Here is a 56,362-nt window from a genome sequence, read left to right on the forward strand (position 1 = left end):
AATCGGTCGCTGACCTTCGCGGTGCTGACGATGTTGCTGTTCGCGGTGGCGTTCTTCGGGTCGGGTCTGCTGCTGCCGACCTACCTGCAGCAGGTGCGCGGGGAGACGGCGCTCGGTGCCGGATTGCTGCTCGCCCCGCAGGGTCTGGGTGCCATGCTGACGATGCCGATCGCCGGTCGCCTGGCCGACAAGATCGGTGCCGGCAAGATCGTGCTGACCGGTATTTCGATCATCGCCATCGGCATGGTGTTCTTCACCCAGCTGCACGCCGACACCTCGTACTGGCTGATCGGCGGGGCGCTGTTCGTGACCGGCCTGGGCATGGGCTGCACCATGATGCCGACCATGACCGCCGCCGTCCAGACCCTCACCCGTGAGCAGGTGGCGCGCGGATCGACCCTGATGAACATCATCAATCAGGCCTCCGCCTCGGTCGGCTCCGCGACCATGTCGGTGGTGCTGACGAATCTGCTGGACGACAAGCCGCTGGCGGGCGCCGCGATCGGCTCCCACACTCGTCCCGAGATCGCCGCCCAACTGCCGCCCGGCGGACTGGATATCGGTTTCTCCCAGGCCGCATCGGCCTTCGCCCACACCTACATCGTCGCGATCGTCCTCATCGTCGCGACGCTGATCCCCGCGGCCTTCCTCCCACGGGTGAAACCGCCCACCCCGGAGGATGCCGACACCCCGGTCCTGCTGGGCCACTGACCTGCCCGCCGCGGCCCTGAGGCGTTGGGGTGCAAGGAATTCTGCGCCGGGGCATGATGGCAACTGTTGCCGTACCGACGACGAGAAGAGGCGATATGAAGACCAGGCTCAACTGCCCCTGCGGCGAATACATCACCGGCGTCGACGAAGACGACCTCGTCGAGAAGACCCAGGCCCACCTCGCCGACAAGCACCCCGACCACGACTACAGCCGCGACGAGATCCTCTTCATCGCCTACTGACCCGACATGGTCGATACGCCGCGAAAGGCCCCGCGCCAGCAGCGATCCCGGGAGATGATGGACACGCTTGTCGAGGCCGCCGCGCAGATGTTCTCCCGCGAGGGTCTCGCGGCCACGACCAACCGCATCGCCGACCGGGCGGGGGTCTCGATCGGGACGCTGTACCAATACTTCCCGAACAAGCATGCGCTGCTGCGGGTCCTGGCCGAACGCCACCTCGCCGAGGGCGGCACCCGGCTCGGCGAGGTATTCGCGGCGCTGCGCACCACCCGGCCGCCGTTCGAGGAGACGATGTACACGATCCTGGACGTCGTCGTGGACCTGCATCGAGATCGGCCCGCCCTGCATGCTCTGATGCACCGAGCCGTACCGCGATCGCCGGAGGTGTTGAACGCGGTGCAGGCATTCGAGGACCATCTCGTCGACGAGGTCGCCTACCACCTCGATCGATGCGGCCGCGGCGGCGAGAACACCGAGCTGACCGCACGAACGCTCGTGCACGCCCTCGACGCTCAGGTGCATCGTGTATCACCGCGCCATGGCCTCACCACCGACCAGCTCGTGACGCTGGCGCTGCGGCTCGCCCCCGATGCTTGATAGCGGCCGTCAGCCAACGGGTTTCGCCACCGCGTCCACTACCTCACGGAGCGCGGTGGCGAGTTGGGTCACGCCCGGCTCCTCGATGGGGAAGTGACCACAGCCCTCCAGCAACACCGAGCGGGTGGGCGCGGCGATCCTGTCGAGGAATCGCATACTCAGCTCCGGTGGTGTCCAGCGATCGGTGGCTGGATGGAGCAAGGTCACGGGTGCCGCGCGGAAGTCCTCCGGCGCGGCGTGCCGGAACGTCAGGAAGTCGGCGAGCCAGCCGAGCGGAACACTCACGCCGCCGCCTTTGGGATCGGCCGCACACAACCGCGACACTCGCGGATCGAGGCTCATATTCTGCAGATCCGCTATCCAGCGGACCGGGATTCGCACACCACCCAGGACCGGGGCGAGGGCACCGAGAAGGGCGGGTGGGATCCTGCCGGTGATCGACCAGCGGGCCGCCGCCTCCCGCGCCCGCGGGTCCGCGGGATCGAGCAGGCACGTCGCCACGACATGCGCGACCGCTCCGGTGCGGGCCGCCGCCTCGTAGGCGAGCATCCCGCCCATGCTCGCACCGAACAGGACGAGCGGCCGATCATCGGATTCGGTTTCGGCCCTGACGAATTCGCACAGCAGATCGATCCAATCGCGGTACCGCACGCCCCGCGGCCGCGGTTCGACGGTATCGCCGTAGAGCGGGAGATCCACCACGGTCGCCTCGACCTCCTCGTGCGCGGCCGAGGCCGCGTAGGGCCACAACAATCCGGCATGCCCGCCCGCCCCATGAATCATCAGAACCCGCACCCGAGCCCCGGGAACGACAGCGCGGGCAACATGCACCCGCCGCCCCCGCCACGCCCACCATGTGACGATCGGCTCCCGCGCCGCCACCGAACGATACTGAGGGGGAACATATTCCACGTACCTGAGATGGTCCATACCCCCGAGTCTGAAACCCCGGCCCATGGCCCACAACTCGCCTTTCCTTCACCCCACCCCCTCCCGAAATACCCTCTCACCGGCCAAAACTCGGCTCACCCACCAGCCCCCGCCCCGCTGCTCGCATCCACCCCTCGGTCCGGAGCGAGCAGTGGGGCAGGGCCGACTCGCACGATGCCGAGGCACGTGCGTGGGCAGGTCTACGGCACGGGAGCTGGTTTCGGGGTGCGGGTGCGGATGAGGAGTAGCCCGAGCAGGGCAGCCGCGAGGGCGAAACCGCAGCTGATCCAGGAGCCGTAGGACATGGCGGCGGTGAAGGCGGACTTGGCGGCGTCGGAGTAACCGAGTTGGAAGGCGGCACCGATGGAATCGCGGGCGGCAGCCGGGAGATCGTCGGGCATATGCGAGGTGAACTCGCCGGCCAGAACGCTACCCAGGACGGCGATGCTGATCGCCTGGCCCACCTGTTGCAAGGTGTCGTTCATGGCCGAGCCCACACCGGCGTGTTCGAGCGGGATCGCGCTCATGATCGAAGCGTAGGCCGCCGGGCCGGCCAGGCCGCCGCCGATGCCCATGACCAGCATGCTGATCAGGACCCACAGGTAGCTGTCGGCGTTGGCGAGCACCACGAACGCCGCGCCCATCACCACCAGGCCCGTCACGATGAGTGCCTTGTTGCTCAACGTCTTTCCGAGCGTCGCGCCCAGACCGTTGAACACCGCGGAGGCCACGGCGAACGGCAGCAGCGCCAATCCGGCCTTCATCGGTCCGTAGCCGAGCACGAACTGCAGGTACTGGGTCAGCATCAGCATCACCGCGCCCATGCCGAACATCATCAGCAGCAGCGTCAGGCACGGGCCGGTGAAATCACGGTTGCGGAACACCCGGATCGGCAGCATCGGATGGGGGGAGCGGTATTCCCAGTAGATGAACGCGGCCCCCGCGACCACTGCCAGCGCGATCACCGGGATGTTCCACTCGCGCTCGATGATCACGTACACGGTCGAGGCGAGTGCCACGATCGAGAGCACCACGCCGACCGGGTCCACCGGTCGCTGATCGCCGTAGGTCTCGGGCATCAGCGTGAGTGCCGCGATGATCGCGATCACCGCGACCGGGATGTTCAGCAGAAATACCGAACCCCACCAGAAGTGTTGCAGCAGTACGCCGCCCAGGGTGGGGCCGAGCACGATGCCGACCATGGATACCGTCGACCACCCGGCGAGCGCCTTGCGTCGCTCGTCCTCGGCGAAGGTGGTCATCAGGATCGACAATGTCGATGGCATCAGCAGCGACCCGCCGACTCCCATGGCGGCGCGAGCGACGATCAGCTGCCACGGTTCGGTCGACAGCACCGCGACGAGTGATGCCGCCCCGAACAGGGCCAGGCCGATGATCAGCATGCGGCGGCGGCCGAACCTGTCCGACAGGCTGCCCGCGGTCAGGAGGAGCCCGGCGAACACCAGAACGTAGGAGTCGAGGATCCACTGCACATCCGACGGCGTGGCGCGCAGCTGTTCGATGAGTGGCGGGATGGCGATGTTGAGCACGGTGCCATCGATCATGAGCACCAGTAGCGACAGGCACAGGACGGCGAGCACCCACCATCGGCGGGGGTCGCGCGGTGCCGTGTCGGACGTTTGTCGTACAGCGTTCGAGGTCACTAGGACACCGTACGATAAACTAGAACAGTGTGCGAGTGAATTAAGGTGGCAGCCGTGACCAAGCAGTTCTCGTCGGTGTGGACCCGTCCGCCGCGCCGGCCCAAGACCTCGGGGCTGGGGCGGGAGCAGATCGTCGCGGCGGCGATCGAGTTGCTCGACGCGGAGGGTTTGCAGGCGCTGAGCATGCGCAAACTCGGCGCGAAGCTCGGCGCGGGCGCGACGAGCCTGTACTGGTATGTAGCCAACAAGGACGAACTGCTGGAACTGGCCCTCGACGAGATGTGGGGCAAGGTCGAGCTACCGGATCCCGATACCGTCCCGTGGCGCGAGGTCGCCAGCGCTCTGGCCTACAATCTGCGCAACACCATGCGCTCCCATCCGTGGATGGTGGAGTTGATCGGACGCATGCCGAGCCTGGGCCCCAGTATGTTTCGGCTCAACGAGCGCCTGCGCCGCACCTTCCTCGCCGCCGATTTCCACGGTGTGGACGTCTATCTCGCCAGTGGCACGGTGGTCAGTTTCGTTCTCGGCCAAGTGGTTCCGGAAATCGCGTACGCGGAGAGCGGTCACCTCGAACGCTTCGACGTCGAAGCCCTGCAGCAGGCGGTCCGGCAGCAGGCAGCCGACTATCCGGAGATGTCGGCTGACTTCCAGCAGATGGCGCCCATGGATCAGGAGGCCGGCCGCGCCATGGCCTTCGACTTCGGGCTGCTGTGTGTCCTCGAGGGCCTGGAGGCGCGCCTGCGCGCGGCGCAAGAGCGCGCCTAGTTCCAGCTGTCGCGTACGCCCGCGAATTCCTCGGCCGCGGGGTCGGCGGTGATCTGGTCGTCGTCGGCGTCGTAATCGTAGAGCTCGGCGTAGCGGCCCCAGTCGATGGCGATGTCGAGTTGGCGGCGGGCGTCGTCGGGGCCGAAACCGCGGCGCAGCAGGTCCAGGAAGAAGCTCGAGCGCAGGCGGCCGTCGGCGCTGCCCGCCAAACCCTTGCAGATCGTGCGCACCAGCGGCGCGCGGTGGCGGGCCTGCTCGGCGAAGATCTTCTTGCTCTCCTGGATATCGGCGGTGGTGAAGCGGGTGCCGATCTCGGTCAGGGCCACATCGCCGGATTCGACGGTGATGAATCCGAGCAGCGCGGCGGCATCGACCAGCGGCAGCAGATCGTCGATCTCGAAGTTGAGCTCGTCGGCGATCTCGGGCAGATCGGCGCGGCCACCGGAGGCGTAGACGAGTTCGACCAGGCCGGCCAGTCCGCCGACCGACGCATCCGGCAGCGGCGTGGCCGTCGGGGTCGCCTTATCCGGTTCGGGCACGACCCGTTCGGTGTCGCGGCCGGTGAGCAGCCCGTAGATCTCGTCGACGAGCAGTTCGAAACCGGGAGCGCGACGGTCGCGGGGACGGGGCATGGTCACCGGAATATCGGCGATGATGCGGCCCGGGTTGGCGCCCAGCACCACCACCCGGTCGGCCAGCTGCACGGCCTCCTCGATGTTGTGGGTGACGATGCAGACGCATTTGGTGGGGAAATCGTCGGTGTCCCACAGGTTCACCAGCTCGGTGCGCAGATTCTCCGCGGTGAGCACGTCCAGGGCCGAGAACGGCTCGTCCATCAGCAGTAGATCCGGTTCCAGCACCAGAGCGCGGGCGAACCCCACGCGCTGGCGCATACCGCCGGACAGCTCCTTGGGGTAGGCGGTCTCGAAACCGTCCAGACCGATGAGGTCGATCGCCTCCAGCGCGCGCCGGCGCCGCTCGGCCGGGGGCACGCCGCGCGCGGCCAGGCCCAGCTCCACATTGTCCTGCACGGTCAGCCACGGCATCAGCGCGAAGGACTGGAACACCAGTGCCGCACCGGGATTGGCACCCTCCAGCCGCCGCCCCCGGTAGCGCACCTGCCCGGCGGTCGGGGCGATCAGTCCCGCGATGGTGCGCAACAGCGTCGACTTGCCCGAGCCCGAACGCCCCAGCAGCGCCACGAATTCGCCGTCGTGCAGGTCCAGATCGATGTGGTCGAGCACCTGCAGCGTGTCACCGGCCGCACCCGTGAACGACATGCCGACGCCGTCGACCTGCAGCAGGACCTCACCGGTCGTCGTGGTGGTGGCGGTCATGAAAACTCTCCTGTCACAACGAGTACCGGCGTTCGGCCAGGGCGTAGAGGCGACGCCAGAACAGGCGGTTGATGCCGACGACGTAGATGCTCATCACCACGACGCCGACCAGGATGCGCGGCCAGTCACCGGCGGTGGTGGCCTCGGAGATGTAGGCGCCCAGACCGTCCGCGGTCAGGGTGGTGCCGTTGTAGCCGACCACCTCGGAGACGATGGCCGCATTCCAGGCGCCGCCGGCGGCGGTGATCGCGCCTGTCACATAGCTGGGGAAGATGGCGGGCAGGATCAGCCGCCGCCACCAGAGCCCGCGCGGCAGCCGCAGATTCGCCGCGGCCTCGCGCAGATCGTTGGGCACCGCGCTGGCGCCCGCGATCACGTTGAACAGGATGTACCACTGGGCGCCCAGCGCCATCAGCAGCGTTCCGGCCCAGTTCAGGCTCGCTCCGGTCGCCACCAGCACCGCGGTGACCAGGGGGAACAGGAAATTCGCCGGGAAGCTGGCCAGCACCTGCACCACCGGCTGGGCGAAGCGGGACACCTTGGGGTTCAACCCGATCCACACCCCGACCGGCACCCAGACGAGGCTGCACACGACCAGCAGGACCAGCACCCGGACGAGGGTGAGCCCGCCCAGCCCGAAGGCGTGCGCCACCTCGCCGAAGCCGACGGTGCGGTGGATGTAGGTCACCACGCGGTAGCTGCCCCAGACGATCACGGCGGTGACGGCCGCCCCGAAGACGATGTCCCCGGCCCGCCGCCGCCCGGCCTGGACATGCAGCGGATGTTCGGCCAGCCCGAACACCCGCATGGCCCGATCGAGCGGAAATACCAACGGCCCGAACACTTTTCCGAGCAGATCGGGAATATGCGAGCGGCGCAGCAGATCGAGGGTGACGCTGCGCGGTGCCTGCGCGGGTTCGGAGTCCTCGACGCGGAAGCGCTCGGCGAAGGCGGTCAGCGGCCGCCAGAACAGCACATTGACCGCGATCACCATCACGATCATCACGCCGATGGCGATGAGCACCTTGCCGGTCGCGCCCTGATCGGTGGCCGTGGCGACATAGGAGCCGATGCCGGGCAGCACATAGTTGCGGTTGTTGACGCTGATCGCCTCGGAGGCGACCAGGAAGAACCACCCGCCGCCGAAACTCATCATCGCGTTCCACACCAGCGGCACCATGCCGCTGGGCACATCGACCCGCCAAAACCGTTGCCAGCGGGACAATCTCAGGTTGCGGGCGGCCTCGTCGATCTCCCGCGGCTGCGACACCAGGCTGTGATAGAAGGCGAAGGTCATATTCCACGCCTGCGAGGTGAAGATCGCGAAGATCGACGCGAACTCCAGCCCCAGCAGCGAGCCGGGGGCCAGCGCGATGAACGCGGTCACCGTCACCGACAGGAAGCCCAGGATCGGCACCGACTGCAGAATGTCGAGAAACGGCAGCAGCACCGTGCGGGCGCGCCGGAGCCGGGCGGCGGCGGTGGCGTAGGCGAAGGTGAACACGATCGACAGCCCCAGTGCCAGGAACATGCGCAGCAGCGACCGCGCCGCATAGTAGGGCAGATCGGCGGCATCGGTGGACACCTCGGTGACCGTCTCGTGCTCGTCGAACGGCACGGTCAGCCCGCCGGAGACGCGCACGATCACCCAGATCAGTACGGCGGCACCGGCGAACACGACCACATCGGCGGCGCGGGAACGCGGCCGATCGAGGGCGCCGCGGGTCGGGTAGGAGCGCAGGGTCGTCATCAGTGCTCCGTTCCGGCGCTGTTCGGGATGTTCCAGCCCACGCTGGTCACCGAGGGTTCGAGGCTGAGGCGGCTGACCGCGGACTCCATCTGCCGGTCGTCGCGTTGGTCGCCGGCGAGTTCGGCACAGACCTCCACCTGGCCCTCGGTGTCGGCATTGCGGCTCGAGACCGAGACCAGCCGGAAGTCGGTGCGGGTCAGCGCCTGCACGAGCAGGGCGCGCACGTGCGCGACGTGGGCGTCGTCGGTGACCGCGGTGAACAGATAGGCGGCGGTCTGCTCCTGGCCGGATTCGGGGCGGCGGTCGACGGTCCGACCGGCCCAGCGCAGGGCGGTGTTGACCATCACGATGGCCACCGTGCCCGCCGCCGCCGTGCTGTACATTCCGGCGCCCGCCAGCGCACCCACCGCGGCCGAACACCACAGCGTGGCCGCGGTGTTGAGGCCGCGCACCGTGAAACCCTCGCGCATGATCACTCCGGCGCCGAGGAAGCCGATGCCCGAAACGATCTGCGCCGCAACGCGAGTCGGGTCGGCGACGGCGCCGTGGAAACCGTGCGCGGACAGCAGGACGAACAGCGTCGCACCGGTGGCGACCAGCGTGTTCGTGCGCAGCCCGGCCATCCGGGCGCGGTACTGCCGTTCGAGGCCGATCACCACGCCGCAGCCGACACCGGCCGCGAGCCGTACCAGCATCTCTACCGTCGTCATGGCACCCTTCCGGAATTGGCGGCGACCCGCGCCGCGCAGGCTACCGGATAGCGGTGAGAAAACCGGGGCGCGCGCAGGGGTCGTCCAGTGAACAGTTGGCGAATCGATATCGAGGACTGTCATCAGGCATCACGACCACCTCCTTCGCGGACTGCCGGGCATCGAGCGAGTGCGAGTAAACCGCTGTTTCAGCGCATCCGCAACCCATTGTGAGGGCAACCTCAAAATGTTTCCGGACAGAATTATCAGTCGTCGCGGTACATGGCCCGGTAAGCGGTGGTGACCGCGACCAGGTGATCGACCACCTGTTCGCGGGTGACCTTGAGCGAACCGTTCAGCCAGGCCGAGAACATCCCCGCATTGCCCGAGGCCATGGTCACCGCGGCCAGCCGCCGCCGCACCGGATCGGTGATCTCGGTGAACAGGTGATCCTGGATGAGCCGGGTGAAAGCGGGCATCACGGCGATCGTGGTCTGGCCCAGACCGGTGCTCGAGTAGGGCTCGACCAGAAACAGTCGCGACTTGCGAGGGTCCTCGAGCACCTTGTCCACCAGCACCCGCGCCAGCTCCCGGTCCCGGGAGGGATCGCCGGCGGCGGCGAAGGCGGTCATCGGTTCCAGGAATTCGTCGGCCACCTGCCGATACAGCACGTCCAGCAGATGGTCGCGGCTGGTGAAGCTCTCGTAGAAGTAGCGATCGGTCAGGCCCGCCTTGCGGCACACCGCACGCATCGTCACCGCGCCCGCCCCCGCCTCGCCGATCAGATCGAGGGCGGCCTCGAGCAGCGCGGCCCGCCGCGCCTCGCGACGCTCGGTGAGCGTGGTTCCGCCCCAGATCCGGGGTTCGGCGCCGTCGGAGTCCTGACCTGTGTGCACGCGCCAAGGGTAGTGCCCGCGGTCGCCGGGCAGGGTGCGGCCGTGGGGTTATCGTGGGGGGATGGGTGTCATGGGTGAACTGTTCCCAGGTAAGAAATTGATGAACGAGGACAGCGAGGACGGTGACGGTCAGACTCACCGCCCGCGCCTGGACCTCGATCTCGACGCGGGAGTCGTGCGGCTGAGCCGTCCGGCGCAGTCCGGCGAATCGACCGAATGACCGCGCTCAGCCGAGGATTTCGTCGACGTAGCACCAGCGCCACGTCTCGCCGGGCTCCACGCTGCGCATGACCGGGTGGCCGGTTCGTCTGTAGTGGCCGGTGGCGTGATTGCCGGGCGAGGAATCGCAGCAGGCCACGTTCCCGCAGGTCAGGCACATGCGCAGGTGCACCCAGGTCAGGCCCTCGGCCAGGCATTCGGCGCAGGCCTCGGCCACCACGGGCATGGTGGTGTGCGGCGCGTCCCGCAGATGGTCACAGCCGGCCGTCGCCGGTGCCAGCAGCGCGCCCTGCGGCTCGTCGTCGGCCTCGGCCACCCGATCGATGGTGGATTCCTCGATATCGAGCATGGCCATCACGTGCTCGAGCACCTCGTGATCGACGGCTCCGGAATCGCGGGCCTGTAAGACCGTTTCGCGCTCGGCGCGCAGCATCGCCAGGCGCAGCCGTCGGTATTCGCCGCTGGGGGTGATCCGCACCGATTCGGCCCGGCCGAGCTGCTCCCAGGCGGCATTGGCCCGGCGCGCGACCCGTTCCCGCAGCATGGTCACGACCTCCGGCGGCGTTTCCGGGGCGGTTTCGGCCTCCAGCACCGCCAATCCCGCGGCGGAGGCCTGTTGCAGCAGATTCGCCTCCTGCAGCGCGTCCTCGGCCCGGCTGGGTCCGCGCAGGCGCAGCCATCGGATCAACCAGGGCAGCGAGAAGCCTTGCAGCAGTAAGGTTCCGCCGACCACAACCAGGGCCAGCAGTTTCAGTGTCGCCAATTGCGGTGTGTCCGATGGCAACAGCAGGGCCCCGGCCAGGGTGACCACGCCGCGCATCCCCGCCCAGGACACCACCGCCGGACCCGTCCAGGCCGGTTTCGGCTTTCCCCGTGGGCGGCTCTCGACGAACCAGGCGAAATAGATGGCCGGATACACCCAGATCGGACGCACCACGATCACCGTGGCCAGCACCGCGGCGCAGGTGAGCAGGATGACGGTGTGGTCCAGGCCGCTGGACCAGGCGTCCTCCAGGATGCGGCGCACCTGGAGGCCCATCAGCAGGAAAACCGCGTTCTCCAGGATGAATTGGATGGTGCGCCAGTTGGTGCGCTCGGCGATGCGCGAGGCGGCGCTCTGCCACACCGGCGCGCCCTGTCCCAGGATGAGCCCGCACACGACCACCGCGATCACTCCGGAGGTGTGGGCGGCCTCGGCGGGGAGATACGCGGCGAACGGGGCCAGGAACGACAGGCTGGTGTCGAGCACCGGATCGGTGATGCGCAGCCGTAGCAGCGCCAGCAGCGCGGCGACGACGATACCGATGGCCGCGCCGCCGACGGAGGCGATCAGGAAGTCGCGGCCGGCGTGCCAGATGCTGAACGCCCCGGCCGAGGCGGCGATCGCGGTGCGCAGCGCCACCAGCGCCGTCGCGTCGTTGAACAGGGCCTCGCCCTCGAGCAGGGTGACGATGCGCCGCGGCATGCCGACCCGCCGCGCGATCGAGGTGGCCGCCACCGCATCCGGCGGTGAGACCACCGCGCCGATCGCCACGGCGGCCGCGAACGGCACGCCCAGCAATTGCCACACCACCAGCGCCACCGCGAACGTGGTGACCAGGACCAGCCCCACCGACAGCAGCGCGATCGACACCTTCTTGGGGCGGAACTCCACCAACGAGGTGTTGATCGCCGCGGTGTAGAGCAGCGGCGGCAGCAACCCCAGCATGATGATTTCCGGATCGACGTCGATCCTGGGCACGAACGGCAGGTAGGAGGCCGCGATCCCGGCCACGGTCAGCAACAGTGGTTCCGCCACGCCGAGGCGCCGGGCCAGCGCGGCCAGGCCGACTGCGGCGGCGACCAGGGCCACCAGACCGACTGCGATATGCACCTTGATCATCCTGCCAGCAGGCGGCTCGACCAGCGCAATCGGCGCGGGAAGCGATCATTTCGGCAATAAGGGGTGCGGCTGTGCGATCGATGATGCGGGCGTGCGGCCGAGCCCGATAAGATCGCGAAATGCCCGCCACCCTCGCCGAACTCGAAGCCCGCGTCGCCGCGCTGGAAGCCGATCGCGCGGATTACAAAGCGGTGCTGGCCGCCGTCAACGCGTTGAGTGAGCAAACCCGAGAACGGTTCGATGTCTTGGACGCGAAGATGGACCGGTTCGAGGAGCGGCTCGGCGGGCGGCTGAACGGTTTCGAGGTCCGAATCGACGACACCAACTCCCGCCTGCGCTCCCTCGAGGAGAATGTCGCCGAGATGAAAGACCTGCTCATCCGCGCTCTCGACCAGCGCTGAGCCACCCGGCCCACAGGGGCCGACCTGCCCGATTCGGGTGGTGACGTTCCGGGACACGCATACTGGTTGCCGTGAGCGCGTTTCGGGACTCGACCTCGTCCGGGCCGATCGGCACCTCCTCCGGCCCGATCGGTCTGCCCAAGCCACGCCGCACCGAACTGGTGCTGTGCGTGGCGGCGGTCGCTCTGGTCGCGGTCGCAGGGTTGGGTATGGCGGCGGCCACCGGCGGCGAGAGCGGTGGGTCGCTGCAGTGGTCGCTGGCGGTGTTCGCGGGCCTGTCGCTGCTGGCGCATCTGGCGGTGCGGATGCTGGCGCCCAAGGCCGACCCGGTGCTCCTGCCGTGTGTGATCCTGCTGAACGGCATGGGACTGGTGCTCATCGATCGGCTCGATCGCGCCGAGGCATCGGCGGCCGTGGCGGCGGGCAAACCCGTCCCGTCCTCGGACGCGGCACACCAATTGATCTGGACCGCAGCGGGAATCGCGCTGTTCGCGGTGCTGCTGGCGGTGGTGCGCAATCACGGCCAGCCCGCCCGCTACGCCTACACCTGCGGCCTGGCGGGCCTGGTGCTGCTGCTCGTCCCGGCGGTGCTGCCCTCGCGGTTCAGTGAGGTCAACGGCGGTAAGAGCTGGATCATGTTCCACGGCTTCTCGATTCAGCCGGGCGAATTCGCCAAGGTGCTGCTGCTGATCTTCGTCGCGGCCTTCCTGGTGGCCAACAAGGATCTGTTCGGCACCGCCGGCAAGCGGGTGCTGGGCTTCACCATTCCGCGGCTGCGGGATCTGGGTCCGCTGCTGCTGGTCACGTTCGTGTCGGTGCTGGTGCTGGTGTACGAGAAGAACCTCGGATTCTCGCTGCTGGTGTTCGGGACCGTGCTCGCGATGGTGTACATCGCCACGCGGCGGGCCTCCTGGCTGCTGATCGGGATCGCCATGTTCGCCGTCGGCGCGATCATCGCCTACAACCTGTTCGCGCACGTGCGGGTGCGGGTGCACGTGTGGCAGGACCCGTTCGCCACCTACTACACCAACGGCTATCAGATCGCGCAGGGCCTGTTCGGCCTGGGCACCGGCGGGCTGTGGGGTGCCGGGCTGGGCGGTGGCCGGCCGCAGGAGGTGCCGTTCGCCAAGACCGACTTCATCATCGCGACCATCGGCGAAGAGCTGGGCCTGTTCGGGCTGACCGCGATCCTGCTGCTGTTCACCGTGATCACCGTGCGCGGGTTCACCGCCGCGCTGGCCACCAGAGACGCGTTCGGGAAGCTGCTCGGCGGCGGATTGGCGTTCTCGATGGGCTGGCAGTTGTTCGTGGTGGTGGGCGGTGTCACCAAACTGATTCCGCTGACCGGCCTGACGACGCCGTTCATGTCCTACGGCGGTTCGTCGCTGCTGGCCAATTACGTCATCATCGCGCTGCTGATGCGGATCTCCCACGATGCCCGCACCGTCGCCACGCCCGCCTCGCCGCCACCCGCACCGATTGCCGAGGCCATGACCGAACATATCCGGCACCCCGGGCCGGTCCGCCGCGCTCGCTGACGTAAGGGTGGATTGCGCTGCGGCCCAGAATTTTCCGTACCCTCTCCGCCGGTACGGCGCGCGCTGCGGCAGCTCAGCTGAGTCGCGCGTAAAATAGGAAGCTGTTCTCGGGTCCAGCAGAGCGGCTCACATTTTCACCCCGCCCACGTGCGAAAGGGACACGATGGCCGAATCAGCGTTGTCCGGCCACAAGAACATTGATCGACTCCGCCCATCGTTCGATCCGATCCGCGAAACCATCGGTGAGACCGCCGAAATCGCGGAAACCACCGACCGCCTGGTTCGGCATCTGTTCGATGTGGGACTCCGACTACACACCGTGCGTGCGGCGCTCGAGCGCGCCGATGCCGATCCCGCCGACCAACGCACGACCCGAGAATCCATCGACACCATCCTGTCGGACCTGGATCTGCTCGTCCGCGACGCCGGTCTGACCATGCTCGCCTTCGCCCGCCACACCATCCGCACCAACGGCCACACCACCTCGAGCCGCCGCCGCTGACCACACCTCCTCACTCCGGCCCGCTTGCGGCCCGAGGCGCGGATTCCAAGGGTTTGCCTGCGTCGCGCCAGGCGACGATGCCGCCTGCGAGGCTGGCGGCGTCGTAGCCTGCGCGGCGGGCGAGCGCGGCGAAGCGCTGCGATACCTCGCCGACCGGGCAGACGAAAACCAGTGGGCGCGTGCGGGAGAACGGCACGCCCTGGGCCAACATGTCGTCGAGTTGGTCGTCGCGGATGTTGATCGCGCCGGGGACGTGCCCGATCCGGTACGCCATCGCGCCGCGCGTGTCGACGACGGTGGGGCGCGCGGTGGCGTCGAGTTCCTCCAGCGCGTCCGGGGACAGCGACGGTACCGTGGCCAGTTCCTCAGCGGTCGGCGGTGCCGTGCGGGTGGCGGTGTGCCCGAACAGTTCCGGTCGTCGCTTCTTGATATAGGACAGGTAGGGCTCGATCCGGTCGCAGACGATGATCACCGCCACCACCGGTCCGTCGGTGGTGACGGTCGTCCGGTCCTGCGAACTCAGCAACTCCAGCGCGGCGGCATAGGTGGCGCCGCTGGTGGGCCCGGACAGAACGCCGTATCCGGTGGCCAATTCGAGGGTGGCGTCCACCGCGCGACCGGCCTCCATCGTCATGATCGTGTCGTAGAAGTCGGGCTGGAACAGACCCACCTCCCACATCTCGGTCTCCGACCGGATCCCTGGAATGAAATCCGACCGCTCGGACACCACCGCGACGGTCCGCAGTTCGGGATGGTGTTTGCGGAGATAGGTGGCCGCCCCGCGGGTCGATCCGGTGGTGCCCAATCCGCCTATCAGATAGTCGATCCGGTCGATTCCGTCGCGCGCCAGATCCTCGTGGATCTCGCGCCCGGTGCCGTGGTAGTGCGCCTCGATATTCTTCTCATTGGTGTACTGCGACGGATGATGGTACGTGCCGGGCCGTTTGGCCATCGTCGACTCGATCACCGCGTACACGTCGTTGGGGGTGGTCGGATCGGGACATTCCGACAGCCCGGGCAGCTCCTCGATCTCGGTGCCGAACAACTGCAGCAGCTCACGCACCTCGGCCACCTTGATCCGGTTGGTGACCGCGCGCAGACCCACACCGCGCATCGCGCCCAGTATCCGCAGCGCCTTGGCGGTATTGCCGCTCGAGGCCTCGATCAGCGTCTGCTCCCGCGCGGTGATGTCGCCGATCTCGTCGCGGATCATGCCCCACGCCACGCGATCCTTCACCGAGCCGAACGGATTGTAGAACTCGAGTTTGGCGTACAGCTCGACGTTGCCCAGCCCGTGCACGGCCGGATCCAGTCGCAGCAGCGGCGTATTGCCGATGAGTTCGGTGATGTGGTCGTAGCGCATCACGGCATCCCGGTGACCAGGGCCGGTTCGTACTCGGCATCGCGGCACACCCGGAACCCCTCGGCCCGATGCGTCACGGCCAATTTCGGTGGCAGCGGATGCATCGATGCGGCCGCTGCCGACAGATCCATGTGATAGGCGGCGGTATTGGGGAACACGACCAGATCACCCGGCCGGGGCCGCTGTGCCAACCAGACCTTGTGGTTGGTGATGAGATCGCGTTCCAGGCACAGCCGTCCGGCGAAGAACACCCCGACCGGACCCCCCGGTCGCGCCGCCTCCCGATCGGCGACACCGGGCAGGATCAGCGGGTCCACCATCACCTCTTGATCGGCCGGGGTGACGGTGTCGCGGCTGAGATCGACGTTGACCAGCACGCTGCCGTCGGCGGCCTGTTTGACGAATTCCACCCGCGCCACGGTGATCCCCGCGTGATCGACCAGCGCCTTACCCGGCTCCAGCCACAGCTCGAACAGATTTTCCCCCGCCACCTGCGCGATCGTGCGGCCGCCGTGCGCATCCAGGGGAGCGGTGAGCAGATCCTCCAGCATCCGGGTGGCGGGCACGGTATTGGCGTATTTGTGGAAGACAGGGGTGCCGCGCACGCCGGTGTCGTCGAGGTGGAAACCGAAGGTGTTGCCGCCCCAGGCCATCGGCTCGCCGCGCCCCAGCAGCGCCGCCCGCAGTGCGGCGACATAGCCGTCGAACCGGTCGGCGTCGGCGGTGAACACCTGGCGAAAGCCGCCACCGATATCGAGCACCGTCGGCGCCAGCCCGTACCCGTAGGCACGTTCGATCAACGCCAGGCACTCCTGCGCCGCACGCACCCGCTCACCCGGATCGCCGGAGTCGATATGGAAGGCGAAGCCGCGCAATGTTATTCGGTCGCGATGCGCCGCCGCCACGGACAGTGCCTGCTCGGCGTCGGCCAGCGCGATCCCGAAGCGGCTGATCGCGCTCGTCTCGAAACCCGATATGCGCAGCAGGACCGGCACCCTCGCTCGCTCGCCGGCCAGCTCGGCGATGCGCCGCAACTCCCACAGGTTGTCGACATTGACGGTGACCTCGGTGCCGACGAGATCGCGCAGGAACGACTCACCCTTGGGCCCGGTGACCTCGATGCGCAGAGGGCCGAATCCGGCGTCGACCGCGGCGGCCAACTCCTGGGGCGAGGCCACATCGATCGCGATCCCGGCGTGCTCGGCGGTGCGCAGGAATGCTCGTGAGCGATTCACCTTGTGCGCGTAGCAGATTCGATACCGCGACAGGTGCCGGTCCAGCACCGCGCGCATGCTCGACAGATTCTCCGCATACACCTGGGGGAACAGCAGATGTGCGGGGGAGCCGAACCGGACCAGCGCGTCTTGGGCCGCACCAGGGGTGTCGAGGAAGGCGCGTACCAGCGGATGGATCTTCGCCGGGAGCGCGGGGGGTGCGGCCGTCATACCGCGGATTCCGTGGGTTGGGGCGTTTCGGGCGGGGTGGTCACCGGCGCGGCCGACACCGGGTTGTAGCCGCCGTCGCGCAATGCCTCGAAGGCGCGGTGCCGGTTGCGCGGACTGCGGAATTCGGCGACCACCCGCTTGCTGATCAGATCGATGTCGTGCACCCGGATCTGCATGGATTCCAGCACGCCCGTGATGGTGCGCACGCAGTGTTTGCAGTTCATGTCCGGGACGTAGAACACCCGATCCTCGGCCCCCAACTCGCCGGTGCCGGTGTCGGTATCGCCGGGGACCTCGGTGACGGTCAGCCGGGCTGCGATGGCGGTGAAGGTGTCGACGAACCGGTCCACGACCACCGGCAGGATGCTGTAGTGCCCGCCGTCGACGTGATGCGGCATGGCGGCCAGGCAGGCGGGGCGGGTGCCGGGCGGCAGCAGCGCGTACTGGCGCGAGATCAGGTCGAGTTCGTCGTGGTACTTGAGGATTGCCGCCTCGACCGACAGCCCCTCGGTGATGGTGGCGCGGCGCATCACGGTGTGCGCGTCGGCGATGGTGCTGTCCTTCATGGCCCGCAGGATCGCCACCGTGTCGGCGGTGTAGCGGACGGTACCGTCGGGCTGGGTGGCGAAGGTCACCGGGATCATTCCGCGGCGGTAGCTGGAGGCCTGCAACTCCCAGTACCAGCGGGTGGCCACGGCGGCGAAGATGCCGGAATCGCGCATACCGCAGGCGAATTCGGCCGGATTGCGATACGGCGTCCAGCGGGCGAGCAGTGCATGCTGGGCCAGCGCCCGCCCGCACGCCTCGATGCCGACCCGGAAGATGTCGATCGGTTCGTGATCGGTGGTGGTGCCCGCCAGCACCGCCCGGTCGCGCGCGCTCAGGTCCGAGACCCGTTCGGCCAGTGCGGTATTCGCCTCGAGCGCATGCCACAGGGCGAGTACGGTTTCGCGCATGGCGATCGGGACGAGCGGGCCGAGCCCACCGGCGTGGAAATGCCCGGTATTGGGAATGCCGTCGGTGTCGGTCCAGGCGATGCGGTGGGTGGCGCTGGTGACCTGGTCGGGGCGGCACGGGCGCATGAACCGCTCCATGTACAGCCGCTGGGACAGATTCAGGTGGCTGCCCGGCTCGGGACGCAGTGCGGCACAGGTGAATTCGAGATGGGTACGCGGTGGCTGCGGCAGTTCGGCGAACAGTCCGGGACGGGCGAGTCCGGCCAGGACCCGCGAGGCCGCACGCCGGTCGTAGCGAGGGGGCGCAGTGGTCATCGGACCTCCGAGGCGATCGTGGCGACACATCGGACGAACCGATCGATGTCGTCGCCGGTGGTGTAGATGTGCGTACTCACCCGCACCGAATCCGCATCGGGGTCGGCGCCGTCGGCCGGAATGCAGTGGGCGCCGGTGCGGACCAGGAAGCCGAGTTCGGCCAGTACGAAGCCCAGGTCGGTGGAGCCGATGCCGTCGAGGGTGAACGACACGATGCCGTAACCGGTCTCGCACGGGGCGTAGGCGGGACCGGGCAGGAATTCCAGGCCCGGCACCGAGCGCAGGCCGTCGACGAGGTGGCGGGTCAAGACCCGGTTGTGTTCGGCGATGACGTCCACGCCGATCGTGTCGAGCACCTCGAGGGCCGCGCCGAGGGCGAGGATGCCGGGAATATTGTGGGTGCCCCCTTCCAGCTGGCGGGGCATACCGGTCGGGCGAAGGACCGAATCGGTCACCGCCGCACCGGAATTGCCGCCGGGCAGGAAGGTTGTCAGCTGCTCGTGGACGCGGCGACGGCAGTACAGGACGCCGGTGCCCGGCGCGCCGAACATCTTGTGCGCCGATAACACCGCGAAGTCCGCGCCCAGCGCGGCGACGTCCACCGGCAGATGCCCGCCGCTCTGGCTGCAGTCGAAGCAGAGCAGAATCCGCGGATCCACCCGGCCCCGCAGCTCTTCGAGGGTGGTGAGTCCGCCGAAGACGTGATGCAGGTGGCTGACGGTGATCAGCCGCGTGCGCGGCCCGATCTTGGCCAGGATATCGGCGGTATCGGCCTCGCCGAGGGCGGTGACACGATAGGGGATCAGCCGGATGTGGCGGCCGAAGCGAGCCAGGGTCGCCTGCAACTGCAGCCACGGATACACATTGGAGGCGTGGTCGCGGGGGCTGTAGAGGATTTCGTCGCCGTCATCGAGTGCGGCCAGACCCCAGGCGAGCGCCACCGCGTTCAGGCCCGCGGTGGCGCCGGGGGTGAACACCACCTCCTCGGCGGCGGCGCCGAGGAAAGTGGCGGTGCGCTCGCGGACCGTCTCGATGGATCGCTCGAGGCCGGTGGCCCAGGAATAGGTGCCGCGCCCGGCATTGGCGGTGCGCGTACTGTGATAGCGCTGGATCGCCTCGATCACCGGGAGCGGTTTCTGGGTGGTGGAGGCACTGTCCAGATACACCTCCGCCGCGTCGGCGAGAGCGGGGAACAGCACCTGGAAGCCGAGGGGCCGGTCGGCCGCCGCGCGAACAGGGACGGGCCAAGACGCAGGTGACCGCAACGCGACGCTCCCTTCGGCTCGTACGCTCCGACCCTCACCACGATACGCACTTCTGCAGACGCATTCGAAGGTTCTCGCAGGCAACGGGTTTGGCCCGGTACGGTGTGGGCATGCCGTTGACTCCGCAAGAGCGCGAACTGTTTCTGGCCGAACCGCATATCGGTGCCCTGTCGGTGACCGCCGGGCCCGGACGGGGACCGGTGACGGTGCCGATCTGGTACGACTACGAACCCGGCGGCGAATTGTGGATGCTGACCGGGGCGGAGTCGAAGAAGGCGGAGCTGATCAAGGCCGCGGGCCGGTTCTCCGTGATGGCCGAGCGGCAGGAGCCGTCGGTGCGCTACGTGTCGGTGGAGGGTCCGGTCACCCGCATCACCCCTGCCACCGACGAGCAGCACGTGCACATGGTGCGGCGGTATCTGCCCGAGGAGAAGGTCGCGACCTATCTGCAGTTCGCCGAATCGCTGGGCCCCCAGGTCGTGGTGGCGCTGCGTCCCGAGCGCTGGCTGTCGGCGGATCTCGGCACGCTCTGAGGCGGCCCCGGAGTCACCGTAAATCCGGTGGCGGCCGCGGCCTGCCGTCGCTTACGGTCGCCTCCGTGGAGATCACCCAGGGCTGGGACAGTGTGACGACGCTGGACGACGGCTGGATACTCCGGCGTCCGCGCCGCCCCGAGGTGACCGATCAGCTGCGGCGCGAAACCCGGCTGTTGCCGTGGCTGGCGCCGCGGCTGCCGCTGGCGGTGCCGATTCCGGAGGTGGTCACCGACGAGCCGCTGGTGATTCGCCATCGCCTCGTCCCTGGTGATCCGGTGGCCGAACCCACTGCCGCGCACGGCCGTGCGCTCGCTGCGTTCCTGCGTGCGCTGCACGCGTGCCCGGCCGACGAGGCGCAGCGGCGTGGTCTGCCGTCGGCGGCGCCGGTCGTCGCCGACCGCGCCGCGACGTTCGAGCGATTCCGCGCGCAGGTCGTACCGATGGTGCCCGGCCGGTTGCGGCCCGCCGCCCTGGCGTTGCTCGACGCGGCCGCAGATCTCCCCGCCGACACCGTGGTCCACGGCGATCTGGGGCCCGAGCACGTGCTGGCCGACGCGGACGGTCTCACCGGTGTGATCGACTTCGGCGACAGCCATCTCGGCGACCCGGCGGTGGATCTGGCCTGGGCGCTGCACGATACGCCGGACGAGTTCGCGCGGGCGCTGGCCGAGACCTACGGCGTGACCGCGGCGCAGCGCGCCCGGTCGGGGGTGTGGTACCGCCTGGGGCCTTGGCACGAAGTCACTTTCGGCCTCGACACCGCCGACCCCGAGTATGTCCGCAGCGGTTTGGACGGGGTGCTGCGGCGCCTCTGACCTCAGTTCCCGGCGGGATCCGGACCACCCGGATTGCACAGCGCCTGCACGGTCGCCTCGTAGCCGACCGCGGGCCGCCACGGCTCCAGGTTCCAGCTGGGCTTGTCCGGCTTGACCGGCCGCGCCCAGTCCCAATGGCATTTGAACTGGTCGTACATCCCGGGCGTGTCGGCGTCGGGAGCCGAGGTCACCACCTCACCCCAGGCCCGGTCCACGGCGGTGGGGAAGGTGTCCAGACGCCCGGCCGCGGTGGGAAATACGCGCAGCCGCCTGCCGTCGGGATCGTCGGTCCATTCGGTGTGCTCGATCAACGGGCTGTCGGCGAACTGGTCGACCGTCGGCGTGGCGACGGTCCCGGCAGGCGGTGCCGGGGCGATCGGCGGCGCGGGGGGTGTGGTGGTGGTCGCGGTGTGTGTCGCGGGTCCCGAACTCAGGGCCACCGGCGCCGAATCGTCGGTCAGCGCGCATCCGCTCACCATCACCACTGTCAGCAGCGCCGCCGCGCCGATCCGCAGGACGCCCACCCGCACCGAAAATCCCCTTCTGTCGTCGCTTCTCGTCTCCGCCACGCTACCCGGTGGCCGGAATCCCCAGCCACGCCTGTCTTGCCCGAAATGCCGCACGCGGCCACGTAGAGTAGGACGGGTGGCTGCTCAGCTGACCAGGGGACAGGTGAATCGACTGACCGTCGACGATGTCGTCGTGTCCGTACGCCACAGCGAACCGGTCGACGTGTCGGCGCTGCTGCTCGACGCGGCCGGTCGGGTGCGTGGGGAGGGCGACCTCATCTTCTACAACAAGCCCGCCGGCACGGGCGTACGGCTGATCTCGGGGCAGGCCGCGCTCGCGGTGGAACTGCGGGCGCTACCGCCCGGGATCGACCATGTGCGAGTGATGGTGACCCTCGACGATCGGCAGGCCCACTTCGGCGACTATTCGCCACCGCAGCTGCGGATCGAGGACAAGGCCGGAAACCTGTTGTACGAGTACGTGATCGACGGGTTGGGCGCCGAATCCACCGTCATCGCCTTCGATCTGGATCGGGTCGCGGGCGACTGGCAGGTGCGGGTGCTCGGTCACGGCTATCCGGCGGGTTTCGAGGCGCTGGTCAAGGCGCACGGCGTGCAGGTCGGCCCGCCCGACGGTCAGCCCGGCTATCGCGGTCCCGCGGTGCTGGACCCGGGCCAGGAGATCTCGCTGCACGAGATCCGCAAGGGCGAACTGTCGCTGGTGAAGATGGGACTGGGCTGGGATCGATTGCGCGTGAACGGCCCGCGGGGGATGCGCGAACTGGAGATCGACCTCGACGCGTCGGCACTGTTGTTCGTCGGCCAGAACCTGGTGGATGTGGCCTTCTACCAACAACTTTCCTCGCGCAACGGGGCGGTGCGGCACTCCGGCGACAACGTCACCGGTGAGGGCAAGGGCGACGACGAGGTCATCACCGTCGACCTGGCCCGGCTGCCGCAGCAGGTGAGTTCGGTGGTGTTCGTGGTCACCTCGTATGCCGGGCACACCTTCGAACGAGTCCGCAACGCCTATTGGCGTCTGATCGACGGCACCAGCAATGCCGAGCTGGCTCGTGGCAATCTGCGCGCCGGCGGCCCCAATACCGGCATGGTGGTGGCCAAGGTGTATCGCGACGATGCGCATTGGCGGCTGGCCGCGGTGGGCGCGCCCATCCACGCCGGGCATCCGGTCGAGGCGGTGCAGCCGGTCACGCAGTTCCTGTAGCGTTCGGCGCGCTTGGACCCTACTATGTCCTCTCGCAGGAGCGGCCCGAGATATCGAGATGGTGGAAAAGTCGACCGTAGGGGCTTGGATGACATCACCGGCTGTGAAATGTCTTGTCTGGGAAGTGGACAACACGCTGTGGGACGGCGTCGTCTGCGATTCGACGAGCGGGGTGCTACGGCCGGACGCGTTGCGGGCGCTGCGCACGCTGGCCCGCCGCGGCGTCGTGCACGCGGTCGCCAGCCGCGGTGAATGGGCGTGGACCACCGAGAAACTGCACAGGCACGGACTGCACGCGGCATTTGCCGCCATCGAGATCGGCTGGGGCCGCAAATCCTCCGCTATCGAGCGCATCGCTCGGCAACTGCACGTCGACCTCGACGCCGTCGGCTACCTCGACGCCGAACCCCTCGAACGCAGCGAGGTCGCCCACGCCCTCCCACAGGTCCGCTGCTACGCCGCCCGCCACGTCGACGTCCTCACGGCCCTACAGGAGTTCCGCGCCCCCGTCACCTCCACCCCACCCCCCACGTCCCCCATGGGCTTCGCCCACATAGCGGCTCGCTGACCCGCACCCCGGTGCGTGCAGCCGCACCCCGTGTTGGCAGGCGCACCCCGTGCAGGCCCTGCACAGGGTGCGTTTGCGAATAAAGGGTGCGGGTGGGTAGCTCTCAGGCGGTGTCGCGGGTGATCTCGACGATGGGGAGGACCAGGGCGGCGGGGGCGGAGGCGGGGACGATCGGGTGGTTCGGGGGGATGGGGGAGATGCGCCGGTAGCCCGCGGACTGGGGCGGGCGGGTGTCGGTTTCGCCCTTGTTGGGCCACAGGGCGGCGGCTCGTTCGGCCTGTGCGGTGATGGTGAGCGAGGGGTTGACGCCGAGGTTGGCCGAGACCGCGGAACCGTCGACCACACTGAGTGTCGGATAGCCGTAGACGCGGTGGTAGGGGTCGATCACGCCGTGGTCGGGGTCGGCGCCGATCGCCGCGCCGCCGAGGAAATGCGCGGTGAGCGGGATGTTGAACACCTCGCCCCAGCTGCCGCCCGCGATGCCGCCGATCTTGTCGGCCACCCGCCGGGTCACCTCGTTGCCGGCCGGGATCCAGGTGGGATTCGGTTCGCCGTGACCCTGTTTGGAGGTGAGCTTGCGCCCGAACAGCCCGCGCTTGGTGTAGGTGGTGATGGAGTTGTCCAGATGCTGCATCACCAGGCAGATGATGGTCCGTTCGCTCCAGTTCTTCACCGTGAGCATCGACAGCAGCTTCACCGGATGGCGCAGCACCTCGAGCACGAACCGCAGCCACCGCGGAATCCGCCCGCCGCCGTCGACCATCAACGTCTGCAGCAGTCCCATCGCATTGGACCCCTTGCCGTAGCGGACCGGCTCGATGTGGGTGTCGGCGGTGGGATGAATGGAGGAGGTGATGGCCACCCCAGTGGTGAAATCGCGCTGCGGGTTCACCTTCCGGGTGGCGGCGCCGACGATGGATTCGGAGTTGGTTCGCGTCAGCTCGCCCAGCCGCGGCGACAGATCGGGCAGAATCCCCTTGTCGCGCATGGCGAACAGCAGCTTCTGCGTGCCCCGGGTACCGGCGGCCAGCACGACGTGCCCGGCGGTATAGGAGCGCGGCGCCTTGCGCAGCCATGCGCCGGTCCGCTGGGTGTCGACCTGCCAGCCGCCGTCGGCCAGCGGCCGCACCGCGGTCACGGTGGTCAGCGGAATCACCTGCGCCCCGGCCTTCTCCGCCAGATACAGGTAATTCTTGACCAGGGTGTTCTTCGCCCCGTGCCGGCAACCCGTCATGCACTCGCCGCATTCCAGACAACCGGTGCGATCGGGGCCGACGCCGCCGAAGTACGGGTCGGCCACGGTCTTTCCGGGTTCGCCGAAGAACACGCCCACCGGAGTCTGCACAAAAGTGTCACCCACGCCCATGTCGTCGGCGACCTGCTTGAACACCTCGTCGGCGGGGGTCATGTGCGGATTGCGCACCACCCCGAGCATCTTCGTGGCCTGCTCGTAGTAGGGCGTCAGTTCCGCACGCCAGTCGGTGATATCGCGCCACTGCGCGTCGCGGAAGAACGGCTCCGGCGGGACATAGAGCGTGTTGGCGTAGTTGAGCGACCCGCCGCCCACTCCCGCACCGCCGAGGATGAGCACATCGCGCAGCAGGTGAATGCGCTGGATGCCGTAGCACCCCAGCTTCGGCGCCCACAGGAACTTGCGCAGATCCCAGCTGGTGGAGGGCAGCTCGTCGTCGGCGAAGCGCCGCCCCGCCTCCAGCACCCCGACCCGGTACCCCTTCTCGACGAGCCGCAGCGCGGTGACGCTACCCCCGAACCCGGAACCCACGATGAGCACGTCGAAATCCATATCGCGCTGGGCCATACGCAGCTCCTTGCTCGGGTCACCTGTGACCCCGGTAACGTTACTACCCGGTACGGTACCTGTGTCGCCCGGTACCCCCTACCGCTACCAGCCCGGTTCCCCGGCCATCGGCACATTCACCCAGCTCGGCCGGCTCGGATCCAACTCCAGGTGCTGGGGTCGCAGCCCGCTCTCGTTGAGCAGCGGGCGCAGCGGCAGGCTGCGGGGGAAGTTCAGCGCGTAGACATCGACGCGCAGGCGATGACCCGGCTGCAGCACGCCGTCGGTGGGGTTGAGGCCGATATCGACGGTCGTCGGCTGGCCGGGCACCACGGGCTGCCGCGAATCGAGGGTCAAGATCGGATACGGGTCGGTGTAGTCGCCGTTGGGGGAGCGGGTGGCCTTGTCCTCGTCGACCGCGCGCAACGAGGCCGTCATCTGGCCGTAGGTCCATTGGGTGGACCGTCCGTCGGGTGCGACGTCGTTCAGTGTCACCGCCCAGAACCCGTCGGTGGCGTCGAGCACCGTATTCAGATGCACCGCGATCGGCCCGGACACCTGGGTGGGCGCGCTCACCGGTGGGCTGGTGAAGGTGAGCGCACTGGTCTCCCCGACCCGCGAATCCTTGGTGCACACATCGAGGAATGCGACGATCCCGCCGGTGCCGGTGGCCGTATCCGGTGAGCAGAGGGTGGCCAATCCGGGCGCCACGGTCACCCGGGCCGGACCGCCGGGCGCGGACGACAGGCTGCCGTCATGGGCGGAGAACGGCGCGGTTCCCGATGACGTGGCATCCAAATACAGTCGCCGGTACTCGGTTCCGGCCCGCGGGTAATCCGTCGAGGTGCTCCAGCCGCCGCCCTGCTGGAACGTCGTCACCGGCGCAGCGGAATCGACGCCGTTATCGATCCCCTTGAGCCACTTGTCGAACCAGGCCCGCTGCAGCACGTCCAGTCGCGGCGGCGCGCCGGGCGCACCCAGTCCGGACGCGGACGAGACGTGGAAGGTGTTGCCCATGACGATCTTCTTTTCGCTGTCGGGCAGCGGAATCGTATTGAAGATCTTGGTCTGGTCGTAGGCGAAGATGTCATGCCAGCCGCCGTAGATGAAGGTGGGCACATCGATCCGCTCCGGATGCCCGATCCAGGCCTGCCGGATCGGGCTGTCCTCCTGGATCAGCGACTTCAGATGCGCGGGAATGGTGTCGATACTCGGTACCGTCAGCGCGGCGAACAGATAGTCGAAGAAGGTGAAGGGATCGGCGATCCGATCGGCCAGCCAGCGCATGTCGAACCGGCCGGTCAGCAGCGATTGCACATCCGGCACCAGCTTGCTGCCGTCGACGGCGGCCAGCCACATCGGCAGGAATCCGATTCCCACGCCGCCACCGGTGGCGACGATATCGTGCAGCAGATCGCTACCCGGCACGACGGGGAAGATCGCCTTCAACCCGTCGGGATGCCGCTCGGCGGTGTGCAATTGGTTGATCGCCGAATACGACACTCCCGACATTCCGACCGTGCCGTCGGAATACGGCTGGTGCGCGGCCCATTCCACCACCTCGGCCCCGTCCTGCTGCTCACGGTCGCCGAGCACCTGCCAGACACCCTGCGAGAATCCGGTGCCGCGCACATCCACGACCACTTGGACGTAGCCGCTCTGAATCAGCTTGCGGTCCACGGTGAATGTGCGCGCGAGACCGCCGGGAAGGGCCTTGGTCAGATCGGTGACCCCGCCCAGTCCCAGCCCGGACAGATCGAATCCCGCGAAGAAGTTCATCAGCGCATCGCCGAGCACCGGCACCGACAGCATCGAATCGGCCACATTGGATACGAGTTTCGTATAGGGCGTGAGGTTCACGATCACCGGCAGCGGCTCGGTCACCGGACCCGACGCATCCGCCGGGCGATAGACGTTGGCTTTCAACACCGTGCCGTCGCTCATCGTGATCGGTACGTCCCAATCGATATGGACGCCCGGATAGCGCGGCGGCCCGTCGTGCAGCGCGGTCCACTGCGCGCCGAGATCGGCGCCGGATTCGGCCTGGGTGATCGGGGTGGCAATCATTCCGACGCTCAGAATCGCCACTGCCACAGTGACGAACGACCGCACGAGCCGACGACGACGTCGAAACATTTTGTCACCCCACCACATTCACCCGGCCCGGAATTTGTTCCGCACCACTACTGGCCGGTAACCGTAACGCGTGTCACGTCACGGCACAACTGTGATCTGTCATGCATCTTGGCGACCTGCGCTATCGACCGGTTCTGCACAAGAGCGACGATCACCTGTGCGGCCGGCGCTCTCCCTGTGGCAGGGTGGGGGCATGGCCGACACCACCCCCCGCGCCCGGGCCCGTGCTCGCACGATGGCGGATATCGTCCGCATCGGCCGCGAACATCTGGCCGTCCACGGCGCGGCGGCGCTGTCGCTGCGGGCGGTGGCCCGCGATTTGGGCGTGGTCTCCTCGGCGGTGTACCGGTACGTCCGCAGCCGCGACGAGCTGCTGACCCTGCTCGTCGTCGACGGGTACACCGAACTGGCCGATGCGGTCGACGCCGCACTCGACGCCGCCCCGGACGATCCGGCGCAGCGGCTGCGCGTGCTGGGCCGGGCGGTGCGCGAGTGGGCATTGGCCGAACCGGCCCGCTACGGGCTGCTGTTCGGCACGCCCGTCCCCGGATATCACGCCCCCGCACAGGAAACCGTCGCGCCCGGCACCCGGGTCATCGGGGCCCTGCTGCGGGTGATCGAAAGCGCCTACCGGGCAGAGCTTCTCCCGGTGCCCGATCCGCCGCCGCCGGTCTCGCCGTCGCTGTCGGGCGACTTCGGCCGCATCCTCCAGGAATTCGGCGTCGACCTGCCCGATTGGCTGCTCGCGCGGGCTATCTCGGTATGGGCCGGGTTGTTCGGCGCGGTGAGTTTCGAGGTGTTCGACATGTACGGCAAGGACACCTTCGGGGACCGGAGCGAAGTATTCGAACGCCACCTCGACAACCTGGGCGCGATGCTGGGCCTGCGCGCCGCACCGGCGCGGTAGTCCGCGCGTCGGATGTGCATTCGTCGCAACCATCGTGCAGGATGACACAACCTGACGAGGTCCGACTCTCAGTTTTCCCTCAGCACGGTGATGTGAGACTTAACGGCGAGATGAACGATCAAACCGAACCGATCCCGGTCGTCGCGGACACCCGCCCCGGTGGTCGCCATGGCCGGCATGCGCGGGCCGAGGAACCGGCCGTCGCGGATCGGTCCGGTCCGGCGCCCACCCCTGCCGAGCGGGCCGCCCGCCTGGAGGCGAGCCCCACCGGCCGCCGCGCGCGCGTGGAGCGTGCCGATGCCGCCGAGCCGCGCGATGGTCGACCCGCGCCCGCCCGGGACGGCGGCCGTACCGAACGTCGCTCCTCGGCCGGCGGTCGTGCCGAGCGGCGGTCATCGTCCGCGGCCCGTGAGGCGACAGGAAGTCCCGGTCGGGGCGCGCCCGCCGTCGCATCGAAGGGCCCGTCGAGCCGAACCCGTTCCGAGGGAACGGATACCGGCGCCACGCCCCGCCGCCCGCGGGCGACGGCGGCCGATCTCGCCAATCAACCCACCGACCGGTACGTACCGGCTCGGCCCAACCGCCGCACGCGCCGCGCCGCCACCAAGCGACCCACCAAACAGGTCCGCGCCGTCCGCGTGCTGGGGCGGCTCGCGGCCGCGGCCACGGCGGTGGTCGTGGTCACGGGCACCGGATTCGCCTACTACACCGAGAAGAGCGTCGACCAGGGTTTCACCCGGTCCAACGTGATCAGCGAGGCCGACGCCGCGGCCCTCGACGGCGATATGAACATCCTGCTGATCGGCCTGGACACCCGAAAAGACCAGAACGGCAACGATCTCCCCAAGGACATCCTCGATCAGCTGCACGCCGGTGACGGCAGCGAGGGCGGCTACAACGCCAATTCCCTGATCCTGGTGCACATTCCGAAGGATCTGAAGAAGATCACCGCCTTCTCCATCCCGCGCGACGACTACGTCGCGGTCACCGGCATCCCCGGCTACGACCACGCCAAGATCAAGGAGGCCTACGGGCTGAAGAAGGCGTCGGTCGAGCAGAAGCTCGAGAATCAGGGTGTCAAGGACAAGGTGGAGCTGGAGCGCAAAGGCCGCGAGGCGGGCCGCGAATCCATCGTGCAGACGGTGAAACAGCTCACCGGCGTGCCGATCAACCGGTTCGCCGAGGTCTCGCTGGTCGGTTTCTACGATCTGGCCAACATCCTCGGCGGCGTGGACGTGTGCCTCAACCACGCGGTCAACGACGAGTACTACTCGGGTGCGGTGTTCCCGGCGGGCCGCCAGCATCTGGACGCGGCCAATGCGCTGTCGTTCGTGCGTCAGCGCCACGGCCTGGAGAACGGCGACCTCGATCGCACGCATCGGCAGCAGGCGTTCCTCACCTCGGTGGCCAAGCAGCTCAAGGAGTCCGGCACGCTCACCAATATCGGCAAGCTGCAGCAGCTGATCAATGCCGCGCAGGACGACATCGTGCTGTCGCAGGGCTGGAACCTGCTCGAGTTCGCCCAGACGATGGGTAAGGCGGGCTCGGTTCCGATCGAATTCCAGACCCTGCCGGTGAAGGCCTACGACAATGTCGACGGCCAGGATGTGAACGTCGTCGATCCGGTCGCGATCAAGAAGATCGTGCGCAGCGCCTTCGGTGTGCAGGCGCCGCAGCCGACCACCCCGAAGACCGCGCCCGCGAGCACCGTGGATGTCCGCAATGCGGGCGCGGCCACCGGTATGGCTGCCAAGGTGTCCAATTTCCTGAGCGCCAAGGGTTTCCACCAGGGCGATGCCGCGAACGCGGCGTACGGCGACGGCTCGAGTTCGGTCGTCTACTATCCCGCCAGCAGCACCGACGCCGATGCCACTCAGGTCGCCGACATGCTCGGCGGGCTGCCCACGGCGCCGTCGAAGAACGTCGAGGCCGGCCACGTGAAGGTCGTCATCGGCAGCGATTTCACCATGCCGGACGAATCGTCCACGGGCACTTCGTCGTCCACACCGACCGACTCCCCGGTGGCGGGCTCGTCGACCGGGTCGTCGTCGAGCCCGGCGGTCTCGGCCGCCGCCGACGGCATGCCCGACTCGGGCAAACCGGTCACCACGAGCATCGGTTCCGACATTCCCTGCGTGAACTGAGCCGGATGAACGGTTCGGCGGGTATCCCGCCGTAGGATGCCCCGGTGACCGGATACGACGACGCGTTCGAGCATCTCGACACCTCGACCCTGCCGCCGCGACAGCAGCGCATCCTCGCCACCATCCGCGACTGGGTGGTGCGCCACGGATATCCGCCCAGCACGCGCGAACTCGGCGAGGCGGTCGGGCTGCGGTCCACGTCGTCGGTGTCGAAACATCTGAAGGCACTGGAGGACAGGGGTTTTCTGCGGCGCAGCGGAAGCGTCACGAGGCCGATCGATGTGCGGCTGTTCCTGCGGTCGGCCGCGCCGCGGCAGCGGGACGAGGATTCGGTGACGGTTCCGGTCGTCGGCGATATCGCCGCGGGCACACCGATTCTCGCCGAGGAACACACCGACGACCTGCTCACCGTGTCACGTCAGATCGTCGGCCGCGGAACGGTTTTCGCGCTGCGGGTACGCGGTGACTCGATGATCGACGCCGCCATCTGCGACGGCGATATCGTCGTGGTCCGCCAACAGCACGAGGCGCACTCCGGGGACATCGTGGCCGCCATGATCGACGACGAGGCCACCGTCAAGGTCTACCGTCGCCGGGGCGGTCACGTGTACCTCGAGCCACGCAACCCCGCCTATGAGGTCATCGACGGGGACCGGGCCGTGGTGCTGGGCAAGGTGGTCTCGGTGATGCGCCGGGTGTGAGCCGGTGCGGCCCCTCGTTTGGTGGGTGATTTGCCGGGTACGGAGTCGGTAGACCACCTGCAGGGCGCATCCGCGACACCGAGGACGGATCATGACCGCAGCAGCGACGATCATCGAGCAGTGGCCGCAGCAGGCGCGGGAGGCGGCGCGCCGGGTGCTCGGCACCTACGGCGAACCGCACGAGGCGACCGAGCAGGCGCTGGTCTGGCACCGGGTCGGCCCGTGGAAGCGCATCGTGGCCTCCCGCGAGGTCTGGCGGCACAATTTTCCGGCCCCGCACACCGACTCGGTGCAGTGCGTCCTCGACTACCCGGTGCCGTTCCCGATGTATTCCGCGCTGGCCCAGTTCAACGGCAGTGTCGTGGTGGAACGCACGACCGGCGAGGTCTCGGCGCGCTGCCAGGACGAACAGGCCGATCTGCTGGCCCTGAACCTGATGCACGACATCGTGACCGGCGCGCGCAGCCCGGACCAGGCCCGCGACTACTACACCAAGGAATTCCTCGACGCCCACCGCGGTAAGTCCACCCCGTACCGGGACCGGCTGCGCTTCGACCCCAAGCCCGCGCCCGACCCCGACGAACCCCTCATCTCCGACTCCGAACTCGCCGCGGCCGTGGCCGAGGGCTCGGGCAACCCCGCCGCCGCCAACGCCGAATCCCCCCGGACGACCTGACGCCGCCGGGCATTCTCCTTCGACTCGAATCGTCAGACCAGTCGGTACTATCTAGCTGATTGTCGGCAACGCTTCAGCTACCCGAGGGACCGACGATGGCGACGAGGCGGGTGTGACGAAACTGCCGCAGTACGCGGCAATGCTGGCGGTGGCCGGTGGCCTCCCCGGTGATACCGACCGCTGGGCCTACGAGGTGAAGTTCGACGGGATCCGGGCCATCGGCTACATCGACCGCGATCTGCGCCTGGTCTCTCGAAATGGCAACACCATCACCGCGGCCTGGCCCGAACTCGCCGACCTCGCTCCCGCACGGCCCCGGTTCGTCGTCGACGGCGAAATCGTCGCCTTCTCCGCCGACGGCAGGACCTCGTTCAAGGCGCTGCAACCGCGGATGCACCAGCGCAATGCGGCGACGATCCGCTCCCTGGCCGGCTCGGTGCCGGCCACCTACATGATCTTCGACCTACTCCACATCGGCGACCGCTCCCTGATCGACCTGCCCTACGAGCAACGGCGGCAACTACTCGAGCGGCTCGGTCTCCAAGGGCCGCACTGGCAGGTGCCGCCGCGACTGAACGGCTCCGGTGCCGACGTGCTCGCCCAGTCCGCGCGGCTCGGGCTCGAAGGCATCATCTGCAAACGCCTCGACAGCCCCTACCTGCCGGGACGCCGCAGCCCGCTGTGGACCAAGGTCAAGAACGTCAACGACCAGGAGATCGTCATCGTCGGTTGGCGGCCCGGGACCGGCCGCCGCGCGGGCCATATCGGCTCACTGCTCATGGCCGTCCACGACGATTCCGGAAAGCTGGTCTACATCGGCAACGTCGGCACCGGATTCACCCGGGCGATGCTCGCCGACCTGAAGGCGAGACTGCAACCGCTGCAACGCCGCACCCCCACCGTCGAGGCCGATGTCAGGGACGCGGTGTGGGTCGAACCCGAACTGGTCGGCGAGGTCTCCTTCACCGAATGGACCGGAGACGGCCGACTCCGGCACCCGTCCTGGCGCGGGCTGCGCCCCGACAAGGCCCCGCGCGATGTGAAGCGGTGATCTCTGCATCGAATGCCACAGAATGTGGCACGATTCCGTAGGTGACCAGCGGATCCGGAACCGAGCAGCAGCTGCGCGATCTGGCGCGGCTGCGCCGCGTGCGCGACCGGATCGACCGGGAGTACGCGCAGCCGCTGGACGTCGAGGCCCTCGCCCGCGACGCGCACATGTCGGCCGGGCACCTCAGCCGCCAGTTCCGGCTCGCCTACGGAGAGTCGCCCTACTCGTATCTGATGACCCGGCGCATCGAGCGTGCGATGGCGTTGCTGCGTCGCGGCGATCTCAGTGTCACCGAGGTCTGTTTCGCGGTCGGCTGCTCGTCGCTGGGCACCTTCAGCACGCGTTTCACCGAATTGGTCGGTGTGCCGCCCAGCGTCTATCGGCGCGAGGCGGCGAGTGCGACCGCCGGGATGCCGTCGTGCGTGGCGAAACAGGTGACCAGACCGATCAGGAATCGAGAAGCGCAGGTCCCCGCGCCGCGCCTAGCGTGACCGCCATGGACATCACGAGCTTCGCGCAGTGGGAGAAACGATGAGCACGACCACGAAGGCCGACCCGCAGTTGCCCGCACTGCACGCTGCCGACAGCCACGACATGATCCGCGTGCACGGCGCGCGCGAGAACAATCTGAAGGACGTCAGCATCGAGATCCCCAAGCGCCGAGTGACGGTGTTCACCGGCGTGTCCGGTTCGGGCAAGAGCTCGCTGGTGTTCGACACGATCGCCGCGGAGTCACAGCGGATGATCAACGAGACCTACAGCGCCTTCGTCCAGGGCTTCATGCCGACCCTGGCGCGCCCGGAGGTCGATGTCCTCGACGGGCTGACGACCGCGATCATCGTGGACCAGCAGCGGATGGGATCGGACCCCCGCTCCACGGTCGGCACCGCCACCGACGCCAACGCGATGCTGCGCATCCTGTTCAGCCGACTCGGGAAGCCGCACATCGGCTCCCCCCAGGCGTTCTCCTTCAACGTCGCCTCGATCAGCGGAGCGGGTGCGGTGACGGTGGAGAAGGGCGGCAAGCAGGTGCGGGAACGCCGTAGCTTCTCGATCACCGGCGGCCAGTGCCCGCGCTGCGAGGGCCGCGGCTCGGTTTCCGATTTCGACCTGACCGCCCTGTACGACGACAGCAAGTCGCTCAACGAGGGGGCGCTGCTGATCCCCAACTACACCGGGGACAGCTGGTACGGCACCATCTTCCGGAAGTCGGGCTTCCTCGACCCGGACAAGCCGATCCGCAAATACACCAAGCGCGAGATGAACGATCTGCTCTACAAAGAGCAGACCAGGATCAAGGTCGAGGGTGTCAACGTCTGGTACGAGGGGTTGATCCCGCGAATCCAGAAATCGATGCTGTCCAAGGACCGGGAGGCGATGCAGCCGCACATCCGGGCGTTCGTGGACCGGGCGATCACGTTCACCATCTGCCCCGAGTGCGACGGCACCCGGCTCAGCGAGCTCGCGCGGTCGTCGAAGATCGAGAAGGTCAGCATCGCCGACGCCTGCGCGATGCAGATCAGCGACCTGGCCGAATGGATTCGCGGTCTCGACGAGCCATCGGTGGCGCCGCTGCTCGCCAAGCTGACGTACACGCTCGACTCGTTCGTGGAGATCGGGTTGGGCTACCTCTCGCTCGACCGGTCGTCGGGCACGCTGTCGGGCGGCGAGGCGCAGCGGATCAAGATGATCCGCCACCTCGGCTCGTCGCTGACCGACGTCACCTACGTCTTCGACGAGCCGACCATCGGAATGCACCCGCACGATATCCAGCGGATGAACGGCCTGCTGCTGCGGTTGCGGGACAAGGGCAACACGGTGCTCGTCGTGGAGCACAAGCCGGAGACGATCGTGATCGCCGACCACGTCGTCGATCTCGGCCCCGGTGCCGGGACGGCGGGCGGCACCGTCTGCTACGAGGGCACCGTCGACGGCCTGCGGGCCAGTGGCACCGTCACCGGCCGCCACTTCGACGACCGGGCCGCGCTGAAGGACGCGGTGCGCAAACCCAAGGGTGCGTTGAAGATTCGCGGCGCGACGGCGAACAACCTCCAGAATGTCGACGTGGACGTCCCGCTCGGGGTGCTCTGCGTGGTCACCGGCGTCGCCGGTTCCGGCAAGAGCTCGCTGATCCACGGTTCCATCCCCGCACCGGAGGGTGTCGTGTCGGTCGACCAGACACCCATCCGCGGCTCGCGACGCAGCAACCCGGCCACCTACACCGGGCTGCTCGAGCCGATCCGCAAGGCGTTCGCGAAGGCCAACGGCGTGAAACCGGCTCTGTTCAGCGCCAACTCCGAAGGTGCCTGCCCCACCTGCAACGGCGCCGGGGTCATCTACGTCGACCTGAGGATCATGCCCGACGTCGAGACCCCCTGCGAAGAATGTGAGGGAAAGCGGTTCCAGCCATCGGTGCTGGAGTATCGACTCGGCGGCAAGGACATCAGCGAGGTGCTCGCGATGCCGGTGACCGAGGCCGAGAAGTTCTTCGGGTCCGGAGAGGCGCGCACGCCGGCCGCGCACGCCATCCTCGGCCGGCTCGCCGACGTCGGGCTCGGCTATCTCACTATCGGGCAGCCGCTCACCACGCTGTCCGGCGGCGAGCGGCAGCGGCTGAAGCTGGCCACCCATCTGGCCGACAAGGGCGGCGTCTACGTTCTCGACGAGCCGACCACGGGCCTGCACCTCGCCGACGTCCGACAACTGCTCGGCCTGCTCGACCGGCTCGTCGACTCCGGCAAGTCGGTCATCGTGATCGAGCACCACCAAGCCGTGATGGCCCATGCCGACTGGATCATCGACCTCGGTCCCGGCGCCGGGCACGACGGCGGCCGGATCGTCTTCGAGGGCACACCCGCCGACCTCGTGGCCGCCCGCTCCACCCTGACCGGCCAGCATCTGGCGGCCTATATCGGCGCCTGACCGCGTGTACGGCGGCCTCGCTACGGGAAGGAGAAGGGGAGGCCGACCGGTTGGGTACAGCTGTCGGGCGGGTCCACCTGGGAGCAGAGCACCGGCGGCCGAGTGGGCCGATAGTTCGCGGGTACGCCACCGGAGCGGGCGAGGCTGGCGTAGACCTCGACGGCATCGGTGGGGCGCCGCACCAGTTCCTGATCCCCGCGAGCGACATCGACGGTGTAGAGGCCGAAACGCGGTGTGTAGGAACCCCACTCGTAGTTGTCGGTGATGCTCCAGTAGTTGTAGCCGATGACGTTCATGCCGTCGGCCTTGGCGCGCTGCAGCCAGTAGATGGTGTCGCGCAGATGGTCGGCGCGAGTGTAGCCGTCGGGGCGGGGCTTGCCGTCCTCGGTGGGCATCCCGTTCTCGACCACGTACAGCGGTTTGCCGGGGAACTGCCGGGCATAGTGACGCAGCGCGTAATAGATGCCCTCGGTTTGCAGGGGCAGATTCCACATGCCCGGTGCACCCGCGGCACTGCTGCCGGGAAGCAGCGTGGTCGGGTCGGGGCCGAAGTAGTAGTCGACGCCGACGAAGTCGAGTTTGTCGCGCACCTTGTCCACATACGGCTGGTTCGCGGCCACCTCGGCGCCAGGGCCCGGGACGAAGCCGATATTGCTGGTGACCTGGGCGCCGGGCTGGACCTCGTGAATGGTGTCGTAGATCGCGTTGTGGGCCTGGGCGAGCCGGTCCATGGCGGCGGGCCACTCGCTCGGGCTCAGCGCGCCGATGCGCATCTCGGCGCCCAGGTAGGCGGCCGGCTCGTTGATCGTCACCCAGATCGGATCGCGGGAGGCGAAGTGCTCCACCACCTTCCGGGCGTTGACCAGCCAGTCCTCGACCATACCCGGATTGCGCCAGCCGCCGCGCTCGGCCGCCCACCCCGGATACACCCAGTGGTCGAGGGTGAGCATCGGCGTCATGCCCGCGGCCTTGATGGCGTTGACGACCGCGTCGTAGACGGCGAAGGTCGGCCCGTCCCAGCCGTCGGGTTTGGGCTGCAGTCGCGCCCACTCGAGGCTGATCCGGAAGACCTTCGCACCCAGCCGCGCGGCGCGGTCGATATCGGCGGTGTAGTGGTCGAGGAACCGCACCGAATCGTGATACGGCTCGACCGCGCCGCTGGCGATATAGCGGGTCCAATTGCTGTCGGGCGCACGCCCTTCGGACTGGAATCCCGAGGACGAGACGCCCCAGAGGAAGCCGTCGTCGAAGGACGGCACACCCGCGACCGGCTGTAGCGGGAAGGCAGCCGCCGTCGGTCCCGTGACCAGTACAAGGGCCACCGCCGCGCAGGCGGCCAACAGGCGTGGGCGCGTGGACTGTCGCATTCCAGCAACAGTAGCTACCCACTTGCTGAAATCCGTGGCAGTCGACGGTGTGTCGCGCGGGCCGCCGGACTAGACGGCGGCGGTCTGCGCCTGCGCCGAGCGAGTTCGCCGCGCGAACAGGTAGGCGACCACCGCGGCCGGGAGGTTCATCAGGACGCCGTACACCGCGGGCGGCACCGCCATCGCCGAGTTGTGCAGGACCGAGGTCGCCACGGCGATCGCCAGGGCGCCGTTGTGGATGCCGATCTCCATGGCGGCGGCGATGGCCTGATCGGTCTGGATGCGCAACAGGCGCGGCACGAAGTAACCGATGGCCAGTCCGATGGACGCCAGCAGCAGGCACACCGCCGACAGCGCGCCGATATTCTCGGTGAGGGTGTCGAAGTCCCGCGCGACGGCCGCGAGCACGACCAGCACGAGCACCACGATCGAGGCCACCTTCACCCCGCCGCGCATCCGGTGCGACCAGTCCGGGAACCGCCGATGCACCCACATGCCCAGCGCCACGGGCACCAGCATGATCGCGAACACCTGCGCGAACTTGTCCGGCCGCAGGCCGATACCGGCGTCACCGTCGAGGTACAGCGTGTACGACAGCCCGACCAGCAGCGGCAGCGTGAACACGGTCAGTACCGAGTTGACCGCGGTGAGGGTGATGTTCAATGCGACGTTGCCGCCCGCCACGTGGCTGAACAGATTCGCCGACGGACCGCCCGGCGTCGCCGCCAGCAGCAACATGCCCGCGGCCACGGCACCCTCGAGCCCGAACAGATGGATCAGTCCCAGGCAGATCAGCGGGAGCACCACCATCTGGCAGACCAGCGCCACCACCACCGCCTTCGGGTAGCGCAGCACGCGCGCGAAGTCGGCCGCTGTCAGCGTCAGGCCGAGACCGAACATCACCAGGGCCAACGCGAGCGGCAGGAACACCGCGAACAACGAACCCACTGTGTACTCCTCGTGTGCGATCCGGTCGACGGCGTTGACCGGCAACCGGATCCGACACTAGTGAGTCACGGCCGGTCGGGCGAATCGCGAACCCTATCGGGCGGTTGAGAATCCGCCACACAACGGTCCGCGCGCACCGACGCCACTGGCGGCACGCGCGAACCTGACCCTCCGCACCGGCCTCCTTTCGCCTGAGCCGATGCGGAAGCCCTTCCCGCCCCGTCATTCCCGGCATGGTCTTGGCCGGGATCCCGTCAGCAGTTGTTCGGAATCGGCTTGCCCGCGAACCGATCCGCCAGATAGTCCACCGCGCGCGGCGCGTTGAGCATCCCGGTGCCGTGGTCGGCACCGTGGATCATCTCGAACTGCACGGGCGTGCCGGACTGGCAGTACCGCCGCGCAACCTCCACGGCCAGCTGCGGATTCACCACGTCGGCGTCGCCGTGCCACTGATACAGCGGCGCCTTCGGCACTCCCGCGAAGGTTTCCAGGCTGTTCGCGTGCAGGATGTGGATCTGGGTGGCGTTGACGTCGTCGACACCGCCGTTGAAGTAGTCGGTGAACTTCTTGTTGGCGGCGTCGGCGATGATCTCCTCGGTGCAGGCGTTGGCGATCCGGTTACGCAGGTCCAGCCCGGCCGGATTCAGCCACCGGTCCAGCGCCATCTCGTCCGGATACTCGCGTTCGAGCCCGACCGCACCGGCGAAGCCCAGGCCGAACAGCACATTGGGCTGCCCGGAGACGTCGAGGGCGAGCTTGCCGATGTTCTCCGGCACCCCGCCCATCGTCACACCCACGATCGGCAGCTCGGGCGCGTACTCCGGGGCGAGTGCGGCGGCGAACCCGGTCGCCATGCCGCCGCCGGAGTATCCGGCCAGTCCGACCGGGCTGTCGCCGAGCCCGATCGGCGCGAATCGCTTGATGGCCCGCACACTGTCGAGCACCAGCCGCCCGCCGAGGCGAGCCGCCCCGTAGGCACTGGTCGGGCCGAGATGGTCCGGCACCGACACCGCCCAGCCGCGCGCCAGCAGCAGGTTCAGCGCCGGCGCCTCCTTCACCTCACCGGTGAACAGTCCGTGCGAGGGCGCGCATTGCAGGCCCAGCGCATTGATGAACGGCTGATACGACACCAGCGGCCGGTTGTTACCACCGCCCGGCGGCACCAGCACCGTGGTCACCGCGGCGATCGGCGCGCCCGCGGAGTTCGACGACCGGTACAGCAGCTGCCACGCCGTGGCTCCCGGAAAACCGTTGGCGGGGACCTGGCGGCTGCGCACCACATCGCCCGGGTGATAGTTGCCGATATCGGCGGGAGCCGCGTAGAAGGGGTCGGGATCGGCGGCGGGGTAGATGGGCGCCGCCTGGGCCGGTGTGGCCGTGGCGAATCCGGCCGCGATGGCCACCGCCACCACGCCGACCCGGATCGCCAGGCGCCGCACCGCGCCGCGTACCGTGTGTCCGGCTCGTAATGCCGTCATGGTCACTCCTGTGTTCCGCGGACACGAGCGGGATGCCGCCAGTGCCACTTATTGCCGTGCCGCAATCGGTGTGTGCTGAAAAGCGAGGCGGCGGCGTTGCCGCGTCGTGTTCGAGGGACAAAAGGTGAAAACTTCTTGCAATTTGCCCGGAAATGGATCGCGGATCTCACGCGGCCGCCTGCACTTCCGGCTCGTGGCCGTGGGTGGCCAACACCTTGTCGCGCTTGCGCGGATGGATATTGGCGCGCGTGATGTCGCCGTCGTAGTGCGCGAGCAGGCGCGGATCCATCACCCGCCGCCACAGCGGGGGGATCACCGCGAACAGGATCATGGTGGCGTAACCCGCCGGCAGCTGCGGCGACTCCTGTGAGCTGCGCAGTGTTTGGTATCGGCGCCCCGGATTGGCGTGGTGGTCGCTGTGCCGCTGCAGGTGGAACAGGAAGATATTCGTCACCAGCCGGTCGCTGTTCCAGCTGTCGCGCGGCGAGCAGCGGGCCCAGCGGCCGTTGGGCCGGCGCTGGCGCAACAGGCCGTAATGCTCGATGTAGTTGACCGTCTCCAGCAGCGCCGCCCCCAGCACGGCCTGCAGGATCAGATACGGCAGGATGCGCCAGCCGAAGCCCGCCAGCAGCGCGCCGAACAGCACCACCGTCATGGCCCACGCCTGCAGGATGTGGTTGTGCACGCTCCACCAGCCATGGCCCTTGCGCCGCAACCGGTTTCGCTCCAATTCGATCGCCGACCGCAGGCCGCCGAAGACGCTGCGGGGCAGGAACTCGTAGAGCGTCTCGCCGAAGCGGGCGCTGGCCGGATCCTCCGGCGTGGCCACCCGCGCGTGATGCCCCTTGTTGTGCTCGACGAAGAAGTGCCCGTAACCCGATTGCGCCAGCGCGATTTTCGCCAGCCACTGTTCGGCGCGTTCGACCCGGTGCCCCAGTTCGTGGGCGGCGTTGATGCCGATGCCGCTGACGAACCCGAGGGTCGCCGCCAGCCCCAGCTTGTCGACGATGCTCAGCTCGTCACCGGCCCACATGGCACAGGCGATGAGCAGGCCGATCAGCTGAACCGGCAGGAACAGGAAGGTGCACCACCGGTAGTACCGGTCGTTGGAGAGCGTCTCGTAGTCCTCGTCGCGAGGATTGTTCCCGTCCTCGCCCACCACCCAGTCCAAAACCGGGATCACGATGAAGATGATGATCGGGCCGATCCACCAGAACACCGGAGCCCCGGTGCGTAATACCAACTGCGACGGCAGCAATGCGCTTGCCGGCGCGAGTAGCCCCAATACCCACAAGTGTCTCTTCGGGTCTGGGGAATTCGAACGTTTGCTGACCGTTAACATGCCGATTCCCTCATATAGATTCTCGAGACCCCCGGCGACTGCCCGTTACCGACCTCAGGTCTCTGATCACGGGTAACATATAGCCGTCTGCGCAGGAAAATTCCACTTGGAACCTCGGCTTTTTAGCCCCACTAAAGTGTTTTCAGCTCGGGTGAACTTCCCCGGGCTGCCACCCCTTCGCCGAACCCGCGCGCCCCCACGTGATTTCCGCGTGATAGACGCGGCCATCCGGCTGTGGACTACATCACCAATTACCCGGCAAATGCTGATCGGCCATCGCCCGGCGCTGTCAGCTCACGCCATCCCGGCGTGCTTTCGGCCGGGACGAGATCCGCCCGATCAGGTCCTCGATGTAGGCGCGGAAAAGCCCTGTCATGTCGACGTTCTCGGGATCGAGCAGCCACTGCAGCTGCAGGCCGTCCATCATCGCGAACACCTGGCGGGCAACGGCGGACGCGTCGACGTCGCCGCGCACCGTGCCGTCGGCGATGCCGTCGGCCAGCGCACGGCCGAGCCAGGTCTCCAGTGTGCGATACCGCTGTACCGCCCATTCGTGGGCGGGATGATCGGCGGCGACCGCCTCGCTGGTGACCACGGTGAACAATTGGACCAGCCCCGGAACGTGCATGTTGTGCTCGACCAGGCGGGTCAACCGGCGCAGCGCGTCCGCACCGCGCAGTTCCTCGTCCAATGCCATGTGATCGGAATCGAGGCGGTCGCGATGTTCGAGGACTGCCGTCAGCAGTGCGGCCTTGGTGGGGAAGTGGTGCAGCAGGCCGGGCTGCGAGAGCCCGCAGCGCTCGGCGATCTCGGCAATGGACGCACCGCGGAAACCGTTGTCGGCGAAGGTCTTCAACGCGACATCGAGAATCCGCTCCTTGCGCGCGTCGCCGCGCGGGCGCCCTGGGCTCGGCATAGCCGGAGCCTATCACGCAGAGGTCACCTAACCGACCGAGCACTCGGTTAGTATCGGGGTGCCGCCCGCCGCCGTGCGGGTAGTGGGAGAGAGGACAACCGATGAGCCGGGCAGCCGAGCACACCGCCGAGATCGTTCCGTTCCCGCTGCAAGGGGGTGCGGGCACGCTGGCCGCCTGGGACTGTGCGCCGACATCCGGGGTGTCCGTTCGCGGCACGGCGGTATTGGTTCCGGGCTTCACCGGCTCCAAGGAGGATTTCGCGGCCATGCTGCCGATCCTCGCGACGGCCGGATTCCGGTGTGTGGCATACGATCAGCGCGGCCAGTTCGAATCCGACGGCCCCGCCGATCCGGCCGGGTACGGCATCGACGACTTCTCGGCCGACCTGATCGGCATCACCGAGACCCTCGGGGCGCCGGTCCATGTGGTGGGCCATTCGTTCGGCGGATATGTAGCGCGCACTGCCGTCGTACAGGAGCCGCAACGGTTCCGCAGTCTGACGTTGCTGGCCTCGGGGCCGTCGTCGCTGCAGGACATCAACTTTCCGCCACCCGCGCAGGTGGCTCGGTTCATCGAGGCCGGCGGCCAGGAGGCGGTGTGGCAGCAGCTGAGTCCGCTGCTCGTCGCCTCCGGTGTCGACGAGGCGAAAACGCAGTTCCTGCATCGGCGCATCCTGGCGACGAAGAAGGCGAATCTGCTCGGCATTCTGCGCACGATGGAACAGTGGCCGGTAGCACCCGCCCGGGTGCGCGACACGGGCGTGCCGATCCTGGTCGGTTACGGCGACAGCGGTGATCTGTGGGCCCCGGCGGTCCACGACCGTTTCGCCGCGGAGTTGGGCGCGCGCACCGTGGTCTATCCGGGCGTGGGTCACCTGCCCAACGAGGAACGACCGCACAAGGTCTGTGACGATCTGCTGGCCTTCTGGGAGGCAGGCGCGGCGTGACTACCGTGGACGCCATGACGACGGTGGATACGAGTGCGGGCAAGGTACGGGGGATCGTCGAGGCGAGCGGGGTGGCGGCCTTCCGGGGGATCCCGTTCGCCGACTCGCCGGTGGGGGAGTCGAGGTTCGCCGCGCCACAGCCACATCCGGGCTGGTCCGGAGTTCTCGACGCGGTCCGGTCCGGGCCTGCCGTGCCGCAGTGGCCGTCCCGCCTGGAGGCGGTCATGGGCACCCGGATCGGCAACTGGCACGAGGACGGCTGCCTCACCCTGAATGTCTGGATGCCGCCACGTGATTCGGACGCGCCGCGGCCGGTGCTGCTGTGGTTCCACGGCGGCGGCTTCACCAGCGGCAGCGGTGGATGGGACTGGTACGACGGTGCCCGCTTGGCGGCGCTCGGCGGCATCGTGGTCGTCACCGCCAACTATCGGCTCGGCCCCCTGGGCTATCTCCACCTGCCCGGCATCGACAATCCGGGATCACAGGATCAGGCGGCGGCGCTGCGGTGGGTGGCCGACAATATTGCCGCTTTCGGCGGAGATCCGAATTCGATCACCGTCGGCGGTCAGTCGGCGGGTGCCTACTCGGCCATGGCGCTGGCCACCGATCCCGCCACCGGCGGCCTGGTGCGGCGCGTGATCGGGCAGTCGGGGCCGTGGGGCCTGCGGCCGCACGATCCGGAGCAGGCCGCGCAGGTGGCCGCGAAATACCTGGACATTCTCGGAGTTTCGGATGCCGATCCGCTGGCCCGGCTCCGTGAACTGCCCGTGACTCGACTGTTGGCGGCGTACGCGCGGCTGGCCGTTGATACGGGTCGGCCGGGCGTGCTGGAGCCCCCGATGTATCCGGTGCTGGGCGGCGCGGGATACCCGGTGGCGTGGGACGATGCGGTGGCGGCCGGTGCGCTGGGCGGCAAGGATGTGCTGCTGGGCTCCACGGTCGACGAGACGTCGGCGTTCCTTGCCCTCAACCCGATCATCCAGACACTCGATCGCGAAGCGGCTGTTGCCATCCTGAACACCCGCAGCGGGGGAGAGGGGCAGCGCCGGTACGAACGGGCCGCGACCCGGATGCCCGAGGCCACACCGGCCCAGGTGCTCGCGGCCGTGTCGACCGATCTGTATTTCGAATCGGGCATTCGCCGGATCGCGGACGAACTTGCCGCCCAAGGCGGTTCGCCCTACGTCTACCGGTTCACCCGTGCGCCGCAGCCCGATCCGTATGGCCTCGGCGCCACCCACTGCGCCGAATTGCCGTTCCTCTTCGGCACATTCGACGCATTCCCGAACTCCCCGATGCTAGGCGCGGTGGGCGACAGCGATCAGGCCCTGTCCCGCGCCTTCGCCGGTGCCGTGGCCGCCTTCGTGGCCAACGGCGTCCCGAACCGCACCGACCTCGAGTCGTGGGCGCCGTGGGGCGAGGATCCCACGGTCCGCAGCTTCTGAAAAGCCCAGGGGGTCAGTTCAATAGGAGCCCGCCGCGTCCAGGGAGCCAAGCGTGGCCTTCCTGGACGCGGCGGGCCCGATCGCACCCGTCTGTCAGGACATTTTATAGACCGATACGTTAATATGCGCATCTAGGCATTAGAGTTCTGCAAGTCAGAGTACGGCGGTACTGCGCAAATCAGTCCGGAAACGATTGCCCGGAGCCTACGGGTGCGTCCGTCGTAAGTAGGCGCGTCACTCGTGGGGATGGAGGGTGCGGGGCGGGTGGCCGTGGTGGCGGCGGAAGGCGGTGCTGAAGGCGAAGGGGTTGGTATAGCCGACTTTTCGGGCGACGGTGGCGACCGGTTCGCCGTGGGCGAGCAGGTCGGCGGCGAGGGTCATGCGGCGGCCGGTGAGGTAGGTCATGGGGGATTCGCCGAACAGCGCGGTGAACCGACGGTACAGAGTGGCCCGCGAGACGGCGGCGTGGGCTGCCAGCGATTCGGCCGACCACGCGTGCCCGGGGCTGGAATGGATGGCGTAGAGAATGCGCGCGACGATCGGATCCCGCAGGGCCGCACGCCATCCCGGCGAATCCGGCTCCGCTCCCGCCAGCCAGGCGCGCAGCGTATGGGCCAGCAGCAGATCGAGCAGCCGATCGCGGACCATCTGACGTCCGGGGCCGATCTGGTCGATCTCCTCGTCCAGCAACGCCAGCGCGGCGGGGGAGGCGCCGGATTCGGCGGTGACACAGACGTATTCGGGCAGCGAGTCGAGGAGCCGGCGTCCGGCGACGTCGACGCTGCCGTAGGTTCCGGCGATGACGACCGCGCGGGGCCCGTGCCCGGGTGCGGGTGCCCGCAACGCAGTGCACCCGTCATGTGGTCCGGGCCCGCGCACCAGGGCGATGTCTCCGGCGCCCAGCTCGTCGGCGTCGCCGTCGCGGGAGAGCCGGGCATGGCCGTGCAGGACCGCGTAGAGCGTCAGCGGCGCTTCGCGATCGGCCAGCCACGACCACGGTGCCTGCCGGTCGGCCCGCCACAGGAGCGATCCCTGCGCACGGATTCCCTGGAGCATCTCGGCGAGCACATCCACGGCTACGACGCTACCGACTGCCGTGAACCGACTACGAAGGTATGCGAATGCCTCACCGATGGTTACGACGAGTTCACATGCCTTGACTAGGGGTTGGCCGATCCGGAAGAACCGTCGTGCTGGGTGCGATGGGCATGATCGGACACCGGGCAGCGGAGCCGTCGCGATATACCTATTGACACCTGCGGCCTTCGGGGCCTACTGCGCTCGCAGCTGCGGCCACAGTTCGTCCCACGAAAGTTTGCGCCCGGTATAGAGGGTGGCGAGGTCGGGGATGGCGGGGCGGGCTTCGGTGAAGGAGGCCGCCAGCAGTGGGGTGGGGGAGCCGAGGTAGAGGATGTCGACGGCGTCGTCGTCGGGGTGGCCGAAGTAGTAGTAGCCGCGGTGGGCGCTGTAGGCGCGGGGGAGACCGGTATGGGCGCGGTCGATGTCGACGGCGGCAGCGAACGGATAGCTTTCGGCGACGATGGCCGTGCGGCCGCGGGCTTCGGGCGGCAGCTGGTGATAGGCGTCGGTCACGACCGCGGACAGGTCGGCCATCATGGTGTCGGCCGCGGCGAAATCCTTGGCCGTCAACACCATCGGGATATCCGGGATCCGCTCGGCCCAGGAGCGCGGATAGACCGGTACCGCGGTGATCCACAACGCCACCCCGGCTACCGCCGCCACGGCGGCGAGCGGCCGAACCACGGCTCGCCACCGCAGTGAACAGACCACCACTGCGCCCGCCGCCATAGGCAGGGCGTACAGGCCCACAACGTAATTCGACCGTCCCGACGACAAGAGGAACGCCACGACAACGATAACCGAGGCGGCCGTCGCGAACCGATAGTCGCGGAACCTCTTGTCCACGAACAGCGCGACCATCCCGATGAGCAGCAGCGGCAGGCCGAATGCGATTCCGGCGCTGGTTGCGCTGTCCAGCAGGAACTTTCCCACGCCCGGTGATTCCGCCGCGACCACATCCGACATCCGGGTGTACGGCCATCCGTTGCGGGCCTGCCACATCAGCGTCGGCACGGTCGCCAGGGCGGCCACCGCGAGCCCGGCCCACAGCATCGGGCGCGTGAGCATCCGCCGCGGACCGAATATCAGCACGCCGACGGCCAAGGCGACCCACAGCGCAGGCACCAGGAACTTGGTCTGCAACGACAGCGCGGTCACCAGGCCCGCGGCCAGCAGCAATCGGTCATCTGCGGCGCCTCGAGCATGGAGGCGCACCCACCGCACCACCAGCCAGACGATGACGGTCCAGAACAGCGGATCCAGCGAGTAGGTCGCCAGCCAATGGCACAGAACTACCGCGGCCGACATGGCGTAGCCGAGCGCCGCCATCGCCTGTGCCCCACGCCCGCCGCCCAACTCACGCGCGATGAGTCCGGTCACGATGATCCCCCCGACGGCCGCCAGAGTCACCGGCAGCCGCAAAGCAACCAGCGAATCCGGTGCCACCATCGACATCACTCTCGCCAGCATCGGCACCATCGGCGGCTGATCGAAATACCCCCACGCCGGATGATCCCGCCCGGCCACCACGAAATACGCCTCGTCGAAGAAGTACCCGTAGTGCCGACTGCCGACGAGCAACACGACCCCCGCAACCCCGGCGACGAGGAAGACGGGCGCCAACTCGAACCACCACGGTGTCCGAACGGGTCGCCCGGACACCCTGCGAGCCTCGTCGTCGGCCGCAGCGGTCACCCCGCGCAGATCGCTGCGCACCTGTTCGTGCCGTTCCTTGGGTTGCACCATCGTCCCCGCCCTCCCTGTTCCGACCGTCCAGGTCAGTCTGTACGCAGGGCCGGGGCCCGAACATCGCCCGTGCGTCGCTGCCCTCGTCATGCCCGAGAGGTAATAGGACCGCCGGACCTACATCCCGAGAACCACTCTCGGGATGAGGACCGGGCGGTCGACCGGCGAGAAGCCGCAGAACAACGGGGCGCCCGCGCGTTTGACGGTTTTGATGATCGGGACGGTTTCCAGCCGGTCCGGTGGGAGTTCACCTCCTGCCGGACCGGCGCTGCTCATTCGCCGCGGACGTAGCGCAGCGAGGCGCGAAGGGCGTCCATGTCGATGTTCAGGCTCGGATCGCGTTCCTGGGCCTCGCGGAACTCGAGCATCGCCTCGTCGATCGTGCTGCGGCGGGCCATCGCCACCAACTCCCGGCGCACGTATTCACCGATCGGCACGCCCGCTGCCGCGGCGCGACGGCCGAACACACTCCAGGCGTCGGCGGGCAGGTCGTAGGTGTGAATCAGCGCCATGGCGTCGGCATCGATCTCCGCGCCCGGATAATTCGGCCGCTCGGTCTCGAGAAACTCCACCACCGCATCGATGGCCACGCGCCGACCGGCCAGCTCGATCAACTGCCGGCGTACATAGGCTTCGGTCGGCAGACGGGCCGCACGAGCACGGCGTCGCAACACCTCCGCGGTCTGCGCGGGCAGCTCGTCGATCTCGATCAGCGCCATATCCGACACCGTACACGGACCCACAACGTGCAGGAAGGTCGCTGCTCTCGACAGTGGGGGAGCGGTGGATAGTGTTCTGCGGCTGGAGACTTCGAGGCGGTGCGGGGGATAAGGGAGATCCGGCACGTGGGCTGTGCGGGAAGGCCTCCGGCGACGGTCTCGGTAGCCCGGTGGGATCGAAGCTGCACGACACGACCTCTCTCTCTCTCGACTTTTAACGTCATTACTGCGATATGCGAATCTAACTATGTATCACCATCATGTCAGACAAACCCGATTCGAAAACAACCCAACAGTCGCAAAAAACGCCTAGACCGAGCCGGTAGCAGAAACAGTTCGATCAACTGAATGCTGAATGTTTGCCGGTGCCCCTATGGTGGAACTCCACCCAGTGACGGTCGAGGTGGCGGGACCGGTACGGGCGAAGGAAGGTTGTGCCCGAGATGTTGTTGACCGCTCTACAGGACGTGGTCCTGGCACAGTTGCCGGACCCGGAACCGGAGCCGCCGCCCGGGTCCGAACCGTCGGTGGCGCTGTTGCCGTATCTCCTTTGGTTCCATCTGGTTGCAACTCTGTTGACGGTCGTGTGGTGGGTGCGGGTGGGTCGGGGGATGCGTGGGGGACGTCGCAAAGCCGCTCTCATGGCAGTCGTCGCACTGGTGGTGGGATTGGCGACGGCGCTGCTGGGGGCGGCAATGGCGGCACCCCTCGAATAACCGGTTCGCTAGCTGTTTGCTCTAATGGAGAGCCATGGCCGTGTGCGCCTCGCGGAGGTCGGCGACGAAGTCTCGGTAGGCCTCGTCGCGGTCGGGGGCCCGCAGGACCGCGGAGGGATGGACGGTCGCGATCGCGTGGAAATCGGGGAGTGAGATCAACTGCCCGCGTTGGCGGCTCACCCGGAACGACGGGCCGAGCACGGCCTGCGCGGCGACCGCACCCAGGCACACCACCAATTGGGGCCGGATGACGGCGAGCTCGGCCTGCAGCCAGGGCGCGCAGGCGGTGATTTCCCCGCGTGCCGGTTGCTGATGGATACGTCGCTTGCCGCGCTCGGTGAACTTGAAGTGTTTCACCGCGTTGGTCATGTAGACCGTGCTCCGATCGATGCCGACCTCGGTGAGTGCCTTGTCCAGTAGTCGACCGGCCGGTCCGACGAACGGATGCCCGAGGATGTCCTCGCGGTCGCCCGGCTGTTCTCCGACCATGACGACGTGGGCGTCTTGCGGTCCTTCCCCGAAGACCGTCTGGGTCGCGTTCCGGTAGAGGTCGCAGCCGCGGCATTCGTCGGCGGCTTTCCCCAAGGTGGCCAGGTCCGCCCCGTCGGGCACGAATTCGGCAGCGCTCATCGCGACTCCTTCCCGGGCTCGTTGCGGTCCGGATACCCGGGCAGCGACGGCGGAAACGGCGGCCGGGCGGGTTCGTTTCGGCATGTCGGGGGCGGGTAGTGCACCCGAGACGGCCGAGGAAAGGAGGAGTCATGGCTGCGGAATTGCAGGGTAAGCGGGTTCTGATCGTCACCTCGAACACGGGGGTCGAGCACGACGAATTGGTGGTGCCGCGCGACCGGTTGCGCGAGCGGGGTGCCGAGGTGACGCACGCGGCGGCGAAAGCCGAGCAGGTGCAGACCTTTCGAAGCGACGTGCAGCCCGACAGCACCGAGGAGCCCGACGCGGGCCTCGACGGGGTGCACGCGGAGGACTTCGATGTGCTGGTCGTCCCCGGCGGTACCGTCAATGCCGACAAGCTGCGGGTGGCCGACGGTGCGACGGATCTGGTGCGGGAGTTCATCGATTCGGGTAAGCCGATCGCCGCGATCTGCCATGGGCCGTGGGTGCTGGTCGAGGCGGGCGTACTGCCGGGCAAGACGCTCACGTCCTACCATTCGGTGCGCACCGACATCGTCAATGCGGGTGGTGAATGGGTGGATCGCCCAGCCGTCCGCTCCGATGAAAACGGCTGGACTCTGATCACGTCCCGCAACCCGAACGATCTGCCGGACTTCGTCGACACCATCACCGAGGAATTGACGACCGCCCGCTGATCGTCGAACCCGAAGCTCCAGCCCGGGTTTCCCAGGGCGGCCCAGTGGTCGTAGTCGGCGGGATGTCCGCGCAGCGCCATGACGTTGTCGGTGGTCGAACTTCCGCCGACGACCCGTCCCGCGGCGAGCGGAATGCTGATCTCCCTTCTCGAAGGCCTACCCAGAGTGCTCGGACACGTGCGCGGGCGGGCGTCAGCGGATGTCGAGGGCGAAGCGGGTGGCGCCGAGGGCCATGTAGGTGCCGGTCATGGCGACCATCGTGGCGGCGGCGGAGCGGGGGACGTCACCGCGGGCCAGGTGACCGGTGCCGTGCACGGTATCGATGAAGTCGACCAGCAACGCCACGCGTTGCCAGCGGCGGCGGTCGGCGATGGGGGCGGTGAGGTAGCCCAGGCCCAGTGCGATGGCGCGGGCTCCGAAAATTCTTGTGAGGTAGACGGATTCGGGTGCGAGCCGGAAGCCGAAGGCGCGGCCGAGCCGGTGCGGGGCGGCGAGGGCGGCCGTTCCGAGGACGATGCGCCCGAGGGCGAGCCCGCGCAGCGTCGTGGAGAGTGGATCGGCGTGGGTCGAGTCGTTCGAGGTCATGGTTCGAGGGTGCGTCGTCGGCTCGCCGGAGGCGATTACCTGTCTGGTAAGGGAGGCAGGTGGCGGCCGTCATAGGCCATTAGGTTGTACACAACTTAATTGTGGGCTAGGTTATTGGACGTGACCGATGCTCTGTCGTTGAACCAGCAGGTGTGCTTTCCGCTGTATGCGGCGCTGCGCGCTATCACGGCGGTGTACCGGCCGAAGCTCGAGGCGTTGGGGCTGACCTACCCGCAGTATCTGGTGATGCTGGTGCTGTGGGAGCAGGACGAACGCAACGTCGGTGAGCTGTCCGCGGCGCTGGCGCTGGATTCCGGGACCTTGTCGCCGCTGTTGAAGCGGCTCGAGGCTGCCGGGCTGGTCGAGCGTCACCGCTCGGCGGCCGATGAGCGCCGCGTCGAGATCCGTTTGACCGAGCGCGGTCGCGCACTGCGCGAGCAGGCCTGCGCCATTCCGGCCGAGATGCTCGAGGCCACCGGTATGCAGCTGGAGGAACTGGTGGCATTGCGGGAGACCTTGCAGCGCATGACCGCATCCCTGACATCCCACATCCGATAGGAGAGTCGACATGAAAGTGCTCTACACGGCCGAGGCCCTGGCCACCGGCGACGGACGCAACGGGCACGCCCGGACCACCGACGGCAAGGTCGATGTGACGCTGGCGGTTCCGCGGGAGATGGGCGGCTCCGGAGCGGGCACGAATCCCGAGCAGCTGTTCGCGGCCGGGTATGCGGCGTGTTTCCATTCGGCGCTGCGGCTGGTCGCCAAGCAGGCCGAGGCCGATGTCGCCGATTCGGCGGTCGGCGCGAAGGTCGGCATCGGCCCGAACGATTCCGGTGGATTCCAGCTGGAGGTCACCCTCGAGGTGTCGCTGCCGCATCTGTCCCGCGAGCAGGCGCAGGAGCTGGCCGACCGGGCGCATCAGGTGTGCCCGTACTCGAATGCGACCCGCGGCAATATCGATGTCCACGTGATCGTGGCGGAGGACTGAGCGACCATGCGTGCGGTGGTGATCGAAAGCTTCGGTGAGCCGAAGGATGTGCTGAGCTCGGCGGAGCGGCCGGTGCCCGAACCCGGTCCGGGTGAGGTGCGGGTCGCGACGATGCTGTCCCCGATCCACAATCACGATCTGGCGGTGGTACGCGGCGTCTACGGCTACAAGCCCGAGCTGCCCGCGATTCCCGGGACCGAGGCGGTCGGGCGGATCGACGCGGTGGGCCCGGATGTCGCGGGGGTGAAAGTCGGTCAGCGCGTGGCCGTTGCGGGTGCGCAGGGTGTGTGGGCGGAGTACTTCCTCGCCGAGGCCGCCCAGGTGGTGCCGGTGCCCGACAGCATCTCCGACGAGACCGCGAGTCAGCTGCTGTCGATGCCGTTCAGTGCGTTGGTGCTGCTGGAGGACATGCAGGTCGAATCCGGTCAGTGGATCGTCGTCAATGCGGCCAACGGTGCGGTGGGCCGGTTGATGAATGTGCTCGCCCGCGCGCGCGGCGTGCAGGTACTGAATCTGGTGCGTAGCGCGTCGGCGTCGAAGGCGTTGCACGAGTTGGGGTTCACCCCTGTCCTCGACACCGAGACCGACGGCTGGCGCGAGCGGGCGCGGGAGGCGACCGGCGGCGCGCCGATCGTGCGCGCGGTCGACCAGGTGAGCGGCCGGGCCGCGAACGACCTGCTGTCGCTGCTGGGTGAGCGCGGGGAACTGATCTCCTTCGGTGCCCTGTCCGGGCAGCCGATGAACCTCGACCCCGGGCCCATGATTTTCAAACAGGCTGTGGTGAAAGGCTTTTGGGCGTCGCGGCGCCGCGACGAGATCGGCGCCGACAATCGCCGCCGCCTGTTCGGCGAACTGCTCGAGCTGGCTACCCGCGGAGACCTGGAGTTGCCGCTGGAAGCAACCTATCCGCTGGAGTCGGCCGCTGACGCGGCAATCGCCACCGAAACCCCTGGCCGCAACGGCAAGATCGCGCTGGCACCGGCTGTGTCCTGACATCGGTCGGGCGGGTGAAAATCGCTGGACCGACGCGCCTGCACTGCCTACGGTCGCCGCGTGGAGGGAGTTCTCGAACCTCGGGCCGCCGAAGCGATCGTGCGTCGCGTGTGGAGCGGGGCGTCGGTCGAATCGGTGCTGCCGCGCACGGGCGGCGAGTTGAGTGCGGTCTACGAAGTGCGGTGCCGCGCACCGGTTCCCGCGGTGATCGTGAAGATCTACAGCGAGCGATGGCGGTGGAAGCTGGCCAAGGAGGTGTTCGTCTACCGGCTGCTCGAAAGTCACGGCGTGGCCTCGGTGCCGTCGATTCTGCATGCCGACGCGGACACCGCGCAGTTGGTGATGACGCTGCTGCCGGGGAGGCCGCTGTCGGAGGTGAGGTTCCTGGGCGCGGCCGACCGGCACGCGATCTACCGGCAACTGGGTGGTCTGCTCGGCGCGATCCACGCGATCGGGCAGAGCGCCTTCGGCTATCTCACCGATCGGATTCTGGATCCGATGCCGAGCAACAGCGCCTACATGTGCCGCCAGTTCGACAAGAAGCTCGCCGAATTCCTCGAGTTCGGCGGTGCGGGCGGCCTGCACGACAAGGTCTCGCACTACGTCGCCGACCGTGCCGAGGTGTTCGCGCAGTGCGGGGCGCCGGTGCTGTGCCACAACGACGTGTATGAGGGGAATATGCTCGTCGCCCGCGGCGACGAGGGCTGGACGCTGACCGGATTGATCGACGTCGAGAACGCGATCGCCGCCGATCCGCTGATGGATCTGGCCAAGGCCGATTACTATGCGCTGCACGGCAACTCCGCCGAATTCGGTGCGCTCGTCGAGGGCTACGGCGACCTGCCCGACGGGTGGCGTGCTCGCCTGGGTTTGTACCGGCTCTACCACGCCCTGGAACTGTGGGACTGGTATGCGTCGATCGGTAACCTCGCGCCGCTGCCGGGTATCGGCCGCGACATCGAAACCATGGTCGCCTGACTGGTTCAGCGTAGCGCCAGGCGCATGAGGACTCGGGGGAAGCCCGCGGAGGTCGCGGTGGTGGCGGCGGCGCGGGTGAAGCCCGCGCGTTCGAACAGCGACACCGTGCCGACGAAGGCCAGGGTGGTGTCGACCTTGCGGCCGCGGTTGTCGGCGGGGTAGCCCTCGATCGCGGGGGCGCCGTGGGAGCGGGCGTAGTCGACGGCGCCGTGCAGTAGGGCGGTGGTGATGCCGCGGCCGCGGTGGCCGGGGCGGACCTTGAAGCACCAAACCGTCCAGACGGGCAGGTCGTCGACGTGCGGGATGCGAGTGGAGTGGGCGAAGAAGGCCAGGGTGTCGCGGGGTGCGACGCCGGTCCAGCCGACGACCTGGTCGCCGTCGTAGGCGAGCAGTCCCGGTGACGGTTCGTGCGCGCAGAGCTCGTGCATTCGGTCGCGGCGGGCGGGCCCGGTGAGGGCGTTGTTTTCCTTCGACGGCAGCCGATAGGACAGGCACCAGCAGGCGTCGGCGCCGGGGCGTTTGGGGGCGAGCATCGTTGCCACGTCGTCGAAGCGGTCCCGGGTGGCGGGAACGATCCGAATCGGAGCGCCGGTCGACTCGCTCATGGGTAGACGGTACGACAGGGCATCGACATTCAGGGGGCAGGTTTGGGCGTGGTGACGGCGAACGGGGCGCCGGAAGGATCGGCGACCACGGCCATGCGGCCGAGGTAGGAGGCGTCGGTGGCGGGTTTGGTGACCGAGCCGCCGTGTGCGCAGATCGCGTCGACGACACCGTCGACCTCTTCGACCCAGAAGTAGGGCAGCCAGCAGGGCCGGTGGCCGCCCTGCAGGATCGTGACGTGGCCGAAGGAGTCCTGCTTGGGGTCGCCGTCGGCGGGGGACAGCACGGTGTAGGTGGTGCCGGGGACTTCCATCGCCTCGGCGTGCCAGTCGAAGACGGTGCTGTAGAAGGCGAAGTCTCCGGCGTCGTGGCTGGCGAGTTCGAGCCAGCACAGCGCGCCCGGCAGCCCGACGAGATCGAGTCCGGCGACCTCGCCGGGCTGCCACACCGAGAACTGCCCGCCTTCGGGATCGGTGAGGCAGGCGATGCGGCCCGCCTTCATGACGTCGAATGGTGCGGCGCGCACCGTGCCGCCCGCGTTCTGGACGGCTCGGGCGGTGGCGTCGGCGTCGTCGGTGCGGAAGTAGATCGTCCATGCCGGATCGGCGCCCTGTTCGGTGAGGGGACCGAGCGCGGCCACCGTCTTGCCGTCCTTGCGGAACAAGCCGTATCCCCTCGAATCCTGTCCGGCGGAACGGCATTCCCATCCGAACACGGCGCGGTAGAACCGCGCTGCGGCATCGGTATCGGGGCTGCCGAGGTCCAGCCAGTTCGGTGAACCGGAGGTATAGGCGGTGGTGAGCACGATCGAATCCCTTCATCAGCAACATCGCCGGGTCTGTCCCGGGTGCTGTTCTCCGCATTCCCACATTTCGGCGAACAATGACACATCGTCGAATTGTGGTGTGCGGGAAGGCCGATCATGCGAGAAGGTGGCGGCCGGCGGCGGTATCGGTGCCGCCGCCGGCCGCGGCGATCACTGTGCCTGCGTAGCCGATTGGTCCTGACCGTTCGAGCCCTGGCTCTGCTGCCCGGACCCCTGCTGGGAATTGGCGCCTTGCTGCGAGTCGGATTCGTCCTGGGAGTCCGAACTCTGCTGCGAATCCGGGTCCACGATCCGGTTCCACCAGTCGAGGTATTCCTGTTGCGCCTGCGGACTGTAGGCGGAGGTCTCGTAGTCCGCGCAGCGTTCGCCCGCCGGGAGCGCCCGCTTCTGCACGACCTCCACATTCCCCAGGGGGATGCTCCTGGTGCACAGGTCGGGTTGGGGCATGGCCTCGCCGGCTGGGGCAGCCGGTGCCGCCAGGGCGGTGGCGGGTGCCCAGAGCAGCATCGCCAGCGCGCCGACGGCCGCCGGTAGGTGTCTACGCACGGAGGTTTCCTTTCTCGGAGGGGAAGTACTCTGCGGACACGCATGTCGAAATGTAGCGGGAAATTCGCCAAAGTCCGCGATTGCCACGCCGATTGAAACGTGTTTCATTCCGACGTCCATGACCGCTGCATGTACCCGAGAAGTATGAGATTCGCCAGATCGTTGCCGACCGTGCGCAGGTGGTGCGGCAGGGGCCCGGGGGATCAGTCCGCGGCGGCGGCGAATCCGGCGCGCAGGTCGGCGAGGATGTCGTCGATGCCCTCGATGCCGACCGCCAGGCGCACCAGGCCGGGCGTCACACCGGCGGCGAGCTGCTCGTCGGGGGTCAGCTGGGAGTGGGTGGTCGAGGCCGGATGGATCACCAGCGAGCGCACATCGCCGATATTGGCCACGTGGCTGTGCAGGGTCAGCGCCTCCACGAACCGTTTACCCGCATCCACCCCACCGGCCAGCTCGAAGCCGATGACCGCGCCGACACCCTTGGGTGCCAGCTGCTTTCCGCGCTCGTACCAGGGTGAGCTGGGCAGGCCCGCATAGTGGATCCGTTCCACGCCCGGCTGCTCGGTGAGGAACTGCGCGACCGCCTGCGCATTGGCGACATGGCGCTCCACGCGCAGGCTCAGCGTCTCGAGGCCCTGGCTGATCAGCCACGCATTGAACGGCGCGATGGCCGAACCCAGATCGCGCAGCAACTGCACTCGTGCCTTGACTGCAAAAGCGGGCGCGCCCAACTCGGCGAATACCACGCCGTGATAGCTGGGGTCGGGTTCGGTGAAACCGGGGAAGCGCGGCGTGCCGTCGGCGTCGCGCACGGTCCAGTCGAAGGTGCCGCCGTCGACCAGGACCCCGGCGATGGCCGCGCCGTGCCCGCCCAGGTATTTCGTCGCCGAATGCACCACGATGTCGGCGCCGTGGGCCAGCGGCTGGATCAGGTACGGGGTGGCGACGGTGTTGTCGACGATCAGCGGCACGCCGGCGGCGTGGGCCACCTCGGCGACACCGGGGATGTCGAGGATGTGGTTCTGCGGGTTGGACACCGTTTCCGCGTAGAACGCCTTGGTGGTGGGGCGGACCGCGGCGCGCCACTGCTCGAGATCGTCGGGGTCGTCGACGAAGCCGACCTCGATGCCCAGCTTGGGCAGCGTGTAGTGGAACAGATTGTAGGTGCCGCCGTACAGGCGCGGGCTGGACACGATGTGGTCACCGGCCGCGGCGATGTTGAGCAGCGCGAAGGTCTGCGCGGCCTGTCCCGAGGCCAGCAGCAGCGCGGCCACACCGCCTTCGAGGGCGGCGATGCGCTGTTCGACCGCGTCCTGAGTGGGGTTGGCGATGCGGGTGTAGATGTTGCCCGGT

At 68.1% G+C, this 56,362-nt stretch carries 56 protein-coding genes and 1 pseudogene (2 of these 57 only partly in view); 27 read left to right on the plus strand and 30 right to left on the minus strand.

Features of this window, described 5'->3' with window-relative positions; translation table 11 throughout:
* From IU452_RS05575 to IU452_RS05585, 3 genes are all read left to right on the plus strand, one after another.
* Positions 1–711, plus strand: the 3' portion of a protein-coding gene (locus IU452_RS05575; protein WP_195108272.1) for a DHA2 family efflux MFS transporter permease subunit. It extends 807 nt beyond the left edge of the window; the window shows 711 of its 1,518 coding nt (coding positions 808–1,518); its start codon lies off the left edge, out of view; the stop codon is at positions 709–711.
* A gap of 95 nt (positions 712–806) precedes the next feature.
* Positions 807–953 (plus strand): DUF1059 domain-containing protein, encoded by a 147-nt coding sequence (locus IU452_RS05580; RefSeq protein ID WP_195107805.1) that lies wholly within the window; start codon positions 807–809, stop codon positions 951–953.
* Between the two features lie 6 nt (positions 954–959).
* Positions 960–1,550 (plus strand): TetR/AcrR family transcriptional regulator, encoded by a 591-nt coding sequence (locus IU452_RS05585; RefSeq protein ID WP_228816679.1) that lies wholly within the window; start codon positions 960–962, stop codon positions 1,548–1,550.
* Between the two features lie 9 nt (positions 1,551–1,559).
* On the opposite strand, the gene IU452_RS05590 is transcribed toward IU452_RS05585, so the two are convergent.
* Both IU452_RS05590 and IU452_RS05595 read right to left on the minus strand, forming a co-directional pair.
* A complete protein-coding gene (locus IU452_RS05590; RefSeq protein ID WP_195107806.1) occupies positions 1,560–2,480 on the minus strand; it encodes an alpha/beta hydrolase in 921 nt (306 codons plus the stop codon).
* Between the two features lie 200 nt (positions 2,481–2,680).
* Positions 2,681–4,144 carry an MFS transporter gene (locus IU452_RS05595; protein ID WP_195107807.1) on the minus strand — a complete coding sequence of 488 codons (1,464 nt, stop codon included), beginning with the start codon at positions 4,142–4,144 and terminating at the stop codon, positions 2,681–2,683.
* 54 nt (positions 4,145–4,198) lie between these two features.
* Here IU452_RS05595 and IU452_RS05600 point away from each other — a divergent pair, with 54 nt between their 5' ends.
* A complete protein-coding gene (locus tag IU452_RS05600) occupies positions 4,199–4,912 on the plus strand; it encodes a TetR/AcrR family transcriptional regulator (RefSeq protein ID WP_195107808.1) in 714 nt (237 codons plus the stop codon).
* Here IU452_RS05600 and IU452_RS05605 read toward each other — a convergent pair.
* The 4 genes from IU452_RS05605 to IU452_RS05620 form a co-directional block, all read right to left on the minus strand.
* Positions 4,909–6,249, minus strand: a complete 1,341-nt coding sequence (locus IU452_RS05605; RefSeq protein WP_195107809.1) for a nitrate/sulfonate/bicarbonate ABC transporter ATP-binding protein — start codon at positions 6,247–6,249, stop codon at positions 4,909–4,911. The genes IU452_RS05600 and IU452_RS05605 overlap by 4 nt on opposite strands.
* Before the next feature lie 13 nt (positions 6,250–6,262).
* A complete protein-coding gene (locus IU452_RS05610; protein ID WP_195107810.1) occupies positions 6,263–7,999 on the minus strand; it encodes an ABC transporter permease in 1,737 nt (578 codons plus the stop codon).
* The gene (locus tag IU452_RS05615; RefSeq protein WP_195107811.1) at positions 7,999–8,709 is read right to left on the minus strand and encodes an MgtC/SapB family protein; all 711 of its coding nucleotides are present in this window, start codon (positions 8,707–8,709) and stop codon (positions 7,999–8,001) included. Before IU452_RS05615 ends, IU452_RS05610 begins: the two co-directional genes overlap by 1 nt.
* A 245-nt stretch (positions 8,710–8,954) precedes the next feature.
* Positions 8,955–9,584 carry a TetR/AcrR family transcriptional regulator gene (locus IU452_RS05620; RefSeq protein WP_195107812.1) on the minus strand — a complete coding sequence of 210 codons (630 nt, stop codon included), beginning with the start codon at positions 9,582–9,584 and terminating at the stop codon, positions 8,955–8,957.
* Positions 9,585–9,645: 61 nt separating this feature from the next.
* Here IU452_RS05620 and IU452_RS05625 point away from each other — a divergent pair, with 61 nt between their 5' ends.
* Entirely contained in the window at positions 9,646–9,804 is a 159-nt protein-coding gene (locus tag IU452_RS05625) for a hypothetical protein (RefSeq protein ID WP_195107813.1), read from the plus strand.
* A gap of 6 nt (positions 9,805–9,810) precedes the next feature.
* Here IU452_RS05625 and IU452_RS05630 read toward each other — a convergent pair whose 3' ends face one another.
* Entirely contained in the window at positions 9,811–11,685 is a 1,875-nt protein-coding gene (locus tag IU452_RS05630; protein ID WP_195107814.1) for a Na+/H+ antiporter, read from the minus strand.
* A gap of 119 nt (positions 11,686–11,804) precedes the next feature.
* Between IU452_RS05630 and IU452_RS05635 the strand changes: the two genes are divergently transcribed.
* The 3 genes from IU452_RS05635 to IU452_RS05645 all read left to right on the plus strand — a co-directional run bounded on the left by IU452_RS05635 (position 11,805) and on the right by IU452_RS05645 (position 14,126).
* Positions 11,805–12,086, plus strand: coding sequence for a hypothetical protein (locus tag IU452_RS05635; RefSeq protein ID WP_195107815.1), 282 nt, complete (start codon positions 11,805–11,807; stop codon positions 12,084–12,086).
* 71 nt (positions 12,087–12,157) lie between these two features.
* On the plus strand, positions 12,158–13,624 hold the full coding sequence (locus IU452_RS05640) for an FtsW/RodA/SpoVE family cell cycle protein (RefSeq protein ID WP_416382278.1): 1,467 nt from the start codon (positions 12,158–12,160) through the stop codon (positions 13,622–13,624).
* A 163-nt stretch (positions 13,625–13,787) separates the two neighbouring features.
* Positions 13,788–14,126: a hypothetical protein gene (locus IU452_RS05645; RefSeq protein ID WP_195107816.1), complete on the plus strand. Its 339-nt coding sequence runs from the start codon at positions 13,788–13,790 to the stop codon at positions 14,124–14,126.
* 10 nt (positions 14,127–14,136) lie between these two features.
* On the opposite strand, the gene IU452_RS05650 is transcribed toward IU452_RS05645, so the two are convergent.
* The 4 genes from IU452_RS05650 to IU452_RS05665 are packed head-to-tail and all read right to left on the minus strand — an operon-like array spanning position 14,137 to position 19,470.
* On the minus strand, positions 14,137–15,489 hold the full coding sequence (locus IU452_RS05650; RefSeq protein WP_195107817.1) for a pyridoxal-phosphate dependent enzyme: 1,353 nt from the start codon (positions 15,487–15,489) through the stop codon (positions 14,137–14,139).
* Positions 15,489–16,934 carry a decarboxylase gene (locus IU452_RS05655; RefSeq protein WP_195107818.1) on the minus strand — a complete coding sequence of 482 codons (1,446 nt, stop codon included), beginning with the start codon at positions 16,932–16,934 and terminating at the stop codon, positions 15,489–15,491. The genes IU452_RS05650 and IU452_RS05655 overlap by 1 nt, the downstream gene beginning before the upstream one ends.
* The gene (locus IU452_RS05660) at positions 16,931–18,205 is read right to left on the minus strand and encodes a heavy-metal-associated domain-containing protein (RefSeq protein ID WP_195107819.1); all 1,275 of its coding nucleotides are present in this window, start codon (positions 18,203–18,205) and stop codon (positions 16,931–16,933) included. Before IU452_RS05660 ends, IU452_RS05655 begins: the two co-directional genes overlap by 4 nt.
* Positions 18,202–19,470, minus strand: coding sequence for an aminotransferase class V-fold PLP-dependent enzyme (locus tag IU452_RS05665; protein WP_195107820.1), 1,269 nt, complete (start codon positions 19,468–19,470; stop codon positions 18,202–18,204). Before IU452_RS05665 ends, IU452_RS05660 begins: the two co-directional genes overlap by 4 nt.
* Before the next feature lie 110 nt (positions 19,471–19,580).
* Here IU452_RS05665 and IU452_RS05670 point away from each other — a divergent pair, with 110 nt between their 5' ends.
* Positions 19,581–20,003 carry a pyridoxamine 5'-phosphate oxidase family protein gene (locus tag IU452_RS05670; protein WP_195107821.1) on the plus strand — a complete coding sequence of 141 codons (423 nt, stop codon included), beginning with the start codon at positions 19,581–19,583 and terminating at the stop codon, positions 20,001–20,003.
* A 65-nt stretch (positions 20,004–20,068) separates the two neighbouring features.
* On the plus strand, positions 20,069–20,821 hold the full coding sequence (locus IU452_RS05675) for a phosphotransferase (RefSeq protein WP_195107822.1): 753 nt from the start codon (positions 20,069–20,071) through the stop codon (positions 20,819–20,821).
* 2 nt (positions 20,822–20,823) lie between these two features.
* On the opposite strand, the gene IU452_RS05680 is transcribed toward IU452_RS05675, so the two are convergent.
* Positions 20,824–21,351, minus strand: coding sequence for a DUF2599 domain-containing protein (locus IU452_RS05680; protein ID WP_324192454.1), 528 nt, complete (start codon positions 21,349–21,351; stop codon positions 20,824–20,826).
* A 115-nt stretch (positions 21,352–21,466) separates the two neighbouring features.
* Here IU452_RS05680 and IU452_RS05685 point away from each other — a divergent pair, with 115 nt between their 5' ends.
* Together IU452_RS05685 and IU452_RS05690 are read left to right on the plus strand one after the other, a co-directional pair.
* The gene (locus tag IU452_RS05685; protein ID WP_195107823.1) at positions 21,467–22,555 is read left to right on the plus strand and encodes a TerD family protein; all 1,089 of its coding nucleotides are present in this window, start codon (positions 21,467–21,469) and stop codon (positions 22,553–22,555) included.
* Between the two features lie 88 nt (positions 22,556–22,643).
* Entirely contained in the window at positions 22,644–23,123 is a 480-nt protein-coding gene (locus tag IU452_RS05690; protein WP_195107824.1) for an HAD-IIIC family phosphatase, read from the plus strand.
* Positions 23,124–23,226: 103 nt separating this feature from the next.
* On the opposite strand, the gene IU452_RS05695 is transcribed toward IU452_RS05690, so the two are convergent.
* Both IU452_RS05695 and IU452_RS05700 read right to left on the minus strand, forming a co-directional pair.
* Positions 23,227–24,942: a GMC oxidoreductase gene (locus tag IU452_RS05695; protein ID WP_195107825.1), complete on the minus strand. Its 1,716-nt coding sequence runs from the start codon at positions 24,940–24,942 to the stop codon at positions 23,227–23,229.
* A gap of 84 nt (positions 24,943–25,026) precedes the next feature.
* Entirely contained in the window at positions 25,027–27,057 is a 2,031-nt protein-coding gene (locus tag IU452_RS05700) for a CocE/NonD family hydrolase (protein WP_195107826.1), read from the minus strand.
* Between the two features lie 193 nt (positions 27,058–27,250).
* Between IU452_RS05700 and IU452_RS05705 the strand changes: the two genes are divergently transcribed.
* The 7 genes from IU452_RS05705 to IU452_RS05735 all read left to right on the plus strand — a co-directional run bounded on the left by IU452_RS05705 (position 27,251) and on the right by IU452_RS05735 (position 35,458).
* Positions 27,251–27,964 carry a TetR/AcrR family transcriptional regulator gene (locus IU452_RS05705; RefSeq protein ID WP_195107827.1) on the plus strand — a complete coding sequence of 238 codons (714 nt, stop codon included), beginning with the start codon at positions 27,251–27,253 and terminating at the stop codon, positions 27,962–27,964.
* Between the two features lie 110 nt (positions 27,965–28,074).
* Entirely contained in the window at positions 28,075–30,108 is a 2,034-nt protein-coding gene (locus IU452_RS05710; protein ID WP_195107828.1) for an LCP family protein, read from the plus strand.
* 44 nt (positions 30,109–30,152) lie between these two features.
* Positions 30,153–30,809, plus strand: coding sequence for a transcriptional repressor LexA (lexA, locus tag IU452_RS05715; RefSeq protein ID WP_195107829.1), 657 nt, complete (start codon positions 30,153–30,155; stop codon positions 30,807–30,809).
* 91 nt (positions 30,810–30,900) lie between these two features.
* On the plus strand, positions 30,901–31,485 hold the full coding sequence (locus IU452_RS05720) for a hypothetical protein (protein WP_195107830.1): 585 nt from the start codon (positions 30,901–30,903) through the stop codon (positions 31,483–31,485).
* A 112-nt stretch (positions 31,486–31,597) separates the two neighbouring features.
* Positions 31,598–32,536: a non-homologous end-joining DNA ligase gene (gene ligD, locus IU452_RS05725; RefSeq protein ID WP_324192455.1), complete on the plus strand. Its 939-nt coding sequence runs from the start codon at positions 31,598–31,600 to the stop codon at positions 32,534–32,536.
* Positions 32,537–32,577: 41 nt separating this feature from the next.
* The gene (locus tag IU452_RS05730; RefSeq protein WP_195107831.1) at positions 32,578–33,027 is read left to right on the plus strand and encodes a helix-turn-helix transcriptional regulator; all 450 of its coding nucleotides are present in this window, start codon (positions 32,578–32,580) and stop codon (positions 33,025–33,027) included.
* Positions 33,028–33,067: 40 nt separating this feature from the next.
* Positions 33,068–35,458 carry an ATP-binding cassette domain-containing protein gene (locus tag IU452_RS05735; RefSeq protein WP_195107832.1) on the plus strand — a complete coding sequence of 797 codons (2,391 nt, stop codon included), beginning with the start codon at positions 33,068–33,070 and terminating at the stop codon, positions 35,456–35,458.
* A gap of 20 nt (positions 35,459–35,478) precedes the next feature.
* Here IU452_RS05735 and IU452_RS05740 read toward each other — a convergent pair whose 3' ends face one another.
* The 5 genes from IU452_RS05740 to IU452_RS05760 form a co-directional block, all read right to left on the minus strand.
* Positions 35,479–36,825, minus strand: a complete 1,347-nt coding sequence (locus tag IU452_RS05740; RefSeq protein WP_195107833.1) for a family 1 glycosylhydrolase — start codon at positions 36,823–36,825, stop codon at positions 35,479–35,481.
* A gap of 69 nt (positions 36,826–36,894) precedes the next feature.
* Positions 36,895–37,773, minus strand: a complete 879-nt coding sequence (locus IU452_RS05745; protein WP_195107834.1) for a bile acid:sodium symporter family protein — start codon at positions 37,771–37,773, stop codon at positions 36,895–36,897.
* 254 nt (positions 37,774–38,027) lie between these two features.
* Positions 38,028–39,251: a lipase family protein gene (locus IU452_RS05750; protein ID WP_195107835.1), complete on the minus strand. Its 1,224-nt coding sequence runs from the start codon at positions 39,249–39,251 to the stop codon at positions 38,028–38,030.
* A gap of 166 nt (positions 39,252–39,417) precedes the next feature.
* A complete protein-coding gene (locus IU452_RS05755; protein ID WP_195107836.1) occupies positions 39,418–40,593 on the minus strand; it encodes an alkane 1-monooxygenase in 1,176 nt (391 codons plus the stop codon).
* A gap of 289 nt (positions 40,594–40,882) precedes the next feature.
* The gene (locus tag IU452_RS05760; protein ID WP_195107837.1) at positions 40,883–41,509 is read right to left on the minus strand and encodes a TetR/AcrR family transcriptional regulator; all 627 of its coding nucleotides are present in this window, start codon (positions 41,507–41,509) and stop codon (positions 40,883–40,885) included.
* Positions 41,510–41,610: 101 nt separating this feature from the next.
* Between IU452_RS05760 and IU452_RS05765 the strand changes: the two genes are divergently transcribed.
* Positions 41,611–42,456, plus strand: a complete 846-nt coding sequence (locus IU452_RS05765; RefSeq protein WP_195107838.1) for an alpha/beta fold hydrolase — start codon at positions 41,611–41,613, stop codon at positions 42,454–42,456.
* A gap of 14 nt (positions 42,457–42,470) precedes the next feature.
* On the plus strand, positions 42,471–43,901 hold the full coding sequence (locus IU452_RS05770) for a carboxylesterase/lipase family protein (protein WP_195107839.1): 1,431 nt from the start codon (positions 42,471–42,473) through the stop codon (positions 43,899–43,901).
* A 234-nt stretch (positions 43,902–44,135) separates the two neighbouring features.
* Here IU452_RS05770 and IU452_RS05775 read toward each other — a convergent pair whose 3' ends face one another.
* The 4 genes from IU452_RS05775 to IU452_RS05790 all read right to left on the minus strand — a co-directional run bounded on the left by IU452_RS05775 (position 44,136) and on the right by IU452_RS05790 (position 47,446).
* Complete coding sequence (locus IU452_RS05775) at positions 44,136–44,975, minus strand: AraC family transcriptional regulator (RefSeq protein WP_195107840.1); 840 nt, start codon at positions 44,973–44,975, stop codon at positions 44,136–44,138.
* Between the two features lie 198 nt (positions 44,976–45,173).
* Positions 45,174–46,727 (minus strand): ArnT family glycosyltransferase, encoded by a 1,554-nt coding sequence (locus tag IU452_RS05780; RefSeq protein ID WP_195107841.1) that lies wholly within the window; start codon positions 46,725–46,727, stop codon positions 45,174–45,176.
* 117 nt (positions 46,728–46,844) lie between these two features.
* Positions 46,845–47,003, minus strand: coding sequence for a hypothetical protein (locus IU452_RS05785; protein WP_195107842.1), 159 nt, complete (start codon positions 47,001–47,003; stop codon positions 46,845–46,847).
* The gene (locus tag IU452_RS05790; protein ID WP_195107843.1) at positions 47,000–47,446 is read right to left on the minus strand and encodes a hypothetical protein; all 447 of its coding nucleotides are present in this window, start codon (positions 47,444–47,446) and stop codon (positions 47,000–47,002) included. The genes IU452_RS05785 and IU452_RS05790 overlap by 4 nt, the downstream gene beginning before the upstream one ends.
* Before the next feature lie 443 nt (positions 47,447–47,889).
* Between IU452_RS05790 and IU452_RS05795 the strand changes: the two genes are divergently transcribed.
* Complete coding sequence (locus IU452_RS05795; RefSeq protein ID WP_195107844.1) at positions 47,890–48,162, plus strand: hypothetical protein; 273 nt, start codon at positions 47,890–47,892, stop codon at positions 48,160–48,162.
* A gap of 21 nt (positions 48,163–48,183) precedes the next feature.
* On the opposite strand, the gene IU452_RS05800 is transcribed toward IU452_RS05795, so the two are convergent.
* Positions 48,184–48,876: a UdgX family uracil-DNA binding protein gene (locus IU452_RS05800; RefSeq protein ID WP_195107845.1), complete on the minus strand. Its 693-nt coding sequence runs from the start codon at positions 48,874–48,876 to the stop codon at positions 48,184–48,186.
* 47 nt (positions 48,877–48,923) lie between these two features.
* Between IU452_RS05800 and IU452_RS05805 the strand changes: the two genes are divergently transcribed.
* Positions 48,924–49,487 carry a type 1 glutamine amidotransferase domain-containing protein gene (locus tag IU452_RS05805; RefSeq protein ID WP_195107846.1) on the plus strand — a complete coding sequence of 188 codons (564 nt, stop codon included), beginning with the start codon at positions 48,924–48,926 and terminating at the stop codon, positions 49,485–49,487.
* Between the two features lie 26 nt (positions 49,488–49,513).
* Here the strand turns inward: IU452_RS05805 and IU452_RS39420 are convergent.
* Together IU452_RS39420 and IU452_RS05815 are read right to left on the minus strand one after the other, a co-directional pair.
* Positions 49,514–49,651: pseudogene (locus tag IU452_RS39420) on the minus strand (GMC family oxidoreductase N-terminal domain-containing protein); the annotation flags it as partial.
* 28 nt (positions 49,652–49,679) lie between these two features.
* A complete protein-coding gene (locus IU452_RS05815) occupies positions 49,680–50,072 on the minus strand; it encodes a hypothetical protein (RefSeq protein ID WP_195107847.1) in 393 nt (130 codons plus the stop codon).
* Positions 50,073–50,192: 120 nt separating this feature from the next.
* Here IU452_RS05815 and IU452_RS05820 point away from each other — a divergent pair, with 120 nt between their 5' ends.
* From IU452_RS05820 to IU452_RS05835, 4 genes are read left to right on the plus strand one after another with little or no spacing between them, the layout of a single operon-like run.
* The gene (locus tag IU452_RS05820) at positions 50,193–50,630 is read left to right on the plus strand and encodes a MarR family winged helix-turn-helix transcriptional regulator (protein WP_195107848.1); all 438 of its coding nucleotides are present in this window, start codon (positions 50,193–50,195) and stop codon (positions 50,628–50,630) included.
* 10 nt (positions 50,631–50,640) lie between these two features.
* The gene (locus IU452_RS05825) at positions 50,641–51,063 is read left to right on the plus strand and encodes an organic hydroperoxide resistance protein (RefSeq protein WP_195107849.1); all 423 of its coding nucleotides are present in this window, start codon (positions 50,641–50,643) and stop codon (positions 51,061–51,063) included.
* 6 nt (positions 51,064–51,069) lie between these two features.
* Complete coding sequence (locus tag IU452_RS05830; RefSeq protein ID WP_195107850.1) at positions 51,070–52,056, plus strand: zinc-binding dehydrogenase; 987 nt, start codon at positions 51,070–51,072, stop codon at positions 52,054–52,056.
* Between the two features lie 60 nt (positions 52,057–52,116).
* Positions 52,117–53,034 (plus strand): aminoglycoside phosphotransferase family protein, encoded by a 918-nt coding sequence (locus IU452_RS05835; RefSeq protein WP_324192456.1) that lies wholly within the window; start codon positions 52,117–52,119, stop codon positions 53,032–53,034.
* A gap of 5 nt (positions 53,035–53,039) precedes the next feature.
* Here the strand turns inward: IU452_RS05835 and IU452_RS05840 are convergent, their stop codons facing one another.
* From IU452_RS05840 to IU452_RS05855, 4 genes are all read right to left on the minus strand, one after another.
* Positions 53,040–53,639: a GNAT family N-acetyltransferase gene (locus IU452_RS05840; RefSeq protein ID WP_195107851.1), complete on the minus strand. Its 600-nt coding sequence runs from the start codon at positions 53,637–53,639 to the stop codon at positions 53,040–53,042.
* 29 nt (positions 53,640–53,668) lie between these two features.
* Positions 53,669–54,442, minus strand: coding sequence for a VOC family protein (locus tag IU452_RS05845; RefSeq protein WP_195107852.1), 774 nt, complete (start codon positions 54,440–54,442; stop codon positions 53,669–53,671).
* 171 nt (positions 54,443–54,613) lie between these two features.
* Complete coding sequence (locus IU452_RS05850; protein WP_195107853.1) at positions 54,614–55,009, minus strand: hypothetical protein; 396 nt, start codon at positions 55,007–55,009, stop codon at positions 54,614–54,616.
* Between the two features lie 203 nt (positions 55,010–55,212).
* Positions 55,213–56,362: the 3' portion of a bifunctional o-acetylhomoserine/o-acetylserine sulfhydrylase gene (locus IU452_RS05855; protein ID WP_195107854.1), read on the minus strand. It continues 179 nt past the right edge of the window; the window shows 1,150 of its 1,329 coding nt (coding positions 180–1,329); the start codon falls outside the window, past its right edge — the gene reads right to left on this strand; its stop codon occupies positions 55,213–55,215.

It is taken from the genome of Nocardia transvalensis (genome assembly GCF_015477765.1).
GTDB classification, from domain to species: Bacteria; Actinomycetota; Actinomycetes; order Mycobacteriales; family Mycobacteriaceae; genus Nocardia; species Nocardia transvalensis_A.

Bases quoted from the DNA above. Each gene is read 5' to 3' on its own strand.
- IU452_RS05765 (WP_195107838.1), top strand. From the start codon at position 41,611: ATGAGCCGGGCAGCCGAGCACACCGCCGAGATCGTTCCGTTCCCGCTG.
- IU452_RS05805 (WP_195107846.1), top strand. From the start codon at position 48,924: ATGGCTGCGGAATTGCAGGGTAAGCGGGTTCTGATCGTCACCTCGAAC.
- IU452_RS05735 (WP_195107832.1), top strand. From the start codon at position 33,068: ATGAGCACGACCACGAAGGCCGACCCGCAGTTGCCCGCACTGCACGCT.
- IU452_RS05825 (WP_195107849.1), top strand. From the start codon at position 50,641: ATGAAAGTGCTCTACACGGCCGAGGCCCTGGCCACCGGCGACGGACGC.
- IU452_RS05840 (WP_195107851.1), bottom strand. From the start codon at position 53,639: ATGAGCGAGTCGACCGGCGCTCCGATTCGGATCGTTCCCGCCACCCGG.
- IU452_RS05615 (WP_195107811.1), bottom strand. From the start codon at position 8,709: ATGACGACGGTAGAGATGCTGGTACGGCTCGCGGCCGGTGTCGGCTGC.
- IU452_RS05755 (WP_195107836.1), bottom strand. From the start codon at position 40,593: ATGTTAACGGTCAGCAAACGTTCGAATTCCCCAGACCCGAAGAGACAC.
- IU452_RS05655 (WP_195107818.1), bottom strand. From the start codon at position 16,934: ATGACGGCCGCACCCCCCGCGCTCCCGGCGAAGATCCATCCGCTGGTA.
- IU452_RS05690 (WP_195107824.1), top strand. From the start codon at position 22,644: ATGACATCACCGGCTGTGAAATGTCTTGTCTGGGAAGTGGACAACACG.
- IU452_RS05750 (WP_195107835.1), bottom strand. From the start codon at position 39,251: ATGACGGCATTACGAGCCGGACACACGGTACGCGGCGCGGTGCGGCGC.
- IU452_RS05695 (WP_195107825.1), bottom strand. From the start codon at position 24,942: ATGGCCCAGCGCGATATGGATTTCGACGTGCTCATCGTGGGTTCCGGG.
- IU452_RS05670 (WP_195107821.1), top strand. From the start codon at position 19,581: ATGCCGTTGACTCCGCAAGAGCGCGAACTGTTTCTGGCCGAACCGCAT.
- IU452_RS05815 (WP_195107847.1), bottom strand. From the start codon at position 50,072: ATGACCTCGAACGACTCGACCCACGCCGATCCACTCTCCACGACGCTG.
- IU452_RS05625 (WP_195107813.1), top strand. From the start codon at position 9,646: ATGGGTGTCATGGGTGAACTGTTCCCAGGTAAGAAATTGATGAACGAG.
- IU452_RS05630 (WP_195107814.1), bottom strand. From the start codon at position 11,685: ATGATCAAGGTGCATATCGCAGTCGGTCTGGTGGCCCTGGTCGCCGCC.
- IU452_RS05605 (WP_195107809.1), bottom strand. From the start codon at position 6,249: ATGACCGCCACCACCACGACGACCGGTGAGGTCCTGCTGCAGGTCGAC.
- IU452_RS05720 (WP_195107830.1), top strand. From the start codon at position 30,901: ATGACCGCAGCAGCGACGATCATCGAGCAGTGGCCGCAGCAGGCGCGG.
- IU452_RS05660 (WP_195107819.1), bottom strand. From the start codon at position 18,205: ATGACCACTGCGCCCCCTCGCTACGACCGGCGTGCGGCCTCGCGGGTC.
- IU452_RS05760 (WP_195107837.1), bottom strand. From the start codon at position 41,509: ATGCCGAGCCCAGGGCGCCCGCGCGGCGACGCGCGCAAGGAGCGGATT.
- IU452_RS05795 (WP_195107844.1), top strand. From the start codon at position 47,890: ATGTTGTTGACCGCTCTACAGGACGTGGTCCTGGCACAGTTGCCGGAC.
- IU452_RS05785 (WP_195107842.1), bottom strand. From the start codon at position 47,003: ATGAGCAGCGCCGGTCCGGCAGGAGGTGAACTCCCACCGGACCGGCTG.
- IU452_RS05830 (WP_195107850.1), top strand. From the start codon at position 51,070: ATGCGTGCGGTGGTGATCGAAAGCTTCGGTGAGCCGAAGGATGTGCTG.
- IU452_RS05710 (WP_195107828.1), top strand. From the start codon at position 28,075: ATGAACGATCAAACCGAACCGATCCCGGTCGTCGCGGACACCCGCCCC.
- IU452_RS05705 (WP_195107827.1), top strand. From the start codon at position 27,251: ATGGCCGACACCACCCCCCGCGCCCGGGCCCGTGCTCGCACGATGGCG.
- IU452_RS05790 (WP_195107843.1), bottom strand. From the start codon at position 47,446: ATGGCGCTGATCGAGATCGACGAGCTGCCCGCGCAGACCGCGGAGGTG.
- IU452_RS05635 (WP_195107815.1), top strand. From the start codon at position 11,805: ATGCCCGCCACCCTCGCCGAACTCGAAGCCCGCGTCGCCGCGCTGGAA.
- IU452_RS05645 (WP_195107816.1), top strand. From the start codon at position 13,788: ATGGCCGAATCAGCGTTGTCCGGCCACAAGAACATTGATCGACTCCGC.
- IU452_RS05800 (WP_195107845.1), bottom strand. From the start codon at position 48,876: ATGCCGAAACGAACCCGCCCGGCCGCCGTTTCCGCCGTCGCTGCCCGG.
- IU452_RS05610 (WP_195107810.1), bottom strand. From the start codon at position 7,999: ATGACGACCCTGCGCTCCTACCCGACCCGCGGCGCCCTCGATCGGCCG.
- IU452_RS05590 (WP_195107806.1), bottom strand. From the start codon at position 2,480: ATGGACCATCTCAGGTACGTGGAATATGTTCCCCCTCAGTATCGTTCG.
- IU452_RS05650 (WP_195107817.1), bottom strand. From the start codon at position 15,489: ATGCGCTACGACCACATCACCGAACTCATCGGCAATACGCCGCTGCTG.
- IU452_RS05700 (WP_195107826.1), bottom strand. From the start codon at position 27,057: ATGTTTCGACGTCGTCGTCGGCTCGTGCGGTCGTTCGTCACTGTGGCA.
- IU452_RS05585 (WP_228816679.1), top strand. From the start codon at position 960: ATGGTCGATACGCCGCGAAAGGCCCCGCGCCAGCAGCGATCCCGGGAG.
- IU452_RS05740 (WP_195107833.1), bottom strand. From the start codon at position 36,825: ATGCGACAGTCCACGCGCCCACGCCTGTTGGCCGCCTGCGCGGCGGTG.
- IU452_RS05580 (WP_195107805.1), top strand. From the start codon at position 807: ATGAAGACCAGGCTCAACTGCCCCTGCGGCGAATACATCACCGGCGTC.
- IU452_RS05780 (WP_195107841.1), bottom strand. From the start codon at position 46,727: ATGGTGCAACCCAAGGAACGGCACGAACAGGTGCGCAGCGATCTGCGC.
- IU452_RS05770 (WP_195107839.1), top strand. From the start codon at position 42,471: ATGACGACGGTGGATACGAGTGCGGGCAAGGTACGGGGGATCGTCGAG.